Raw genomic sequence first — 54,239 nt, forward strand, 5'->3', positions numbered from 1 at the left:
CAGCGCCCTTTATGTCCTCTATATTTTCATCGTGTTCCAGACGGGCAAGATCGCCTGATCGGACCTTGCCGAAATCGCGTAAGCTGCGCTGACGTTCGTTCCGTTCGATATCCAGCGAGTCGCCATGCCCGTCTCCCAGAGCCCCGCAGAGACACCCCCAGAGACACCCTCAGAGCTCCCCTCAGAGACACCGGCAGATCCCGCGCAGCCCGTCGCCCTGGTAACGGGCGCGGCCTTGCGAATCGGTCGGGCCATCGCCGAGGACCTTTCGGCCAACGGCTTCCGCCTGGCGATCCATGCCCACCGCTCGCTGTCGGAGGCAGAAGCGCTGGCGAGGAACATCGCCGAACGCGGCGGCAGCGCCTGCATCGTCTCCGGCGACCTGACCCGGCCGGAAACGCCGCAGCAGATCATGGCGGCCGCCCGCGCACAGCTTGGCCCCGTCCGCCTGCTGGTCAACAGCGCCTCGATCTTCGAGAAGGACGAGATCGGCGGCCTGGAGATAGACCGCTATGAAAAGCACATGGCGATCCACACCCGCGCGCCGATCTTCCTGACCCAGGAGATGGCCAACGCCCTGCCGGACGGCATGACCGGCCTCGTCGTCAACATCATCGACCAGCGGGTCTGGAAGCTGACGCCGCAGTTCTTCTCCTACACCCTGTCCAAGGCGGCGCTGTGGACAGCGACGCAGACGCTGGCGCAAGGGCTCGCCCCGCGCATCCGCGTCAACGGCATCGGCCCCGGTCCGACGCTCGCCAACACCCGCCAGCAGCCGTCCGATTTCGCCCGCCAGGCCGAGGCCGTGCTGCTGCGACGCGGCCCCGGCCTCGACGAGTTCGGCCGAACGATCCGCTATCTCTGGGACACGCCCTCGATCACCGGCCAGATGATCGCGCTCGACGGCGGTCAACATCTTGCCTGGGAAACCCCGGACGTCGTAGGCATGGAGGAATGACCGGACGCAAGAACGACACCCCGCCCGAGGACGACGACCTGCCAGAGGCGTTCGACCTCGACGATACCGAGGACGGTGACGGCGCGGGCGAAGGCACTGGGGAAGGCACTGGGGAAGACACTGGCGCGACCGCCGGCGGGCGCGCGCCCCTGCCCGTGTTCGAGGCGGAACCCTCCCCGCTCGGACCCGAGGCGCGCGGCGTCGACGTCATCTCGCATGCCGTGCGACGGCTGCCGCTGGGACCGGGCGTCTACCGGATGCTCGACGAGGAGGGCACGGTCCTCTATGTCGGCAAGGCGCGCTCGCTGAAGAAGCGGGTGACCAGCTACACCCGCCTGCAGGGCCAGTCCAACCGCATCCTGCGGATGATCATGGCGACCGCCTCGATGGAATTCGTGACGACGCGCACGGAAACCGAGGCGCTGCTGCTCGAGGCCAACCTGATCAAGCGCCTGCGGCCACGCTTCAACGTGCTGCTGCGCGACGACAAGTCCTTCCCCTATATCCTCGTCACCGGCGACCACGAGGCCCCTGCCCTCGTCAAGCATCGTGGCGCCCGCCGCCGCAAGGGCAGCTATTTCGGCCCCTTCGCCTCGGCCGGCGCGGTCAACCGGACGATCAACGCGCTGCAGAAGGCGTTCCTGATCCGCAACTGCTCCGACAGCTATTACGCCAATCGCAGCCGCCCCTGCCTGCTCTACCAGATCAAGCGCTGCGCCGGCCCCTGCACCGGCGAGATCGAGCCGGAGGATTATGCGGGCCTGGTCGCGGAAGCGAAGTCCTTCCTGTCCGGCCGCAGCCAGATGGTGAAGAAGGATCTCGCCCGGCAGATGGAAGCGGCGGCGGAAACGCTCGATTTCGAGCGCGCGGCCGTCTATCGCGACCGCCTTTCCGCCCTCTCGCACATCCAGTCGCACCAGGGTATCAACCCGCAGAACGTGGAGGAGGCGGACGTCTTCGCCATCCACGAGGACGGCGGGCAATACTGTATTCAGGTGTTCTTCTTCCGCACCGGCCAGAACTGGGGCAACCATGCCCTGTTCCCGCGCGCCGACCGCTCGCTCGGCGTTGCCGAGGTGCTGGAGAGCTTCCTCGCCCAGTTCTACGACGACAAGCCGGTGCCGCGGCTGGTGCTGCTGTCGCACGAGATCGAGGAACGCGCGCTGCTGGCCGCCGCCCTGTCGGAGAGCGCCGGCCACAAGATCGAGGTGGCCGTGCCGCAGCGCGGCGAGAAACGGGAACTGGTCGAGCACGCGCTGAAGAACGCCCGCGAGGCGCTTGGCCGCCGGCTGGCCGAGACCAGCAGCCATGCCCGCCTGCTCAAGGGCGTCGGCGAGGCCTTCGGCCTCACCGCAACGCCGCGCCGCATCGAGGTCTATGACAACTCCCATATCATGGGCACCAACGCCGTCGGCGGCATGATCGTCGCCGGCCCGGAAGGCTTCGCCAAGGGCCAGTACCGCAAGTTCAACATCCGCTCGCAGGATCTCGTTCCGGGCGACGACTACGGCATGATGCGCGAGGTGCTGACGCGGCGCTTCTCGCGGCTGCTCAAGGAGCATGCCGACGAGCGCAAGGCGGCAACGCCCGCTCCCGAGGCGGCGGCGACGGACGACGAGACGGTCGAGGACACCAGCGCGCTGCCGGCCTGGCCGGACCTCGTCTTCATCGACGGCGGCCTGGGACAGCTCAACGCGGCACGCGAGACGCTGAGCGCGCTCGGCATCGAGGACGTGCCGCTGGTCGGCATCGCCAAGGGGCCGGACCGGGATGCGGGGCGGGAGAAGTTCTTCATTCCCGGCAAGCCGTCCTTCATGCTGCCGGAGCGCGATCCGGTGCTCTATTTCGTCCAGCGCCTGCGCGACGAGGCGCATCGCTTCGCCATCGGCACGCACCGGGCGCGGCGCAAGAAGGACATTACCCGCAACCCGCTCGACGAGATCGCCGGCATCGGCCCTGCCCGCAAGCGCGCCCTGCTGCGCCACTTCGGCACCGCCAAGGCCGTCTCCAAGGCCGGGATCGACGATCTGATGGCGGTGGATGGCGTGTCGGAATCGGTCGCGCGCGCGATCTACGACCACTTCCACGAATAGCGCCCGCGCCGCCCAAATCTGTGCAAAACCGCTCCTGCCGGTCTGGCAGGTGGCGGCGAGCCGCCATGATGCGAAAAGCCCAGCGGGCGATTCCCTGTCACCACCAGCCTTGTTCGGACCCATGGCGAAGCTCTATTTCAGCTACTCCTCGATGAATGCCGGCAAGTCGACGATCCTGCTGCAGGCGGCCTACAACTATCGCGAACGCGGCATGGCCGCCCTGTTGCTGACGGCGGCGCTCGACGACCGGGCGGGGCGCGGACGCATCGCCTCGCGCATCGGGCTTGCGGCCGAGGCGGATCTGTTCGAGGCGACCACCGACCTTGCCGCCCATATCCGCACCCGCCGCAGCGAGGGACCGCTCGACTGCGTCTTCGTCGACGAGGCGCAGTTCCTGACCGAGGCGCAGGTGTGGCAGCTCGCCTCCGTCGCCGACGACATGGGCATCCCGGTGATCTGCTACGGCCTTCGCACCGACTTCCAGGGGCGCCTGTTCCCCGGCAGCGCCGCCCTGCTGGCGCTGGCCGACACCCTGCGCGAGGTCAAGACGATCTGCTGGTGCGGCCGCAAGGCCACCATGGTCGCGCGGCTGGATGGCTCGGGCCGGATCGTCGAACAGGGCGAGCAGGTGGTCATCGGCGGCGAGGACCGCTATGTCTCCCTGTGCCGGCGGCACTGGTCGCGGCGGCAACTGTCGCATGAAGGCGGCCACGGCGCCGCGACGAACGAGGGGGCGGACGGCGCCTGACGGCGGCACAGGACACGGCCATGACACCGCATGCGCGGCACGGTGAGGGAAGGACGGACAATGGTTTTCGGGAAACTCTTCGGCGGACTTTTCGGCGGTGGCGACAAGGCCCCGGCGGCCTCGCGCCACCAGACGCAGGAATACAAGGGCCACCTCATCACCCCGGCGCCGACCGCGCGTGACGGCCAGTGGCAGGTCGCGGGCTCGATCTGCCGCACCTTCGAGGACGGCGAGACCAAGACTCACGACTTCATCCGCGCCGATCTGATGCCGAGCGAGGAACAGGCGGCGGAGTTCGCCGCGCGCAAGGCCCGCCAGATCATCGACGAGCAGGGCGACCGCCTGTTTGGCTGAACGCGTCTCGCCGGGCCGCAGCGCCTATCGGCCCTGCGAGCGGAAGTCTTCCAGCCGCTGGATCTGCCGGCCGTTCAGGTCGAAATTCTCCGGCGAAAGCCAGGCCTCGAACGCGGCGCGCAGGCGCGGCCATTCGCTGTCGAGGATCGAGAACCAGGCGGTGTCGCGGTTGCGGCCCTTGTAGATCATCGCCTGGCGGAACGTGCCCTCGTAGGAGAAGCCGAGACGCCCGGCGGCGCGCCGCGACGGCGCGTTGAGCGCGTCGCATTTCCACTCGTAGCGGCGATAGCCGAGCTCGTCGAACACCCGCCGCATCATCAGATACATCGCCTCGGTGGACTGCACGCTGCCCTGCATCAAGGGCGAGAAGTTGATGTGCCCGACCTCGATGACGCCGTTGGCCGGGTCGATCCGCAGATAGCTGGCGACCCCCAGTTCGCGGCCGGTCGCCGCGTCCACCACCACATGGAACAGCGGGTCCTCTCCGGAATAGGTCGCCTCGGCAAAGCGCTGGAACTCGTCCTCGGTCTCGCTGGGGCGGTAGCCGAGATAGGTCCAGTTGCGCCCCTCCCGATCCTCCCGATAGGCCTGAAAAAGACCGGGCGCATGGCGCGGCTCAAAAGGCTCAAGACGGCAGGCCCTGCCTCCCATCGCCGCGCGCGGCGGCCTTGGACGCGCCGTCCAGCCCGCAACCTCCGGCCCGATCGCCTGCCCGAATTCGTTCCGCCGCTCGATCATTCCAACGCCCCGCCACCTGTCTGGACCGCACCCAGATATACCGCGCCCGCACACCCGTGCGAGCACCGCCCGCACGCAGTTTCACGGCACCGGTGAGAGGCTTGCAAGGCCCTGCGGCACCGAGGGCCGATTGACGCGATGGGGTCCGCATGCTTCAAGGACCAGAGCAATCCCTGCCACTCATGCAGTGCGAGACCCTGAAGCGACATGTCTCAATCCCATGTCTGGAGCCTTCCCAACATCCTGACCTACGGCCGCATCCTTGCGGTGCCCGCGGTCATGATCTGCTTCTATTTTCCCGGCCATGGCCCGCGCTGGATCGCCCTCGGCATCTTCATCGTCGCCGCGATCACGGATTTCTTCGACGGCTACCTGGCCCGCGCCTGGCAGCAGCAGTCGCGCCTCGGCCAGATGCTCGACCCCATCGCCGACAAGCTGCTGGTCGCCGTGTGCCTGCTGCTGCTGGCCGGTCGGGGCGACATCGCCGGCTGGTCGATGATCGCTGCCGCGATCATCCTGTGCCGGGAGATCCTGGTGTCGGGCCTGCGCGAATTTCTGGCGGAACTGCGGGTCAGCGTGCCGGTGACCAGGCTCGCCAAGTGGAAGACGACGGTCCAGCTTGTCGCCATGGCCTTCCTGTTGGCCGGCCCGGCCGGCGAGGCCGTGCTTCCCGGCACCCAGTTGCTCGGGCTGATCGCCCTGTGGATCGCCGCCCTGCTGACGCTATATACGGGCTACGACTATTTCCGGGCCGGCATCGGCCATCTGGTGCGGGACTGAACCGCAAGCCGGCGCGAGGACGGAGCACGCCATGCAACTGCGCTATTTCGCCTGGGTCCGCGAGCGCATCGGTCTCGATGCCGAAACCGTGGACCTGCCGGGCGGCATCGCCACCGTCGCCGATCTGCTCGACTGGCTCGCCTCCCGCGACGAGGGCTATGCCAGCGCCTTTGCCGAGCGGGAGATCATCCGCGTCGCCCTCGACCAGGAGCATGCCGAGCACGACGCGCCGCTTGCCGGCGTGCGCGAGGCGGCTTTCTTCCCGCCGATGACCGGCGGCTGAGGCAGCCATGACCGGCACACCGAAGCCGCTCCAGGCCCCCCCGCCGCCGGTGGACGTCCGCATCCAGAGCGGCGATTTCGACGTCGCCGCCGAGATCGAACGGCTGCGGCGGGCCCATCCGAACATCGGCGCCGTCGTCACCTTCACCGGCCTGTGCCGCGACGAGGGCGGGCGCCTCGCCGCGCTGGAACTCGAGCACTATCCCGGCATGGCCGAGGCGGAGATCACCCGCATCGCCCGTGAGGCCTGCGCCCGCTGGCCGCTCGACGGGCTGACGGCGATCCACCGCCACGGCCGCATCGAGCCCGGCGGCAACATCGTGCTCGTCGTCGCCGCCTCCCGCCATCGCCGCGCCGCCTTCGAGGCGGCCGAATTCCTGATGGACTATCTCAAGACCCGTGCCCCCTTCTGGAAGAAGGAGCACCTGAAGGACGGCAGCAGCGGCACCTGGGTCGATGCCCGCGACAGCGACACGCGCGACGCCGACCGCTGGAAGGCTTGACCTGCCGCCGATAAGGGAGGATGTCTTGCCTATTCGTGGCAGACATGCCCCCCTCCCCAACAGGCGCGCCCCGCATTGATCCGGGGCCTGCGACCGGACCGCTCATGACCTCCACAGCAACGCCCGTCGCGACGCTCGACGGCCCGCGCCATGGCCTCGGCTTCAAGGAATTCGTCGCCATCGTCGCGGCACTGATGGCGCTGAATGCCCTCGCCATCGACGTGATGCTGCCCGCGCTCGGCGACATCGGCCGGGCCTTTGCCATCACCGATCCCAACGAACGCCAGAAGATCGTCATCGTCTACCTGATCGGCTTCGGCTCGGCGCAACTGGTCTGCGGCCCGCTGTCCGACCGCTTCGGCCGCCGTCCCGTCCTGCTCGGCGGACTGGCGCTCTATGCCGCCGCCGGCCTGTTCAGCGTCGTCGCCGCCTCGATGGACCAGATGCTGCTCGCCCGCCTGCTGCAGGGCATCGGCTGCGCCGCGCCGCGCGTGGTGGCGGTGTCGGCGGTGCGCGACTGCTATTCCGGCGCGCGCATGGGCAGGGTCATGTCGCTCGTCATGATGGTGTTCATGAGCGTGCCGATCATCGCCCCGTCGATCGGCCAGGTGATCCTCCTTGTCGCGCCCTGGCGGGCGATCTTCCTGATGCTGACTTTCGGCGGCTTCGCCATGCTCGGCTGGTGCGCGCTGCGGCTGCGCGAGACGCTTCCCGTGGAGGAGCGCCGGCCGTTGTCGGTCTCCACCGTTCTCGGCGCCTACCGCGCCACGCTCGCCACCCGGGTGACCTTCGGCTACATGCTGGCGACGACGCTGATTTTCGGGGCCCTGTTCTCCTTCATCGCCTCGGCGCAGCAGGTCTATGTCGACCTGTTCGGCCTCGGCCCGGCCTTTCCGCTTGTCTTCGCCCTGATGGGTCTGGCGCTCGCCGCCGCGTCCTTCCTCAGCGCCTCCCTGGTCGAGCGCATCGGCCTGCGGCCGCTCTCGCACTGGGCCCTGGTCGCCTATGCCCTGCTCAACATCGTTCAGGTGATCGCCGCGCTGACCCTCGGCTCCAACGTCTTCGTCTTCACCTCTCTGCTGGTGCTCGGCATCTTCTCCTTCGGACTGATCGGCCCGAGCTTCAACGCCATTGCCATGGAGCCGCTCGGCCACATCGCCGGCGCCGCCTCGGCCATGGTCGGCTTCGTCACCACCAGCGGCGGCGCCGCGCTCGGCTACCTCGTCTCCAGCCGCTTCGACGGCTCGGTGCTGCCGTTGACCCTCGGCTTCGCCTGCTTCGCGCTGTCGGGCCTTGCCGTCGTCGCCTGGACCGAACGCGGACGGATGTTCGCCGTCTAGCCCCCCTTCAAAGGCAAAAGGGCGGCCCGCCGGCCGCCCTTCGCAGTGTCGCTCGCTGAGGAGTACCTGACGGTCTCAGCCGGCGGCTGCGACCTTCACCGCCGCCTTCGGCTGCACCTCGAGATGATAGTCTTCCATCAGGGTCTTGGTGATCGGATGGACCGTGAACGTATACGGCCCGACCTCGGACACCGGGGTCACTTCCGCCGCCGTGCCGGTGAGGAAGCAGGCCTCGAAGCCCGCCATCTCCTCCGGCAGGATCGCCCGCTCGATCACCTCGAAGCCGCGCCGCTTAGCCAGGTCGATGACCGTGCGGCGGGTGATGCCGTCGAGGAAGCAGTCCGGCTTGGGCGTGTGGATCTTGCCGTCCTTCACGAAGAAGACATTGGCGCCGGTCGCCTCGGCCACCTGGCCGCGCCAGTCCAGCATCAGGGCGTCGGCATAGCCTTTGCGCTCCGCCTCGTGCTTGGAGATCGTGCAGATCATGTAGAGGCCGGCCGCCTTGGAGCGCGAGGGCGCGGTCATCGGGTCCGGACGGCGATAGGCCGCCATGTCGAGACGAATGCCCTTCAGCCGCTCTTCCGGCTTGAAATAGCTCGGCCATTCCCAGGCGGCGATCGCCAGGTGGATGGTGTTGGACTGGGCCGACACGCCCATCATCTCGCTGCCGCGCCAGGCCACCGGGCGGACATAGGCATCGACCAGATTGCCCTTTGCCAGCAGTTCGCGCGTCGCCTGGTTGATGGTCTCGGCGCTGTAGGGGATCTCGAAGCCGAGGATCCGGGCCGACTCGTGCAGGCGCTCGGTGTGCTCGCCCAGCTTGAACACCTCGCCGCCATAGGCGCGCTCGCCCTCGAAAACGCTGCTGGCATAGTGCAGGCCGTGGCTCAGTACGTGGAGCTTGGCTTCGGCCCAGGGCACGAACACGCCATCATACCAGATGTGGCCTTCGCGTTGGTCAAAGGGCAACTGCGCCATATGAACTACTCCCGAAACAGGCAACGGGCTCGGTCCCGTTTGCGTTTGCGTTGTGTTTGAATGAGATGCCGGTTCGCCGGCACCGTCACGACTGCAATATGCTTCCGCCTCGCGGCTTTGCGCGGCCCGCCAACTGTTTGTATGGTGACGGGCCCCTCGGCGCCTGACCACGCGCGACACCGGAGTCGCACGCCTGGCCCGGAAAGCCACGGTCTGCAACGCCGATGGACAACATCTACCATGCTTGAACGGCGATGACGTACGATCGTTTCGCAGCAGACTGGATACGTGTAACAATCAGTCGGAAATAAGTCAATATGGCTGACGTAAATTTCTCGCAGGACTCGGACGAGGGGCAGCCGGCCCCTGCGATGGCGATCCCGATCGACCTCATCGAGCTGCTGTTCTTCGCCTATCGCGACTTCACGGCAGACCCGGACGCGGCGCTGGCCGAATTCGGGTTCGGCCGGGCCCATCACCGCGTGCTGCATTTCGTCAACCGCAATCCGGGCCTGCGGGTCACCGACCTGCTGGCGATCCTCAAGATCACCAAGCAGAGCCTTGCCCGGGTGCTGAAACAGTTGGTCGAGGAAGGCTATATCCTGCAGGAGCCGGGACCGCAGGACCGGCGCGAGCGCCTGCTCTTCGCCACGGCCAAGGGCGAGGACCTGGCTGCACGCCTCACCGACCTGCAGGCCCGCCGCATCCGCCGCGCGCTCGCCGCAATGCCGCCGGAGAGCCACGATATTGCCCGGCAGTTCCTGTATCATATGATCGATCCGGATCAGCGCGGCGACGTCGCCCGGCTGATCGACAGCCAGATCCCAACGAGGGTGAGCCCGTGACGCTGGACAGCACCGAGACCCAGGCAGACGGCACGCCGCCGGTGGCGGGCGTGCAGGACGACGCGCCGCACCTGCTCCTGGTCGACGACGACACCCGCATCCGCACCCTGCTCAAGCGCTTCCTTGCCGAGCACGGCTTCCGCATCACCGTCGCCGCCTCCGCCGCCGAGGCGCGGCGGCGGATGAACGGGCTGGCCTTCGACCTCCTCGTGGTCGACGTGATGATGCCGGGCGAAAGCGGATTGGAGCTGGCCGCCGACCTGCATGCCCGCTCCGACGTGCCGATCCTGATGCTGACCGCCCGTTCCGATGCCGCCGACCGGATCGCCGGGCTGGAGGCGGGCGCCGACGACTATTTGGTGAAGCCGTTCGAGCCGCGCGAACTGTTGCTGCGCATCCGCGCGATCCTGCGCCGCCGCTCCGCCACCGATGTCGCCGTGCCGACCGACATCCGCTTCGGCCCCTATGTCTTCGATCCGACCCGTCGCGAGTTGCGGCGCGGCGACGAGATCATCCGCCTGACCGACCGGGAGAAGGAGATCCTCGTCCTCTTCACCGAAAAGCCCAACGAGACCGTCCCACGCACCGAGATCGTCGGCGACGACAGCGGCCTTGGCGAGCGCACGGTCGACGTGCAGATCAACCGGTTGCGCCGCAAGATCGAGACGGATCCCGGCAACCCGCTCTATCTGCAGACCGTGCGCGGCATCGGCTACCGGCTCGTATGCGATTGAAACAGGCGTTTCGCGGCGCCCTCGCCCGCCTCCCGAAGCTTCCCGTTCCCGGCGTGCTGCGCCGGGCCGGCGCGCTTGTGGCAACGCCGTATCAGGCGCTGGCGCGCGCGCTCTACCGGCGCATGCCGAAGGGGCTGTTCACCCGCACCCTGCTGATCATCGTCATCCCGCTGGTGGTGATGCAGGCGGTGCTCGCCTTCGTGTTCCTGGAACGGCACTACAACCTCGTCACCCAGCGCCTGTCGGACGCGGTCGTCCGCGACATCTCGCTGATCGTGCGCCTGACGGAGAGCAGCGCCGGCGAGGAAGAGTTCCAGCGCCTCGCCCAGATGGCGCGGAGCGACCTTGGCCTTGCCATCACCCTGCTGCCGCCGGAGCCGCTGCCGCCGCCCCGCCCCAAGCCCTTCTTCGACATCGTCGACCGCTACCTGTCGCAGCAGGTCGCCGCGCGGATCGGCAAACCCTTCTGGATCGACACGGTCGGCCGCTCCAGCTTCGTGGAACTGCGCATCAAGCTGGAGAACGGCGTGCTGCGCGTGATCGCCCGCCGCAGCCAGACTTATGCCTCCAACTCGCATTTCTTCATCGTCTGGATGGTCTCCACCTCGCTCGTCCTCGTTGTCATCGCGCTGCTGTTCCTGCGCAACCAGACCCGCCCGGTCGAGCGCCTCGCCACCGCCGCGGAAAGCTTCGGCAAGGGGCGCCCGATCGAGGATTTCCGCCCCAGCGGCGCACGCGAGGTGCGCCGCGCCGCCCAGGCCTTCATCGAGATGCGGCGGCGCATCGAGCGCCAGATCGAGCAGCGCACCACGATGCTCGCCGGTGTCAGCCACGACCTGCGCACGGTGCTGACGCGCTTTCGCCTGCAGCTCGCGCTGTTCCCCGCCAGCGAGGAAGTGCGCGCCCTGCAGCGTGATGTCGACGAGATGAAGACGATGCTGGAGGACTATCTCGCCTTCGCCCGCGGCGAGGGCGACGAACAGGCGCAGCCCACCGATATCGGCCTGATGTTCGAGGAACTGGAGGCGGAGGCGGAGATCCTCGGCGCGGCGGTGACCTCGCATCTGCAAGGTCCGCCCGAGGTGACGCTGCGGCCCAACGCCTTCAAGCGGGCGCTCACCAACCTTGTGACCAATGCCGCAAGGCACGGCGACAGGCTGAACATCGACGGCCGCAACGCCGATGGCTGGCTGACGATCACCATCGAGGACGACGGCCCCGGCGTGCCGGTCGAGGAACGGGAGAACGTCTTCCGTCCGTTCTACCAGCTCGACCACGCACGCAACCGCGACAGCGGCGGCAGCGGCCTTGGCCTCGCCATCGCCCGCGACATCGTCCGCGCCCATGGCGGCGACATCGTGCTGGGCGAAAGCGAGACGCTGGGCGGCCTGCGGGCAAGGGTCCGGATCCCGGTTTAGCTCAGCGGCCCGTCCCGGCGGGCTCCGCTACCAGGTATCCGAGCACCGCGCGCTTCAGACGCAGTGTCAGCCCGTTGATGTCCTTCTCCCCCGCCTCGATTGCCGCGCTCGACAATCCGTGGCACAGCGCGACGAGATCGAATGCCACGGATTCCGCATCGGCGATCCCGTGCCCGGCCAGCACATCCGCTACAATGTTCCGCAACTCTCCCTTGAGCTCTCGGGTTTCCGCATCGACCGGAAGCTCCGCCTCGACACGTTCCAGTGCCCGGGCAAGTTCAGGGCGGGTGAGATGGTGCTCGAGAGCGGCCGCCACCATGAGTTCCACCGTCGAAGCCAGACTTTCCTCACGTCCGAGATCCGCCGCCCGGCGCATGGTCAGAACCATATCGCGTCGCAGATCGCGGATCAGTTCGGCGAGGATCGCCTCCTTGCCGGGGAAATACTGGTAGAGCGAGCCCACCGAGACGCCCGCCCGCTCCGCAACCCGGTTGGTGGTCAGGGCGTGGCTTCCCTCGGCCTCCAGAATGCGAGCAGCGGCCTCAAGAACGGCCGCGCATGTCGCTTTGCTGCGCGTCTGAAGCGGAGTTTTGCGCGGTCTGAGTTCCGGCTCGGTCATGGCGCCCAATGCGAGTGTGAATGTGAGCAATTATTCGCATAATTGAGGCGACACGCGAAGCGATTTCCCCTCACCCGGACCACGCAGATGAGAAACCCCTTCAACCTTGCCTCCCGCACCGTTCTCGTGACCGGCGGCTCCCGCGGCATCGGACTGGAGCTGGTGCGCCAGTTGCTCGCCCGAGGCGCCTGCGTCCTTGCAACCGCGCGCGACATCACACCGCTCGACGATCTGGCCCAGGCGCATCCCGGCAGGCTCGACGCCTTCGCGGCCGACCTCGGCCGTACCGAGGGCGTTCGTGCCCTCGCCGATTGGGTGGCCACCCGCCATCCCGATTGCAGCGTCCTGATCAACAATGCCGCGATCATGCTGCATCAGCAGCTTGCCGCCGCTCCGCCCGCCTATCTCGACGAGATCGCCCGCGAAACCGCGGTCAACCTTGTGGCTCCCGCTCAACTGGCGACCGCCCTCCTGCCCCTGCTGGCACGCCACCCGTCTGCGGCCATCGTCAACGTCACCTCGGGCCTTGCCGTCGCGCCCAAGAAAGACGCCCCGGTCTATTGTGCCACCAAGGCCGGTCTGCGCAGCTTCACGCGCGCCTTGCGGGACCAGTGCCATGCAGCAAACCGCCGGATCCTCGTCAGCGATGTCGTGATGACGCTGGTCGATACCGGCCTGTCGCGTCCCTCCGCCGCCCGAAAATACCCGCCCGCACGCGCGGCCGCCGACCTGCTGCGTGGAGTGGAGGCAGGCCGGAAGGAGATCTGGATCGAGAAGGCCCGGCTGCTGAGGATCGTTCACCGGATCTCTCCCGCCTTCGCCTATCGGCTCCTTCGGAACCGCTGACGGACCGGCCGATACCGCGCCGGACACCCCCATTCTGCGGGAGCACCAGATGAGTCGAGACGGCTTCTTGCTTCAGTTTCTGCGCAAACCGCGGCAGGTCGCCGCCCTTGCCCCATCCTCCCGCGCCCTTGCGAAAGCGATGGTCGAGCAGGTGCCGCACCGGGCGAAACGGATTGCCGAGCTCGGCCCGGGAACGGGTGTCTTCACGCGATGCCTGGTCGACCACGGCATCGCCGAGCAGGACCTGACGCTGTTCGAGATCAATCCCCGTTTCGCGGACCTGCTTGCCCACCGCTTTCCGCGAGCCGTGCTGCACCGTCTGCCGGCCCAGGAACTGGCAGGGGTTGCCGGAGGTCCCTTCGACGCGGTCGTCTCCGGCCTGCCGCTGCTGTCGATGACCGCTGGCGAGCAGGAGGCAATCCTGGATGCTGCGTTCGCGCGGCTGGCGCCGGACGGCACCTTCATCCAGTTCACCTACGGCCCTGCCTCTCCCGTCCGTCGCGGGATATGCGGGAAGCTCCAGCTCACCTTCACGCGCACGCGCAGGATCTGGGCCAACCTGCCGCCGGCAACCGTCTATGTGTTCCGCCGGGCGAGGGTTCCCGCCCGCATCCTCGACATGGAGCCGGCGGCGGACGCCTGGACCACGAGGTGTCTGGAGCCGACCTAGGGTCAGGACGACCATTGCGGCCATATTAATGGGTCCTGACCCTAGAACAGCCGGCCGCCGAGCGGCACCTCCTGCTCGGGCGCCAGCAGAACGACCTCGCCATCGGCATCGGGCACCCCGAGCGTCAGGACTTCCGACATCATCGGGCCGATCTGGCGCGGTGGGAAATTCACCACCGCCAGCACCTGCCGGCCGATCAGGCCTTCCGGCGTGTAATGGCGGGTGATCTGGGCGCTGGACTTCTTGAGCCCGATCTCGGCTCCGAAATCGATCACCAGCTTGATCGCCGGCTTGCGCGCCTGCGGAAACGGCGCTGCCTCGACAATGCGGCCGACGCGGATATCGACCTTGAGGAAATCGTCAAAGGAAAGGACCGGCGAAACGGCCGCGTGGTCTTGCGTCATGATGGGTGATGTCCTGAACGACAAAAGGCGGGAGTGTGAAAACCCGCGCGGGCCTTTCGGCCGGCGCGGTTGTGCGGCGCTCCCGCCACTCTAGTCGTCAGGCAGCGCTCGGGGAAGCCCCCGAAGGAGCCGCCGCGTCTTGCGGCCCGTCGGCGCCCGGCGGCGGCGTGTCCTGCCGCGAACCCCGCGTGCGCGCCCGCGACAGCAGCGGCTTCAGGAACCTGCCGACCCGGTCGAGCCGGCCCATCCACACCTCGCCCTCGTCGAGCTGGCGGGCGAGCGCCGACATGGTGCGTGCAAGCCCGGGATCCTCGTCGTCCAGCCACACGTCGACGACCCGTCCGAAGGCGACGACCAGCGCCTGCGACATCACCGCCGCCCGCGGACCGGAGGCCGGAAGACCGGCCGCCGTCAGCATCCAGCGCTGCGAGGTCACCGCCTCCCTGTTCAGCTTCAGCGCGAACTGCGGATCGCATCGCACCGCCTTGCGCAGGGCGCGGATCGCATCCCTGTGCGGAGACAGCGCATCGAGGCGGGTCATCAGCACGTCGAACAGGCGCTCGCGCGCCGGCTCGCCCGCCATGTCCGGATCGATGGAATCGAGAACCGTCTGGTCGATGTCGGACAGGAATGCCCTCAGGCAGGCCGTCTTGCCGGGAAACTCCGCGCGCAGCACCGACAGCTTGACGCCCGCCTCGCGGGCGACATCCGCCATCTCGAAGCCGTGCCAGCCCTTCTCTCCCAGCAGGGACAGGAAGCTGGAAACGATCTTCTGCCTGGTCTTTGCCGTAGCCATGGGCTCCTCCGGATCACGCGGGACCGCGCTGCGCCACCCCTGCGATGGCCGATCGCGAACACATCCAACGGATGTAGGGACCCGGCACCGGATTTTCGAGCGTCAATGCAGGCAATGCGCGGCAGTGCCGCATCGCGCCCGTCGCCCCGTCAGCCGGCAAGCTCCTGCGACCGCTTGCGCGCCGCCGCCACCGCCTTGTCCATCACCGGCTGCAGGCCGCTATCCGGCTCCATCAGCACGGCAAGCGCGGCCGCGGTCGTTCCGTTCGGAGATGTGACGTTCTGTCGCAGCTCCGCCGCCGGCAGATCGGAGCGATAGAGCAATTCGCCGGCACCGCACACGGTCTGGCGCGCGATGCGCATGGCCAGATCCTCGGGCAGCCCGGCCTTGACGCCGGCCGCCGCCAACGCCTCCACAAGATAGAAGACATAGGCGGGGCCCGAGCCGCTGACGGCGGTCACCGCGTCGATCTGCTCTTCGTGCTCGATCCAGTCGGAGGCACCAATCGCCGTCAGCAACCGGTCGACGGTCGCCCGCTGCGCTCTGTCCGCCCTGTCATTGGCATAGGCGACGCTCATGCCGCGGCCGACCTGGGACGGCGTGTTCGGCATCACCCGCACGATAGCGACGTCGCCGAAGGCCTTGCGGAAGGCCGCGACCGGCGTGCCGGCGGCGACCGAGATCACCAGCGTGTGCGCATCGACCGCCGGCGCCAGACCGGGCAGCACATCGGCCATCACCTGCGGCTTCAGCGCCACCAGCAGCACGCCGGCCTTCAGCCCGTCGGTGACGGCCTCCGCATGGCGGATGCCGGAGGCGGAGACCATCTCGAGAAGCTCCGCCGACGGCTTCGGATCGATCACCAGAATGCTTCCGGCATCGGTCCCGGCGGCAAGCCAGCCGGCCAGCATCGCTCCGCCCATCTTGCCGGCACCGACAAGGACGAGCGGGCGCTCCTTGGAAAAACTCATGCCTCCCCCGCGGTTTCGAACAAGGCGGTGTCGATCGCCTCGGACGCGCTTTTACCGGCCCAGACCACGAACTGGAAGGCCTGGTAGTAGCGTTCGCAGGAGTCGAGCGCGTTGGTGAGCAGTCCCTCGATCTGCTTCGAGGTCGCTTCCGCGCCGCCGGCCAGCAGCAGCGACTGGCGGAAGATCACCACGCCCTCGCGGTTCCACAGGTCGAAATGCCCCATCCACAACTGTTCATTGACCAGCGCGAGCAGGCGCACGACCTCGGTGCGGCGCGGTTCCGGCACCTTGAGATCGAAGGCGCAGGCCAGATGCAGCGCCTCCAGATCCTCCATCCAGGAGAAGGAGACGTGATAGTCGCACCAGTGGCCGGCGACCGAAATCGTGATCTCCTCGTCGCAGGAGCGCTCGAAGGACCAGTCGTTGATGGCGGCGATGTGCTCGATCGTGTCGACGGGGTTGGCGGGCCGTTCGAAGTCGATGTCGATGAGGCTCATGGGGGTTCCTCTCGGCTTGCGGGCCATGCGCGGCGCTGCCGCGGCGCCTGGCCACCATGTCGGTCCGCAGGATGCTTGACCTGCCGCAAGCGAAAGTCCGCCAGCCGCGATGGCGTTTCATGCCCCTCTGCATCGCCGCCCCGCGAATCTCCGCCTGACTTCAGTATATAGGGAGAACCTAATTCAAGGATATGTTCACTTTTCCTTTACGCTTTTGAAGCTGTGGACGGCGACCGCCTCGCCCGGCCGCCGGCTCGCCCCGCAACGGACGCAGGGTGACAGTGTGACCTGATTCGCGAAATGTCAGTCGTCCGCCGCCTTGGCCTTGGCCGAGCGCGGCTTTGCCGCCGACGTCTCCAGCGCGGCGATACGAGCCTCCAGCTCGTCGAGCCGGTCGAGCGCCCGCGCCGCCATGTCCTTCACGACATCGTGGTCCTCGCGCTTGACCAGGTCCATGTCGGCGAGAAACCGTTCCGCCTGGGCGCGGAATGCCGTCTCCACCTCGCGGCGCGCACCCTGGGCGACACCGGCCATATCCGTCATCAGCTTGGCGAAATCGTCGAGAACCCGGTTCGGTCCCTGTGTCATGGCCAGTCCTTCCCTGCTGCCGGCCCACCGGGCCGCATATCACTTTCTCCTAGGTAGTGCGCTTTTCTGCGCGGCGAAACACCCCAGTCATCCGAACCTGAAGTTCGCCACATCTTGCAGCAGGCACCGAAGGAACGTCAGGTTCAAAGCAGATGACCGGCAAGCGTATGTTTCCATTGTGGTTTTCGAATCTGAGATGCGTCTGTTCCGGCAGCAACCCGGAGCGCATTTCACATTCGCCACACTGGTGAGGAGAAATCGCCGCAGCCTTGACGCAGGCGGCCGGGACCGGCAACGTCGCGCCGCATGTCCTGCCGGTCCGCCGGCGAGCCGGAGCCCCCATGCCGATCCTTGCCCTGCCCTTTCCCGCCATCGATCCCGTGCTGATCGAGATCGGTCCTTTCGCGATCCGCTGGTACGCGCTCGCCTATATCGCCGGCCTGCTGCTCGGCTGGCGCTACATGCGCGCACTGGTCGCCCGCGACGACCTGTGGGGCCGCACGCCGCGCCCCTCCCTGACCGACATCGACGATTTCGTCGTCTATGCGACCATCGGCACGATCCTCGGCGGGCGGCTCGGCTATGTGCTGTTCTACGCACCGGCCTATTACCTGCAGAACCCGCTGGACATCCTGCAGGTGTGGTCGGGCGGCATGTCCTTCCATGGCGGCTTCCTCGGCGTCGTTCTCGCCATGGTTCTCTTCGCCTGGCGGCGCGGCATTCCGCTGTGGACCCTGTTCGACCTTGCCGGCGCCGTCGCGCCCATCGGCCTGTTCTTCGGGCGCATCGCCAACTTCATCAACAGCGAGCTGTGGGGCCGGGTGACGGATGTGCCCTGGGCCTTCGTCTTTCCCGATGGCGGGCCGGAGCCTCGCCACCCGAGCCAGCTCTATGAGGCAGCGCTCGAAGGGCTGCTGCTGCTCGTCGTCGCGCGCATCGTGCTGCTGCGCGGCGGCTTCCGGCGGCCGGGCCTTGTCGCCGGCGTCTTTGCGCTCGGCTATGGCCTGTCCCGCTCCTTCGTCGAGTTCTTCCGCGTGCCGGACGCGCATATCGGCTATCTCGGGCCGGGCCTGACCATGGGCATCCTGCTGTCGCTGCCGATGATCGCCGCCGGCCTGTGGGCGATCGCCCGCGCCCTGCGCAACCCGCCGGCGGATCGCGCGGCGTGAGCCGGAGCAGTGCCTTCCCTTCCGGCACGGGGCCGCTCGGCGCGCGCATTCGCGCGCTGATCGAGACCGGCGGCCCCCTGTCGGTCTTCGACTTCATGGGCCTGTGCCTCACTGACCCCGAGCACGGCTATTACATGCGGGCCGAGCCCTTCGGGGCGGATGGCGACTTCATCACCGCGCCGGAAGTCAGCCAGTTCTTCGGCGAACTGGTCGGCGCCTGGGCCGTCGCGGCGCATGCGGCGCTCGGCAGCCCGCGCCCCTTTCATCTGGTCGAGCTCGGCCCCGGCCGCGGCACCTTGATGGCCGACATGCTGCGCGTCGCCGCCCTGCGCCCCGCGTTCCGCGAGGCGGCCTCGCTGCATCTCGTGGAGACCAGTCGGCGGCTGCGCGAGATCCAGCGCGCCACCCTGGGAGATGCCTCGGCGACCGCACGGTGGCACGACCGCATCGCCGATCTTCCGGAAGACGCGCCGCTGGTCGTTGTCGCCAACGAGTTCTTCGACGCCCTCCCCATCCGCCAATATGTCCGAACCGCGCAAGGCTGGCGCGAGCGGGCCGTCGGGCTCGACGAACAGGGCGCGCTGCGCTTTGTCGCCGGCACCGGCAGCCTCGATGCGGCAGAGCTGCCGGCCGGCCTTGCGGGCGCCGCCGAGGGCACGATCCTGGAAACCCAGCCGCTTGCCAATGCGCTGATGGAGGAGCTTGGCGCCCGCATCGCCCGCCAGGGCGGCCTCCTGCTCGCCATCGACTACGGCTACGCCCGCACCGCGCCCGGCGACACGCTGCAGGCCCTGCGCGCCCATCGCCCTGTCGAGGTGCTTGCCGAACCCGGCCGCGCCGATCTCACCGCCCATGTCAACTTCGAGGCGCTGGCCCGCGCTGCCCGCGCAGGCGGACTGCGCCCGCGTGCCCTGACGACGCAAGGCGACTTCCTGCTCGGCCTCGGCCTGCTGGAACGGGCCGGCCAGGTCGGCGCCGGCCGTTCGCCGCAGGAGCAGGAGCGGATCCGCGGCGAGGTCGAGCGGCTCGCCGCGCCGCAGGAAATGGGCGAGCTCTTCAAGGTGCTGGCCGTCGCCGGGCCGGACGTCGTCCTGCCGCTTTTCGATGGCGTTTGACAGCCGCCCCGCTTCAAACCACCATCCCGGCGAACATCCCGCCCGCCACGCAACAGTCCGACAGGCCCATGCTCACCTCCCCGGATCTTTCCGCCCTTCCCGGTCTCTCGCACGGCTTCTTCACCCGGCGGGGCGGCGTCTCCGGCGGCCTCTATGCCTCGCTCAACATCGGCCTCGGCTCGAAGGATGAGCGCGCCGCCGTCACGGAAAACCGCGCCCGCGTCGCCAGCCTGCTCGGGGTTGCTCCCGGCGCGCTGCTGTCGCCCTACCAGCACCATTCGCCGGATGCGATCGTGGTCGATGCGCCCTTCGAGCCGGGCGCCCAGCCGCGCGGCGACGCGCTGGTGACCGACCGCCCGGGCCTTGCGCTCGCCATCTCCACCGCCGATTGCGGCCCGGTGCTTTTCGCCGATCCGCAGGCCCGCGTCGTCGGCGCGGCCCATGCCGGCTGGCGCGGCGCCCTCACCGGCGTGCTGGAGGCGACGCTTGCCGCCATGCAGCGGCTCGGCGCCCGCAACGAACGGGTGATCGCCGTGCTCGGCCCGACCATCTCCGGCGCGAATTACGAGGTCGGCGAGGAGTTCCGCGCCCGCTTCCTCGATGCCGACGGGGCGAACGAGCGCTTCTTCTCGCCCTCCGACAAGGCCGGCCATGCGCTGTTCGACCTGCCGGCCTACATTCTTGCCCGGCTCGATGCCGCCGGCGTTGCCACCGCCGCCAGTCTCGACCGCTGCACCTATGCGGAGGAGGAGCTGTTCTTCTCCTACCGCCGCGCCACCCATCGCGGCGAGCCCGACTACGGCCGCCTCGTCTCCGCAATCACCCTTTCGGAAAGCTGATCATGTCGCTCGCCTTCACGCGGGAGGAATACGCCTCCCGCCTCGATGCCCTTCGCGCCCGCATGGCCGAGACCGGCCACGACGCCCTGCTGCTCTTCGCCCAGGAGAGCATGTACTGGCTCACCGGCTACGACACGTTCGGCTTCTGCTTCTTCCAGTCGATGGTGGTGACCTGTGACGGGCGGATCGTCCTGCTGACCCGCTCCGCCGACCTGCGCCAGGCGCAGCTCACCTCGATCGTCGACGACATCCGCGTGTGGGAGGACCGCGACGGCGCCTCGCCCGTGCTGCAACTGCGCGACCTCATCGCCGAGCTCGGCCTCGGCGGCGCCCGCATCGGCGTCGAATACGACACCCACGGCATGACCGGGCGCATCGCCATCGACATCGCGACGCTGATGTCCGATGTCGCGCGCCTCGAAGACGCATCGATGACCGTCCAGCACCTGCGCGCGGTCAAGTCGCCGGCCGAGATCGCCTATGTCCGCCGTGCCGCCAGCCTGACGGATGCCGCCTATGAGGCCGCCCTGCCGCTGATCCGGGAGGGCGCGCGCGAGGGCGAGATCCTCGCCGCCATGCAGGGCGCGGTCTTTGCCGGCGACGGCGACTATCCGGGCAACGAGTTCATCATCGGCTCCGGGCCCGAAGCCCTGCTATGCCGCTACCAGAGCGGCCGCCGGGTGCTGGATCGCAACGACCAGTTGACCCTGGAATGGGCCGGCGCCTTCCGCCGCTATCATGTCGCCGCCATGCGCACGGTGATCGTCGGCGAGCCGACCGGCCGGCATGTCGCCCTCTATGAAGCCGCTCGTGCCGCGCTTGCCGCGGTCGAGGAGTGCCTCGTGCCGGGCCGCACCTTCGGCGAGGTCTTCGAGGCCCATGCCCGCGAGATCGACGCGCGCGGCGAAGGTGCCCACCGGCTCAACGCCTGCGGCTATTCGCTGGGTGCGCGTTTCGCGCCGAGCTGGATGGACTGGCCGATGGCCTATCGCGGCAATCCGGCCCGCATCGTGCCGGGCATGGTCGTCTTCACCCACATGATCCTGATGGATTCGGACAGCGGCGCCGCCATGTCGCTCGGTCAGACCTACCTGACGCACGAGGGCGGCGCGGAGTGTCTTTCCAAGCTCCCCCTCGACCTGCCGGTCAAGGCGGGCTAAACGAAGAAACCGAACGGAGCCATGACCGGCGGCAGGCGGGTGCCGTCCATGGCCACCGGGCAAGCACCGACGACGGACACGGGGACCAGCAAGGCCAGATGAGCGCGTTCCACCTCACCAGAAAATCCGCTCTGCGAGCCGTCGTGCCGGCGCTTGCGCTGCTGCTGGCCGCCTGCGCCGGCGATCCGACGCCATCGGCCTCCATCTCCGGCGCGAGCGCTCCTGCGGCGAGCCGGCCGGTGCCCAGCGTTCCGGCCGATCAGGCGACATTCGCCTTCGAACCCTTCACCGGCGCTCCCGGCAACATCGCCGATGCCCTGTCGCGGCAGATCGGCACCGAGGCGCGCGAGCAGAACCTGCGCCTGGTGCGCCGGGTCGGAGCTCCGGCGACCTATCGCATCAACGGCTATCTCTCCGCGTCCGGCGACCAGTCCCAGACGACGCTGTTCTATGTGTTCGACATCGTCGACGCCGGCGGCAACAGGCTGCACCGGATCCTCGGCCAGGAATCGGCGCCGGGCTCGTCCGGCGATCCCTGGTCCGGCGTCGACGACACCGCGCTCAACCGGGCTGCCCGCCGTTCGGTGGCCGAACTCGCCGCCTGGCTGCGCCGCTGAGCGCGCCGCGATCCGGGAAAATTTGCCGGCAGGCCCACTGGCCGGTTGTGCAAGGCGGGACGCGTTGTTAAAACGCCGCCGCCTGTTGGAGGAAGGCTCGCCGATGCCGGACTCCGGTCTGGCCTGCCGCGCTTCGACCTAGGCCACGAAAGAAGACCAGACAGACCACCGTGTGACCCTGTCGTACCGGCGCTGCGTTCCCCGTGCGGCGGCGGACCCAAGAAAGGACTTGCGGGCCATGAAGATCGTCGCGGGCAATTCCAATCGCGCGCTTGCAGAGGAAATCTCGTCCTATCTCGGGGCGCCCCTGGCAAAGTGTCAGGTGCGCCGTTTCGCCGACCAGGAGATTTTCGTCGAACTGCAGGAAAACGTACGCGGCGAGGACGTTTTCGTCCTGCAGTCGACCAGCTTTCCGGCCAATGACCACCTGATGGAGCTGCTGATCGTCATCGACGCGCTGCGCCGCTCCTCCGCCAAGCGCATCACCGCCGTCGTGCCCTATTTCGGCTATGCCCGTCAGGACCGCCGCGCTTCCGGCCGCACGCCGATCTCGGCCAAGCTGGTCGCCAACCTGATCACCCATGCCGGCGCCCACCGCGTGCTGACGCTGGATCTCCACGCCGGCCAGATCCAGGGCTTCTTCGACATTCCGACCGACAACCTGTTCGCCGCGCCGGTGATGACCCGCGACATCAAGGAGCGCTATTCGACGGACAACGTCATGGTCGTCTCGCCGGATGTCGGCGGCGTGGTGCGCGCCCGCGCGCTCGCCAAGCGCATCGACGCACCGCTGGCGATCGTCGACAAGCGCCGCGACAAGCCTGGCGAGTCGGAAGTCATGAACATCATCGGCGATCCGTCGGGCCGCGACTGCATCCTCGTCGACGACATCGTCGATTCCGGCGGCACCCTGTGCAACGCCGCCGAGGCGCTGCTCAACCAGGGCGCCAAGTCGGTCACCGCCTATATCACCCATGGCGTCCTGTCGGGCGGCGCGGTCGCGCGCGTGTCCTCGTCGAAGCTCAAGGAACTGGTCATCACCAATTCCATCGAGCCGACCGCCGCGGTGCTTGCCGCGCCGAACATCCGCACCGTCTCGATCGCCCCCTTGATGGGCGAGGCGATCTCGCGCACCGCGCTCGAACAGTCGGTGTCGAGCCTCTTCGGCTGATCGCCAGCCAGGGCCATGCCTCTCGAACGCCCGGATGCCGCATGGCTCCGGGCGTTTCTGCTTTTGCCCGTTAACGCCGATCAGCCGCGCCAGGCCAGCAGCCAGCGCTCCAACCGGCCGATCAGCCAGCTAACGATCAGCCCGAGCATCGACAGGATCGCGACGCCGGCCAGCAACTGGTCGGTGGCGAACAGGCTGCCGGCCATCAGGATATAGGCGCCGACGCCGTATTCGGCGCCGATCATCTCGGCCGCCACCAGCAGGATGATGCCGATCGACGCCGAGATCCGGCAGCCGGACAGGATCGCCGGCATGGCGCCGGGCAGGATGATCTTGCGCACGATGGAGCGCCAGGACAGGCCGAAGGACTGGCCCATGCGCACCAGGGTGCGGTCGACATTGTCGACCCCGCCATAGGTGGCGATTACCGTCGGGAAGAACGTGCCGAACAGGATCGTGGCGACCTTCGAGCCCTCGCCGATGCCGAACCAGATCACGAAGAGCGGCAAGAGGGCGATCTTCGGGATCGGGAACAGGGCCGAGACCAGCGGCAACAGGCCGGCGCGGGCCAGCGAGAACAGGCCGATGGCGAGCCCGACGGTGATGCCGAGGGCGGTGCCGAGCGTCCAGCCGATGACGAGGCGCTGCAGCGAGGCCGACAGATGCCGCCAGAGCTGCCCCGATTCGACCAGATAGCTGAAAGCTTCGAACGCCTCGCTCGGTGCCGGCAGCACCAGGTTGCTGATCACGCCGCTGCGCGATCCCGCCTCCCACAGCGCGACGATCGCCAGGAACACGAACGGCCCGATCAGCCGGATCGGCACCGGGCGAAAACCGCCGCCGCGATAGGGAACCGGGCGCAGACCCTCGCGTTGCTCCCCGGCTGCCCGGCCGCCGGACGTCTGGTCAAGCGACGACTGCTCAAGCGACGTCATCGGCGATCTCCCTGTCGGCGGCACGCGCCTCGTCGCGCAGGAGCTGCCACAGCTCGCGCTGCACGGCATCGAGCTTCGGATCGCCCGCCTCGCGCGCGCCGAGATCGCGGTCGATCTCCACGATGGTGCGGATGCGTCCCGGCCGGCGCGACAGCACGACGATGCGGTGGCCGAGGCGCACCGCCTCGGCCAGATTGTGGGTGACGTAGCAGGCGGTGAAGCGCTCGCGCTGCCACAGGGCGACGAGGTCGTCCATCAGCAGCTCGCGCGTCTGGCTGTCGAGCGCCGACAGCGGCTCGTCCATCAGCATCACCGCCGGGCGCACGCTGAGCGCCCTCGCGATGGCGACGCGCTGCTTCATGCCGCCGGAAAGCTGCCGCGGCAGCGCCTTGCGGAAATCGGACAGCCCCGTGCGCTCCAGCACGTCGGCGACGATCGTCTCGCGCTCCGCTGCGGACAGCGGATGGTCCTCCAGCACCAAGGAGACATTCGCCTCGACGCTGCGCCAGGGCAGCAGGGCGAAGTCCTGGAACACATAGGTCAGCGGGTTGAGCGACCCGGCAGGCACCTCGCCGGACAGCAGAACCTCGCCCTCGTCCGGCCGCTCCAGCCCGCCGATGAAGCGCAGCAGGGTCGACTTGCCGCAGCCCGACGGACCGATGATGCAGACGATCTCACCCTCACTGACCGTGAGGTCGATGCCGTTCAGCACCTCGGTCGCGCCGTAGCGATGCGTGATCCCGCGCAGCAGGAGATCCATCGGCTGCGTTCCTTGCCCGTTCTTCGCCCGGCCGGGCGTCAGTCCGTCTCGACGAAGGACGGGTCGACCAGCAGTTCCATCGTCACCGTCGCGGGGACCAGCTTCTCCGACTGGAACCAGGCGAGCTGGTCGGCGATCGAGGCCATGTTCAGCTTCGCCCCCTCGTTGACGCGCATCGCGCCGCTGCGGATCGAGGGCGCCGCCTTCTCGTAAGGCTCGTCGTTGTTGACGTATTTGTGCAGCAGTTGCACCAGCGCCTCGGCCTCTTCCTCGGTCGTGGTCTTGTCGATCAAGGCCGCGTTGAAGTCGGCCGCGCCCTTGGAAAAGGCCGCAAGGAAGCGCTTGACCAGGTCCGGCTTGTCCACCGTGTTGGCGGTCGAGGTGAAGACCGTGGTCACCTGATAGGCCGGGATATAGTCGGCGACCATGCCGATCGCCTCGATCTCCGGCCCCTCGGCCAGCGGCTTGGCGATATGCGGGACGATCGCCCAGGCGTCGATCTGCCCGGTCTTCAGCGCGCCGATGATCGCGCCGACCTTCTGCAGCGGCCGAAGGGTCAGTTCCGAGCGGTCGAAGCCTTCCTTGTCGGCGATCTTGTGGGCGATGTAGTGGAACGACGACCCGGTCTGGGTGATGCCGAAGCTCTTGCCCTTGAGCTGCGCCGGCGAGGTCACGCCCGCGTCATAGGCCGCCTTGGACACCAGGATCATCTGCCCGTCGACGCCCGGCTCCTCCTGCAGGCCGCCGCCGACCACCTTGATCGCGCCCTTCTCGGCAAGGTTGATCAGGCCGCCGGAAATCGCCGTGATGCCGAAGTCGACATCCCCGGAGGCGATCGCCACCGCCATCGGCTGCGCCGCCTGGAAATACTCGAAGGTGACGTCGAGGCCTTCCTCGGCGAAATAGCCGCGCTCGAAGGCGATGAAGCTCGGCGCATGCGAGGTGAAGCGCAGCGCGCCGACGGTGATCTTGTCGGCCGCGACGGCGCTGGCCAGCGGCGCGAGGCTCACGCCGGCGGCAATGCCGGCAGCCGCCGCCAGTTTCACGAATCCGCGTTTGGTCAAAGCCTTCATGGCACCCTCCCGATATGGCCGGTCGTCCGCGCCGGTCCTGTTGTGTCCGTCTCGCGGACGTTCCCTGCCTGCCGGCGCAACCCTGTCGAGCGGCGACGCGGGGCGGCAATGTGCCGGCGCAGGTGACCGCAGCCGGCCCGACTTGTCAATCTGTGCAGGGTCTTATCGTTGATCGCAGCGGCGGGCCTACAGTTCTTCCACATCGATCCCGAAGGTCAGCGCCCCGATCGGCTCCCCCGTCTGCGGGTCGACGACGGGCAGGCTCACCTGGCTCTGCACGGTGTGGGTGGACAGGTCTTCCTCCAGCGGGCCGATATGCAGGCTGTGCGGCCCGGCGAGGAAAGTCTTCTGCCACTTGTCCTCATCGCCCTGCCAGTAGTCGGTGGTCACCCGGCTGACCGCGACATTGAGTCCGACGGCGTCCATCAGGATGATTTCCGTGAACAGCCCCTGGCTGTCGTCCTGCAGCCTTGCCAGATAGCGGGAAACCTCGTGGTCCAGCACACCGGCAATGAGCAGGCCGTGGCTGCCGCTTTCCGCCTCCCTTATCCATTGCTCGTCGAGCTCGGTGATCTGCTCCTGGGTGTATTGCGCGGTCTGCCGGTTCTGCTCGCGCACCGCCGCGATCACCCGCGGCGACCGGGCCACCTCGGCAAGCCGCGTCCTTGCCAGCACGGCGAGATCGCTCTCGAAGACATTCAGGCCGGTGCCCTGCGCGGGACCGGCCAAGGCCGCCGCGAGCAACGAAACCGCCATCAGCCTGAAAACCCTGGTCAGCATGATCCCCCCCATCATTGCCCGGTCCGCCGCACCGGCCGGTGCGCGGGCGCACCCTATCCGGACCAGACTCTCATGGGGAAAGCGCAGGTTCGCACCTTCCTTGCGGCGATGCCGCCATAGAAATCCGCTTTGACGGCAACATGCAAGCGGCTCGGCCCCGGCCTTGCACTGAAATTGACGTTGCGGCAGAGTAATCGGGCCGGCGGGCACACGCGCAGCCTGCCGCAATGGCAGCGCATTTTCCGCGAAAACCCCGCCCGCGCTTGCCCTTTTCCGCGCCTTCGGCTATAGCAGCCGCGCGCACCTGCACCCCTGGAGGCGGCGCATCGGGTCGGCATGCCGCATCGAGGCGACAATGCCCTCCCCTTTCACGAGACATCAAGGAGAACTACCATGGCTGAAGGCTATGTGCTGAAGGCTTCGGTGAGGGATCGGGTTGGCAAGGGGGCCGCTCGCGCACTTCGCCGTGAAGGCCTCGTCCCCGCCGTGATCTACGGCGAGAAGAAAGCTGCCCTGCCGATCGCGATTCCGATCAAGGAGTCCACGATCGCCCTGCACCGCGGCGGCTTCATGACCCAGCTCGGCACCATCGAGGTCGACGGCGTCGCGCACCGCGTGATCGCCAAGGACTACCAGCTCGACCCGGTCCGCGACGACCTGATCCATGTCGACTTCCTGCGCGTGTCCAAGGGCGCGACGCTGACCGTCGACGTGCCGGTCCACTTCGTCAACGAAGAGAAGTGCCCGGGCATCAAGGCCGGCGGCGTGCTCAACGTGGTGCGCCACACGGTCGAGATGACCGTGCCCGGCGACGCCATTCCGGACGCGCTGGTCATCGATCTCGCCAAGGCCAAGGTTGGCGATTCGATCCACATTTCGGCCGTGGCCATTCCGGCCGGCTGCGCCCCGACCATCACCGATCGCGATTTCACCATCGCGACGATCGCCGCTCCCGGCGGCGGTGCCGGTTCGGCTGGAGACGGTGCCGAGGAGGAGAGCGAGGGCTGAGCCCCCGCTCGCCGGCCGGCGCGGAGAAGTGACGGGGAGTTCCCATGCGCCTCATCGTCGGCCTCGGCAATCCGGGCGAGAAATACGCCCGCAACCGCCACAATATCGGCTTTCTGGCCGTGGACGCGATCCACGGCCGGAATTCCACCTTCGGCCCGTGGCGGAGCCGCTTTCACGCGGATGTCAGCGAGGGCCTTCTCGACGGCGAGAAGGTGATGCTGATGAAACCCCAGACCTATATGAACGAGTCCGGCCGTGCGGTCGGCGACGCCGCCCGCTTCTACAAGCTCGCGCCCGCCGACGTCATCGTGCTCTACGACGAGCTCGACCTGCCGCCGGGCAAGGTTCGCACCAAGGTCGGGGGCGGCAGCGGCGGCCATAACGGCATCCGCTCGATCGACGCCCATCTGGGCAAGGAGTATTCGCGCGTGCGGCTCGGCATCGGCCATCCCGGCCACAAGGACCGCGTCACCGCCTATGTGCTGGGCGATTTCGCCAAGGTCGACGCCGACTGGCTCGACCCGTTGCTCGACAAGATCGCCGCGGAGGCCGGCCTGCTGGCCGGCGGCCACCATTCGGAATTCTGCAACCGGCTGCATCTGGCGCTCGCCCCGGCAAAGCCGCAGAAGCCCCGCAAGGAGCCCGGCGCGGGCGTGGGCGGCACCTCCCGCGATCCGAATCCGCCGCTGCCGCGGCGCGGCGGCGACAGCGCGCCCAAGACCGGTGCGCCCAAGACCAGTACGCCCAAGACCAGTACGCCCAAGACGGGGCTCGCCGAGCAGCTCGCGCGCATGTTTGGAAAGAAGGACTGAGACGAGATGGGATTCCAGTGCGGCATTGTCGGCCTGCCGAATGTGGGCAAGTCCACGCTGTTCAACGCCTTGACCAAGACCGCGGCGGCCCAGGCGGCGAACTATCCCTTCTGCACCATCGAGCCGAACACCGGCGAGGTCGCCGTGCCGGATCCGCGCCTGAAGGATATCGCCCGGATCGCCAAGTCGGCCAGTATCGTCCCCACCCGTCTCACCTTCGTCGACATTGCCGGCCTGGTGCGCGGCGCCTCCAAGGGCGAGGGCCTCGGCAACCAGTTCCTCGCCAATATCCGCGAGGTCGACGCCATCGCTCATGTGCTGCGCTGCTTCGAGGATGACGACATCACCCATGTCGAGGGCCGCATCGATCCCATCGCCGATGCCCAGACCGTCGAGACCGAGCTGATGATCGCCGACATGGAGAGCCTCGAGCGTCGTCTCGCGCCGCTGAAGAAGAAGGCGACCGGCGGCGACAAGGACGCCAAGGCGGTGATCCCGATCATGGAAGGGGCGCTGGAGCTCTTGCGCGACGGCAAGCCGGCGCGCCTGCTCGACGTGTCGGGCCCGGACGAGCGCAAGATCCTCGCCGGCCTCAACCTGCTGACCACCAAGCCGATCCTCTATGTCTGCAATGTCGAGGAAGCCTGCTCGGCCACCGGCAATGCCCAGTCCGAGCGGGTGCGCGAGATGGCCGAGGCGGAAGGCGCCGCCTGCGTCGTGATCTCCGCCGCCATCGAGTCCGAGATCGCCCAGCTCGACGATGCGGAACAGGCCGAGTATCTGGAGACCATGGGTCTCGAGGAGCCGGGTCTCGACCGGCTGATCCGCGCCGGCTACGACCTGCTCGACCTGATCACCTATTTCACCGCCGGCCCGAAGGAAGCCCGCGCCTGGACGATCCGCAAGGGCACCAAGGCGCCGCAGGCGGCCGGCGTCATCCACAGCGATTTCGAGCGCGGCTTCATCCGTGCCCAGACCATCGCCTTCGACGATTTCGTCACCCTTGGCGGCGAAACGGCGGCCAAGGAAGCGGGCAAGGCCCGCGACGAAGGCAAGGAATATGTGGTCAAGGACGGCGACGTGCTGCTGTTCAAGTTCAACACCTGACGGCGGCCGCGCGAAGCGACTCGCGCTTTTCCCAAGGCCGGATTAGTCTTCCGGCCGCCGCCGTCGTGGCGGCCTCTCCTGAGGAAAACCGCATGTCCCATCGCATGCTCGCGGCCGCTTCGGCGGCGCTGTTCCTTTGCGCGTCCACGGCCCTCGCGGGCACGGGCTCGGAAGGCTATTTCCAGATCTACAACAACACGGACGACAACACCGTCGTCGGCTTCTACACCAACGACGGCAGCGGCTGGTCGAGCAACTGGCTCAGCCAGCCGATCCGCCCGGACGAGTCTGCGCGCGCCGAGTTCACCGCCGACAGCGGCTCCTGCGCCCAGACCTTCCGGGTCGGCTGGCTCGCGGAGAGCGGCGGCGAGGTGCTCGACGATCCGATCGACATCGACATCTGCGAGGCCAGCAACGTCTATCTCGACGACAACGAGATCTATTACGACTGAGCGTCGACGCGCGGCCGGAGGCTCTCGACAGCGGCGTCCGGCTGCGTATAGATCGGCGTCATGACCACGTTCAGAAGCTTTGAGGATTTCGAGCCGGGCGAGACCATTGCGCTCGGCTCGAAAACCGTCACCCGCGAAGAGATCATCGCTTTCGCAGCCGAGTTCGACCCCCAGCCGTTTCACCTGGATGATGCGGCGGGCGAAGCCTCCCTGCTCGGCGGCCTTGCCGCCTCCGGCTGGCACACGATCGCCATGCTGATGCGCCTGCTGTGCGACAATCTCCTGCTGAATTCGAGCGGCAAGGGCTCGCCCGGCGTCGAGGAAGTGCGGTGGATGCGCCCCGTCCGCCCCGGCGACGTGTTGACCGCCAGCGCCGAGGTCATCTCCAGCCGGGTGCTCAACTCCCGCCCGGATCTCGGCATGGTCGACTTCCTGTTCACCGTCACCGACCAGACCGGAACGCCGGTCATGACCCAGCGCAACAAGATCCTCTTCGGCAGGCGGGAGGTGTCGCAATGACCTGGTTCGAGGACATGGTCGTCGGCGAGCGCCGCGAGCTCGGCAGCCATCATTTTACGCCGGAGGAGATCGTCCGCTTCGCGCAGGCTTATGATCCCCAGCCCTTCCACCTGTCGGATGAGGGGGCGGCGCAGACCCATTTCGGGCGCCTGTGCGCCTCCGGCTGGCACACCGCCTCCGTCTGGATGAAGCTGATGGTCGCCCATATCCGGGCCGACTGCGAAAGGCTCGGCACGCCCTCGCGTCTCGGCCCCTCCCCCGGCTTCACCGACCTGAAGTGGATCCGCCCGGTCTATGCCGGCGACACGATCTCCTACAGCTCGACCTTGCTGGAGAAGCGCGACATGCGCACGCGGCCGCAATGGGGCCTGCTGATCCATGGCAACGAGGGCGTCAACCAGGACGGCGTGACGGTGTTCTCCTTCACCGGCAAGGTGCTGGTCGCCCGCCGTCCTGCTGCCTGAGCGCCGCCGCTACAGCCGGCGGGCGAAGACCACCTCGTCGCGGATCGGGATGCCGTATTCGCCGAGCGCCGGGATCTCCGGCTTGAGCTTGCGCTCCTCGTCGATCGCGCCGGGCACCACCTTCTCCAGCCGGAAGTCGCGGCGCTGGTAGAAGCGGAAGGCGTCGAGATTGTCGTTGGAGGTGCGCACCAGCAGCCGGCGGATGCCGTTCTCGACCGCGGCTCCAGCCACCGCCTTGAGCAGCAAGGTGCCGACGCCGCCCCAGCGGTTCAGCGAATCGAGCGTCAGGATCTCCCATTCCCGCTCGCGCTGGATCAGCGTGACAAGGCCGACGATCTCGCCCGCTTCATCCACCGCGATGAAGCCGGGCAGGCGCGAGGCGTCGATCATCTCGCCCTCGATCAGGATCTCCGGGCTGGTCCATCGCCGGGTCAGCAGTTCGACCGCCGCCGCGTGGTCGTCCTCCGTCTTGCTGCGAATGGTAACCGTCATGGTCGGGTCCTCGTGATGCGCGGGCGGGCGCGCCCGCCATATTCGCCAGCCACATTAGCGCCGGAACAGCCGTTCGCCGAGCCCCTGCCGCGCCTGCCAGCCGGCGCGCTCCAGTTCCGGCTCGTCTTGCTCCTCCTGCGGATAGCCGATGCACAGATAGGCGACCAGCCGCCAGTCGGCCGGCACGTCGAGCGCGGCCGCGACCTCCTGCGGATCGAGGATCGACACCCAGCCGAGGCCGACGCCCCGCGCCCGTGCCGCCAGCCACAGCGTACTGATCGCGCAGACGCAGGAATAGGCGAGCATCTCCGGCATGGTCCGCCGGCCGAGGCCGCCGCCCTGGTCGGTCGCCTCGTCGCAGAAGACGGCAAGCTGCACCGGCGCGACCCTCAAGCCCTCCAGCTTCAGCCGGGCGTAGAGCTCGGCCCGCTCGCCCTCGTAGGACGACAGCGCGTCGGCATTGGCCTTGCGGAAACTGCCCCGCACCGCCTCGCGCCGGGCGGGATCGTCCACCAGCACGAAACGCCAGGGCTGGCTGTTGCCGACGGAGGGCGACAGATGCGCCTGCGCCAGAAGCGCCTCCAGAAGCCCCTCGGGCAGCGGCTGCGGGTCGAACTGGCGCACGTCCCGCCGCCAGACGAACAGCGCCTGCAACCCGTCGAGAAAGGCCGCGTCGAACACCGGCGTCCCGCCGTCTTGCCCGTCTGCGCGGCGGGCCGGGTCGCGGGGCGCCGCGCCGCTCAATGGCCCGGAAAGTCCACCAGCGTGCGCACCGGAACGCCCAGGGCTTCCAGTCGCGCCCGCCCGCCGAGATCCGGCAGGTCGACGATGAAACAGGCCGCCACCACGTCCGCGCCCATCCGCTGCAGCAGCTTGGTGGCCGCCTCCGCCGTGCCGCCCGTGGCGATCAGGTCGTCGATCAGGATCACCTTCTCGCCGGGCCGGATCGCGTCCTTGTGCATCTCCATCTCGTCGAGCCCGTATTCCAGCGAATAGGCAATGCGCACCGTCTCGTGCGGCAGCTTGCCCTTCTTGCGGATCGGCACGAAGCCGGCCGACAACTGATGCGCCACCGCCCCGCCGAGGATGAAGCCGCGCGCCTCGATGCCGGCGATCTGGTCGACCTTGGCGCCCGCCCAGGGCTGCACCAAGGCGTCGACCGCCCGGCGGAAGGCGCGCGCGTTGCCGAGCAGCGTGGTGATGTCGCGAAACAGGATGCCCGTCTTCGGATAGTCCGGGATGGTGCGGATCGCCGCCTTCAGCTCCTGCGAGACCGTTTCAGTCGTCATTGCCCGTCCGTCTTGCTTGTTTCGGCGCGCCTGCCCGTCCGGCGACGGCGCAACCGTTTGGTGGGGGAGTTTGCCACATTCGCCGGTCCGGCAAAGCGGTTTCGTTCGCCGCGCCGGCTTCCCTTAGCGGAAGAGCACGCGGCCGGCGACGGCGTCGAGCCGGGCCACCAGTTCGGGATCGCGCGCCTCCACGCTCGTCATCACCGCGTATTCGAGCGCGGTGTCCGAGCCGATCGGGCAGGCCTCGTGCTCGCGCGGCAGGTCGCGTGCGAGGCGCGCGACGAGCTGGCGCGCATGGTCGGCATTGTCGTGCAGCACCTTGATGATCGACTGGATGTCGACCGCCCCGTGATCGGGATGCCAGCTATCGTAGTCGGTGACCATCGCCACCGTCGCGTAGCAGATCTCCGCCTCGCGGGCGAGCTTGGCCTCCGGCATGTTGGTCATGCCGATCACGTCGCAGTTCCAGCTCCGGTAGAGGTTGCTCTCCGCCAGCGAGGAGAATTGCGAGCCCTCCATGGCGAGATAGGTGCCGCCGCGATGGAAGGTCAGCGCCTCCGCGGCCGCTGCCGCCGCGACATGGTCGACCAGGCGCGGCGACACCGGCTCGGCCATCGACACATGCGCGACGCAGCCCTTGCCGAAGAAGCTCTTGGCCCGCGCGAAGGTGCGGTCGATGAACTGGTCGACCAGCACGAAATGGCCCGGCGCCATCGCCTCGTTCAGCGATCCGACGGCGGAGACCGACACCAGCGAGGTGACGCCGCAGCGCTTCATCACGTCGATATTGGCGCGGTAGTTGATGTCGGACGGGGCGAAGCGGTGACCCCGCCCGTGGCGCGGCAGGAACACCACCTTGAGCCCGTCCACCTCGCCGATCCGCACGGCATCGGACGGCTCGCCCCAGGGGCTGTCGACCCGCACCCACTCCGCGTCCTGCAACGCCGGCAGGTCGTAGAGACCCGATCCGCCGATCACCCCGAGCACAGCCTTGACCATCCGCGCAACTCCTCTGCCCTGCCTGTTGCGATAGCATTCCCGCCGCGATGTTCCAACCGCCCGGCGGACATGAAAAGGCCGCCGGATCGCTCCGGCGGCCGATTGTTCAGAATTTTCGTCGTGGTCGCTTAGTGATCGACGTCGCGCCAGACCGACTTCTTGGTGAAGTACAGCAGCGAGGCGAAGACGATGAGGAAGATCATCACGCGGAAGCCCATCCGCTTGCGCTCCTCGAGCTTCGGCTCGGCGACCCACATCATGAAGGCCGAGACGTCCTTGGCATACTGCTCGACCGTGGTCGGAGTGCCGTCGGTATACTCGACGCCATCGGCGAACAGCGGCGGCGCCATGGCCAGCGTCTGTCCGGCGATGAACTTCGGATTGTAGTACTGGCCGGCCGGCACATCCAAGTCGTCCGGCGCGTCTTCATAGCCCACGAGCAGGTTGTAGATATAGTCCGGACCCTGCTCCTGGTACTGCGTGAAGATGTCGAAGATGAAGCCCGGGAACCCGCTCGCCACGGCGCGGGCCTTGGCCAGCGTCGAGAAGTCCGGCGGATAGGCGCCGCCATTGGCGGCGCGCGCCGCCTGCTGGTTCGGGAACGGCGAGGGCCAGCGGTCGGAGGGGATCGCAGCGACCTCCTCCATCTCGCCATCGTCGTTCGGGCCCTTCATCACGGTGTATTCCGCCGCGATCACCTTGACCTGGTCTTCGGTGAAGCCCGGCCCGCCCGGCTCCGCAAGGTTGCGGAACGCCATGAAATTGGCGCCGTGACAGGAGGCGCAGACCTCCTTGTACACCTTGAAGCCGCGCTGGAGCTGGGCCTTGTCATACTGGCCGAACGGGCCAGAGAAAGACCACTGCTGCCGCTCGATATGCGGCCCTTCGCCGGCGGCCATGGCCGGCGCGGCGACTGCCAGAGCCGCCACGGCCAGCAGGGCGCCACGCACGGATTTGATCATCGTCTTCATTGAGGAGAACTCCCAATCCCGTCCGTGTGTCACTTCGTTTCCGGCGCCGCGACCGCACCGGCCGGCTTGCCGCCGCCGCTGAGCACGGCTTCCGAGATCGAGGCCGGCAGCTCCTTCGGCTTCTCCAGGAAGCCCAGCAGCGGCAGGATGATCAGGAAGTGGGCGAAGTAATAGGTCGTCAGGATGCGGGCCGCAATCACATAGCCGCCCTCCGCCGGCATCGCGCCGAGATAGCCAAGGCCGACGCAGACCGCGACGAAGATCCAGAAGAACTGCTTGAACAGCGGCCGGTAGGTGCCGGAACGGACCTTCGAGGTGTCAAGCCACGGCAGCACGAACATCACCGCGATCGAGCCGAACATCAGGACGACGCCGCCGAGCTTGTCCGGAACCGCGCGCAGGATCGCGTAGAACGGCAGGAAGTACCACTCGGGAACGATATGCGCCGGGGTGACCAGCGGATCGGCCTCGATGTAGTTGTCGGCGTGACCCATGTAGTTCGGGATGTAGAACACGAAGTAGGCGAACAGGATCATGAACACCACGATCGCGAACAGGTCCTTGATCGTGTAATACGGGTGGAACGGGATCGTGTCCTGCTTGGTCTTCGGGTTGATGCCCGTCGGGTTGTTGTTGCCCGTGGTGTGGAATGCCCACACGTGCAGCAGCACGACGCCGAAGATCATGAACGGCAGCAGATAGTGCAGCGAGAAGAAGCGGTTCAGCGTCGGATTGTCGACCGCGAAGCCGCCCCACAGCCAGTTCACGATCGGCTCGCCGACCAGCGGCAGCGCCGAGAACAGGTTGGTGATCACCGTGGCGCCCCAGAAGGACATCTGGCCCCAGGGCAGCACGTAGCCCATGAAGGCGGTCGCCATCATGATCAGGAAGATCACGACGCCGAGGATCCACGAGATCTCGCGCGGCGCCTTGTAGGAGCCGTAATACATGCCGCGGAACATGTGGATGAACACGGCAATGAAGAACATCGACGCGCCGTTGGCGTGCAGGTAGCGCAGCAGCCAGCCGAAATTCACGTCGCGCATGATGTGCTCGACAGAGGCGAAGGCGAGCGCGGTGTTCGGCGTGTAATGCATCACCAGCACGATGCCGGTGACGATCTGCGCGATCAGCACGAAGAACAGGATACCGCCGAAGGTCCACCAGTAATTGAGGTTCTTCGGGGTCGGGAAATCGACGAAGGAACCGCGAACGAGCGAAATGACCGGCAAGCGGCTCTCGAGCCACTTCGCCGCCGCGCTCTGCGGCACGTAGTTGGAATGTCCAGCCATGGCTGCCTCTCCTCTGGAATGCCGCGTATCAACCGATCTGAATCACGTTGTCCGAGATGAACTCGAACGGCGGGATCAGGAGATTCTCGGGTGCGGGTCCCTTGCGGATCCGGCCGGCCGTGTCGTAGTGCGAACCGTGGCAAGGGCAGAACCAGCCGCCGAAATCGCCGGCCTGTCCGAGCGGAATGCAGCCAAGATGGGTACAGACGCCGACCATCACGATCAGCGCTTCGCGGCCCTCGACGCCGCGGTTGGCATCGGTCGCCTGCGCATCGGCGCCAAGGTTGGCGTTGCGCGCGTAGGGATCGGGGAGATCGGAGATCGCGACGGCATTGGCCTCCTCGATCTCGCGGGCGCTGCGGTTGCGGATGAACACCGGCTTGCCGCGCCACATCACCTTGATTTCCTGCCCCTCGTCGATGGCCGAGATGTCGACCTCGATGGATGCCAGCGACAAGGCGGACGCATCCGGGTTCATCTGGTCGATGAAGGGCCAGGCGAGCGCGGCTGCGCCAACCGCCCCCATCGCACCGGTCGCGATATAGAGGAAATCGCGGCGAGTGGGTTCGACCGTATCCTGCTGTGCCAAGGTCGCGTCCTCTTTTAACCTACAAGCCCGACGACAACGGCAAGCGCCGCCGTCCCTGCCCCGGCAACAACGGGGACGAAGGCCGGCGGAAGGCGTCGTCTGGGCGGCAGATGCGGCTTTCCGCATCTTTCCAAGCGGGGCTGTTATTGGCACCCTTGCCCGCGCTTGTCCAGATCATCGTGAAACGAGACGACTCTTTGTCGCGGTTTTTTGCCCAATGATTGCAGCAATGCCGCCCGATTTTGGCCACGTGGTCAACTTCGATTTCCCCCACACGCCGCGCGAGGGGCGCGGCGTGTGGGAAGCAATCACACCGCCTCGCGGCCGCTGTCGATGAAGCCGCCGGACTGGCGCCCCCACAGGCTGGCATAGAGGCCGCCCCGCGCCAGGAGATCCTCGTGGCGCCCGTCCTCGACGACCCGGCCCCGGTCCATGACGATCAAGCGGTCCATCGCCGCGATGGTCGACAGCCGGTGAGCGATGGCGATCACCGTCTTGCCGGCCATCAGCTCGTTGAGGCTGTCCTGGATCGCCGCCTCGACCTCCGAATCGAGCGCCGAGGTCGCCTCGTCCAGCACCAGGATCGGCGCGTTCTTCAAGAGCACCCGGGCAATGGCGATACGCTGGCGCTGGCCGCCGGACAGTTTCACGCCGCGCTCGCCGACATGCGCCAGCAGCCCCTTGCGCCCTTCCGGATCTTCCAGTCCGGCGATGAAGCCGGCCGCATGGGCGCGCCGGGCCGCCTCCATCGCCTCGCTCTCGCCCGCGCCGGGCTTGCCGTAGACGATGTTGTCGAGCACCGAGCGGTGCAGCAGCGAGGTGTCCTGCGTCACCACGCCGATCTGCGCCCTGAGGCTCGCCTGGCTCACCTCGGCGATGTCCTGGCCGTCGATCCGGATGCGGCCGCTCTCCACGTCGTAGAAGCGCAGCAAGAGGTTCACCAGCGTCGACTTGCCCGCGCCCGAGCGCCCGACGATGCCCACCTTCTCGCCCGGACGGATCGTCAGGTCGAGCCGGTCGATGACGCCCGCCTCCTTGCCGTAGTGGAAGCGCACGCCCTCGAAGGCGATCTCGCCGCGCGAGACGACAAGCGCCGGCGCCTGCGGCCGGTCCGTCACTTCCCGCTCGCGCGAGATGGTGGTGATGCCGTCCTGCACCGTGCCGATATTCTCGAACAGGCCCGAGACTTCCCACAGGATCCACTGCGACATGCCGTGCAGCCGCAGCACCAGCGCCACCGCCACCGCGACATCGCCGGTGGTCACCGCCTCGGCCCGCCACAGGTAGATCGACATGGCGCCGATGCCGAACAGCAGCAGCACATTGATCGTGTGCAGCACGGTGTTGAGCACCGTCACCAGCCGCATCTGCCGGTGGACCGTCTTCAGGAACTCCCACATGGAGGAGCGGGCATAGTCCTCCTCCCGGTCGGTATGGGAGAACAGCTTCACCGTGGTGATGTTGGTATAGGCGTCGACCACCCGGCCGGTCATCAGCGAGCGCGCGTCGGCCTGCACCTGCGACAGGGTCTTCAGGCGCGGCACGAAGAACACCAGCACCGCCAGATAGGCGAAGAACCAAAGCACCAGGGGCAGGGCGAGGCGGATGTTGGCATCGCCGATCAGCAGCACCGCCGAGACGAAATAGACCGACACATAGACCAGCACGTCGAGCACGCGGGTCACCACCTCGCGCACCGCCAGCGCCGTCTGCATCACCTTGGTGGCGATGCGGCCGGCGAAGTCGTTCTGGTAGAAGCCGATGCTCTGGCGCAGCAGGTAGCGGTGCACCTGCCAGCGGATCGCCATCGGATAGTTGCCGAGCAACGCCTGGTGGAACAGCAGTTCCCAGGCCAGCGACAGCACCGGCATGATCACCAGGATCACCACGCCCATCCACACGAGCCGGCCGGCATTGTCCGCAAAGAAGGTCTCGCGATCCGCCGTCGACAGCCAGTTCACCAGGTCGCCGAGGAAGGCGAAGACCATGACCTCGAAGATCGCGACGGCGGCGCCGAGCACGCAGATGGTCACCAGGATCGGCCAGATCGGCCGCGTGTAATGCCAGCAGAAGGCGAAAAGCCCGGCCGGGGGCGCCTTGATCGGCTGCTCCCGGAACGGGTCGATGAGTTTCTCAAAGCGGGCGAACATGACGAAGATCCTCATACGTCCTGCGGGTCCGCTCCGCCCGCCGCGTCACCGCATGACGGCCGGCGGGAAACACCGGCTGCTGTGCCGCCGGTGTCATCAGCACCGACAGGATGAACGCGGACACGGCGGCGGCAAGCACCGTCAGGCCCAGAAACAGGGTGAAAAGCCGTTCGGCGAACTGCGCGGCGGGCACGCTGGTTCCGGCGGAAACGACCGCGTCCAGGCGGTCGAATTCCAGCAAGGCCTGCGGCACGAACAGCGCCAGCGCCAGCGACAGGGTCAGGCCCACCGCCGCGCCGACGACCAGCACGGCATCGGTCAGACGTCCTCTGCCAGTGTCGCGGCCGCCGCTGCGGTCGAGGGGACCGCTGTCCTGCGGCAGCGGGATTTGCGGCCGCGCGAAAGGATCGAGCGGATAACGGGAGTCCATGGGTAAGCTCCTGCGGAACTCGGCATCGGACATGTCCCGCGACAGACACGGACACAAACGCCATGCATTCACCGCGGATCGGTGAATTGCGTGCGGGACGGGACGGAAAACGAACCGGCCGGGGCCGGGTCGAAGGGGAAAATGGGTCTGGCTGGGAAGGCTGGCGGCCTAAGCGCCGCGCACCGCAGATCCGGTCATTGGTGCCCCGGCAACCGGAGCGAGGTCGCACATGGAGGTGCGAAACTTGACTGCGCAAAATGCCATCATGCACTCCCTCCTTGCTGTTGCGACCTGAGACGACCTGCGGGTTAAGGACGGACGGGCGTCCGCCGATCGGCGAAGCTCCACCGGGCGCGCGAGGCGCCGAAGATGGCGAAAGCCGATGCGGTGACCATACACGATGACCGGCGGTTGCAAAGGCTCAATTCGAACCCGAAGGATTGAAGCCATGCGACTGTTGCGTTCATGCAACGTTCTCGCGCCGGCTCCGCCAGCACGGGGCAACGTTCTCGCGCTGACCTCGGCCCGCGCGGGGCAACGTTCTCGCGCTCACCTCGGCCCGCGCGGGGGCAACGGTCTCGCGCTAGCCCACCGCTTCCGCCTCGTCCTCGACGGCGATGAAGCCCCCGGACTGCCGCGCCCACAACTCCGCATAGAGCCCGCCGCGCGCCACCAGCTCGTCATGCCGCCCTTCCTCGGCAATCCGCCCCTCGTCCAGCACGATCAAGCGGTCCATCGCCGCGATGGTCGACAGTCGGTGGGCGATGGCGATCACCGTCTTGCCGGCCATCAGCTCGGTGAGGCTCTCCTGGATCGCCGCCTCGACCTCCGAATCGAGCGCCGAGGTCGCCTCGTCCAGCACCAGGATCGGCGCGTTCTTCAAGAGCACCCGGGCAATGGCGATACGCTGGCGCTGGCCGCCGGACAATTTCACGCCCCGCTCGCCGACCCTCGCCTCGAAGCCGGTGCGGCCGCGGCTGTCGGCCAGCGCCTCGATGAACTCGAGCGCATGCGCCCGCCGCGCCGCCTCGCGGATCGCCGCCTCGCCCGTATCCTCCCGGCCGAGCGCGATATTCTCGCGGATCGAGCGGTGCAGCAGCGCCGTGTCCTGCGTCACCATGCCGATCTGCGACCTGAGGCTTGCCTGCGTCACCGCAGCAATGTCCTGCCCGTCGATCAGAATGCGGCCGCTCTCCAGGTCGTAGAAGCGCAACAGCAGGTTCACCAGCGTCGACTTGCCCGCTCCCGAGCGGCCGACGAGCCCCACCCGCTCGCCCGGACGGATCGTCGTCGTCAGGTCCTCGATCACCCCGCCCGTCTTGCCATAGTGGAACCGCACGCCCTCGAACGCGATCTCTCCCTTGGACACGGCGAGCGCCGGCGCCCCCGGCCGGTCGGTCACCGTCACCGGACGGGTGATCGTCTCGGCGCTGTCCTGCAGCGTGCCCAGCGCCCGGAACAGCCCGTTGAGCTGGCCGAGCAGCCGGCCCAGCAGCACGTTGAGCCGCAGCACCAGGCCGAGCACCAGCGCCACGTCGCCGGTGGTCACCCGGCCCGCCTCCCAGGCGAACACCGCGAGCCCGCCGATCGCGGTGATCATCACGCCCGACAGCACGCTCATCTGCCAGCGCACCGCCGTCAGCGTGCGGGTGAAGCGGCGGATCGCGGCGAGGAACGCCTCGTAGCTCTCGCGGGTGCCGATCCCCTCGCGCTGCGTGTCGCTGAACAGCTTGATCGTCTGGATATTGCCATAGGTGTCGACGAAGCGCCCGGTCACGCCGGACGAGGCATGGGCGCTGTCCTTCGCGGTCCGGCGGATACGCGGCACATAAAGGAAAGCCAGCCCGGCAAAGCCGGCGAGCCACAGCCCCACGACGAGGCCGAACCACGGATCGAGCGCGGTCACCAGCGCCAGTGTCGACACCGCGAAGACGACGATGAACCAGATCACCTGCAGCAGGCTGACCATGAAGTCGCCGGCCGCCTGTCCCGACTGCCAGACCTTCTGCGAGATGCGGCCCGCGAACTCGTCCTGGAAATAGGCCAGCGACTTGCCCACCACCTGCGCGTGACCCTGCATCCGCACCAGGTTGAAGAAGCCCGGCACCACGATCTGCTCTTCCACCAGCGCGTTCAGCGTCGCAATGAGCGGGCGCAGCAGCAGCACGGTCAGCGCCATCAGGATCAGAACCGTCCCGTGCTCGGCGAGAAACTCCGTCCGCGTCCCGGCCTGCATCCTGTCGACCAGGTCGCCGACGAAGACATAGAGCGCCGCCTCGATCAGGGCGGTGAGGCCGCCGAGCACCAGCATCGCCAGAAAGGTCAGCCGCGCCTGCGAGACGAAGAACCACAGATAGCCGAAGGCGGTGCGCGGCACCGGACGGTCGGGCAGCGGCGCCAGCGGATCGAGGCGCCCTTCGAACCAGGCAAGCAGTCTTTCGATCACGGGACGCGGGTCCTTTGCTGTTGCCGGAAGGGTGGGCTGCGGGCAAGAAGGGGCGCTGAGGGGATGCATGCGCCGCCCGCACCTGCATATGGGACACCCTGCCCCGCTTCCAAGCCCGCTTCCAGACCCGGACCGCGCCTGCCATGCCCGACCTTGCGCTCTTCCAGCCGGACATTCCGCAGAACACCGGCACGATCCTGCGGCTCAGTGCCTGCCTCGGCGTGACCGTGCATGTGATCGAGCCGGCCGGCTTTCCGCTGTCCGATCACGCGCTGCGCCGCGCCGGCATGGACTATATCGAGCGCGCCGCCCTGGTCCGCCATGTCGACATGTCCACCTTCGAGGCCTGGCGCGCGAGTGAAGGTCGCCGGCTGGTGCTGCTGACCACCTCCGGGGCGACCTCCTATCTCGATCACGCCTTCCAGGCGTCCGACATTCTCATGCTCGGCCGCGAATCCTCCGGCGTTCCGCAAGAGGTTCACGCCCGCGCCGATGCCCGACTCACCGTGCCGATGGTCGCCGGCCTGCGCTCGCTCAATGTCGCCGTCGCGGCGGCCATGGTGCTGGGCGAGGCCCTGCGGCAGACTGGCGCCTTTCCCCGTCCGGGGGACGCGTCCCCTTCCACCGGCGGATGAGTTCTGCCATGAAGCCGGGGCAGAAGGCCAATCAGGCGCGCGGGCACGCATAGGGGGAGGACTGCAGGAATGAGCGCAGCGACGACGGACGACAGGGGCGAGACGCGCGGCGGCCCGGTTCCCGGTGGCATCGACGACAAGAAGCTGCGCGCCGAAGCCTGGTTCCAGAGCCTGCGCGACCGCATCTGCGCCGCCTTCGAGGCGATCGAGGACGAGGCCGCCGAGCACGCCGCCCTGCCCGGCGACCTCGCGGCCCTGCCGGCCGGCCGCTTCGAGCGCACGCCGTGGGAGCGAATCGATTCGACCGGGGCGAAGGGCGGCGGCGGCATCATGGCGATGATGAAGGGCCGCGTCTTCGAGAAGGTCGGCGTCCACGTCTCCACCGTCCACGGCGAGTTCTCGCCGGAGTTCCGCGGCCAGATCCCCGGCGCCTCGGAGGACCCGCGCTTCTGGGCCTCCGGCATCTCGCTGATCGCCCACATGCACAATCCGCATGTGCCGGCCGTGCACATGAACACCCGCATGGTCGTCACCACCCGCCAGTGGTTCGGCGGCGGCGCCGACCTGACGCCGGTGCTGGAGGCCCGCCGCACCCAGGAGGACGCCGACACGCGCGCCTTCCACGCGGCGATGCAGGGCGCCTGCGAGCCCCATGCGGTCGCCGACTATCCCCGCTACAAGGCCTGGTGCGACGAGTATTTCTTCCTCAAGCACCGCAACGAGCCGCGCGGCGTCGGCGGCATCTTCTACGACTATCTCAACTCCGGCGACTGGGAGGCCGATTTCGCCTTCACCCGGGACGTCGGCCTCGCCTTTCTCGACATCTACCCGAAGCTGGTGCGCGCCAACTACGGCACGCCGTGGAGCGAGGCCGAGCGCGAGGAACAACTCATCCGCCGCGGCCGTTACGTCGAGTACAACCTGCTCTACGACCGCGGCACGATCTTCGGGCTCAGGACCGGCGGCAATGTCGCCTCGATCCTGTCGTCGATGCCGCCAGTGGTGAAATGGCCGTGAGGCGAGGCTGATCCCATGTCCCTGCCGCCGCTGACATCCCTCTCCGTCACCGGCTATCGCTCCCTGCGCGCGCTGCATATGCCGGTCGGCGCGCTCAACGTCTTCGTCGGCCGCAACGGCACCGGCAAGACCAACCTCTACCGCGCCCTCTCGCTGCTGCAGCAGGCCGCCTTCGGCCGCATCACCCGCGCCATCGCCGAGGAAGGCGGCGTCGAAAGCGTGCTGTGGGCCGGCGGTCGCAAGCGCGGCGCCCCGGTGCGGCTGATCCTCAAGGCCCGGCTCGGCGACATGACCTATTCCATCGAGGTCGGCCTGCCGAACAACATCACCGACGCGGCCCTGCCGCTGGAGCCGCTGGTCAAGGAGGAGAGCCTGACGCTCGCCGCCGGTCGGCGCGAGGTCACCTTGATGCAGCGCGGCGGCCCCACGGCCTGGCTGCGCGCCGCCGACGGCACGAGGCTGACCTACGACAACGAGTTGCTGGGGTCTGAAACCGCGCTCGGTGCCTTTCGCGACGGCGCCCGCTTTCCAGAGCTCGACATCGTCCGCCGCACCTTCGCCGACTGGCGCTTCTACCATGGCTTTCGCACCGACGAGGCCTCGCCGCTGCGCCAGCCCGCGCTTGCACTGACGACACCGACCCTCTCGTCCGACGGGGCGGACCTTGCCGCCGTCCTGGCGACGCTCACCCTGGTGCGGGGCGATGCCCGCGACATGGAGGCCGCCATCGACGACGCTTTTCCCGGCGCCCGCCTGCGGGTCGAGGTGGCTGAGGGCGCCGCCCGTCTGTCGCTGCGCTTTGCCGACATGCCGCGCGACTTCTCGGCCCGCGAGCTCTCCGACGGCACGCTCAACTATCTGGCGCTCGCCGGGGCGCTGCTCGCCTACCGGCTGCCGGCCTTCGTCGCGCTGAACGAGCCGGAGGCAAGCCTGCATCCGGAGCTGCTGGCCCCGCTCGCCCGGGTCGTGGCGCGGGCTTGCGAGCGCACGCAGGTCTGGATCGTCACCCATTCGCAGGACTTCGCCGACGCGCTGGCGCGCGAGGCCGGCGCCGTGCCGCGCACGATCGTGAAGACCGAAGGGGCGACCGGCATCGAAGGGTTGAAGATCACCGGCGAATTCGCCGACGAGGACTGAAGGGCGTCAAGCCGTCCCGGCGACCTCGGCAAGCAGCGCCGCCCGGTCGAGCGCAAAGCCGCTGTCGATCCAGCGGCTCTCGGCGAGGCGCAATTCCTCGCCGACCTTCGGTCCCGGCGCGATGCCGGCCCTGGTCATGTCGCGGCCGGAGACCGGAAGCCTCGGAATGTCGAGCCCCGTCACCGCCTCCAGCAGCGCCCGCAGCCCCGCGTCGTCCGCCGCACGCCCCGCCTCGGCGGCGGCCAGCAGCACGCCATCGGCCGCCGCCTCGCGCCCGTGGCGATAGAGCAGTTCCAGCGCGGCGAGACGCACCGCCTCGGGATCGTCGCTCCACGGCTTTGCGCGCACCGCGTCGGCAGCCAGCCGCGCCGCCTTCATCCGCCGCCGCTCCGCATTGGAGAGCCGCAGCCGGTCGGCCAGCGCATCGAGCTCCGCCTCGCCGCCCTCGCTGAGCGCGGCGAGCGCCAGCGCCGGCGCGCGCGTGTTGGCGCAAAGAGCATCGAGCGCCCGCAGGGCCCGGAACGGGCCGAGCCCGGCGCGCGGCACCAACACCTGCGGCATCACGCCGCTCGCCGCCATCGCCTCCAGCGTCGCGACCGCGCCGCCCGCGGCGACGAGCTTGCGCATCTCCGCGCCGATCCGCTCGGCCGAAAGCCCCGCAAGGCCGTCCTTCAGCCGGGTCACGGCGGCAAGACCCTCGGCGTCGGGCGCGCCCTCGCCATATTGGGCATGGAAGCGGAAGAAGCGCAGGATGCGCAGATAGTCCTCGCGGATGCGCCGCTCCGCATCGCCGATGAAGCGCACCCGCCGGGCGTGAAGGTCGGCCAGGCCGCCGACCGGATCGAACAGCGTCCCGTCGCGTCCTGCATAGAGCGCGTTCATGGTGAAGTCGCGCCGCTCCGCGTCATGCCGCCAGTCGCGGCCGAAACGCACGGTGGCGTGGCGGCCATGCGTCTCCACATCCTCGCGCAGGGTGGTGACCTCGAAGGCGCGGCCATCGCTGACCACCGTCACCGTGCCGTGGTCGACGCCGGTCGGCACCGCCTTCAGTCCGGCCGCCTCGACGCGCTCGATGACGGTGGCAGGTTCCGCCGTGGTGGCGATGTCGATGTCGCTGACGGCCAGGCCGAACAGCGTGTTGCGCACCGCCCCGCCGACGACGCGTGCCGTCTCGCCGCCCTGTTCGAGCGCGTCGAACACGGCCTGCAGCGCCGGTTCGCCCAGCCAGTCGGCCTTGATCCGCTCGCTCATGCGCCCCTCCACGCGAGGCTCCGCTATTCGTAGCGGCCGGGGATGAACTGGCCGTCGCGCATCTCCGCCGGCCGGTAGGTCTGCCCCTCCGGCAGTCCCTCGCGCAGGGTCAGCGTCACCAGCCCGGCAATCACCAGCGCGCCGCCGGCGATCACCAGCCACAGCATCGGCCCCTTGCGCCAGTTCTCCGAGGTCTGTGCCTTCTTGTTGATGAACAGCCAGATCGCAAATCCGATGAAGGGCAGCGAGAACAGCAGGAGCTGGGTGAGAATGATACGCAACATCAGCGGCACACCGTGTCATAGAGAAGCCGGAGGATCCCGGCGGTAACGCCCCAGATGTAGCGTTCGCCATAGGGCATGGCATAGAAATAGCGGGGCTTTCCGGCGAAGATCCGGGACTGCCGGCGGTGATTGGCATCGTCCATCAGGAACCGCAGCGGCACCTCGAAGACATCGGCCACCTCGTCCGGGTTGGCGACGATCCGCGCCCTCGGCGAGACCAGGCCGATCACCGGCGCGACCCGGTAGCCGGAGCCGGTGAGATAGGTCGGCAGCACGCCGACCGGCTGCACCGCGCGCGGCGACAGCCCGATTTCCTCGCGCGCCTCGCGCAGCGCCGCGGCCACCGGCCCCTCGTCCTCGGGGTCGATCTTGCCGCCCGGCAGCGAGATCTGCCCGGCATGGCTGGTCAGATGGTCGGTGCGCTGAGTGAGGATGACGGAGGCCCCGGCCGGCCGGTCCACCACCGGGATCAGCACCGCCGCATCGCGCGGCGGCCGCTTGGCGAAGGCGAAGGGTCCCATGTCCGGATTGAGGATGTGGTCGCCGACCTCGTCCATCGCGGCGAGCGCAAGGCGCAGCCGCGCCTGCTCGGCAAAGGCTTCCGCCGAATCGATCACGGCGGCCGCCCCCTTCATCATCCGCTCCGCACGATCCTGCTCGATCTCCAGGCTCACCCTGCCCCGCCCGTTTCCATATCCGTCTCGCCGGCCGCAACCGCCGGAAAGAAGACGCCCCCGCTCCATACGCCGAGCATGGAGCGGCCACCCATGTCCTGTTCCTCGAAAAGCTCGGCAAGCTGGTAGAGCAGCGGCCGCGCCAGCAGCGCATCCAGCGCGCCTCGTACCCTGATATAGGGTTTAAGTCCGTCCGTGCCAGTTTCCCGTTCAAAGCGAAGCGGATGGCTGGCATCCGCCGTCACCACGTCGCCGACATTGGTGCGCAGGGTCAGCCGCTGCTCGCGGCCCTCGCCTTGCGCATGCATCTCCACCGCCAGGAACGGCGCGTCCTCGACGGTAATGCCGACCCGCTCGACCGGCGTCACCAGATAGTGGCGCCCGTCCTCGTCCCGCCGCAGCACCGAGGCGAACAGGCGCACCAACGCCTCGCGGTTGATCGGCGAGCCCATGTAGTACCAGCGGCCGTCGCCGGCGATCCGCATGTCGATGTCGCCGCAGAAGGGCGGGTTCCACCGCTCGACCGGCGGCGTGCCCCGCGTCTTGCCGGCGCGGGCGACGAGATCGGCCAGTCCGGCGGGCATTTTGGCCCCATCCATGGCCTGTCCCTGCGTCATCGCTGTCGGGTTCCCATTGTCGTCGCCATCATTTGGCCCATACCCTGTCATGACATGGGTTACCATTGCCGTGCCGGCGTGAGTCTCGGACCAGTCCCCGCGGAAGACTGCAACGGCGAGGCGGCCGATGGCAACCGCTGGCCGACTCGGGCGTTTCGGGTGATGCTGGAACCGCCGCGCGATCAGGAAGGATAATTCGACCATGAGTGCCGTCACTTCACCGGAAGTTGATCACGAACGGGTCGCCCGCGACGCGGAAGCGGCGATGGAGACGATCACCGCCGCCCGGACGGAGATCTCCCGCATCATCTTCGGCCAGGAAAGCGTGGTGGAGCGCGCGCTGGTGACGCTGCTGGCCGGCGGCCACGGCCTGCTGGTCGGCGTCCCCGGCCTTGCCAAGACCAAGCTGGTGGAAACCCTCGGCACGGTGCTCGGCCTCGACGCCCGCCGCATCCAGTTCACCCCCGACCTGATGCCCTCCGACATTCTCGGCGCCGAGGTGATGGACCAGGGCCGCGACGGCAGCCGCGCCTTCCGCTTCATCAAGGGGCCGATCTTCTCGCAGGTCCTGATGGCCGACGAGATCAACCGCGCCAGCCCGCGCACCCAGTCGGCCCTGCTGCAGGCGATGCAGGAATACCAGGTCACCGTCGCCGGCCAGAGCTACGATCTGCCGCGCCCCTTCCATGTATTGGCGACCCAGAACCCGCTGGAGCAGGAGGGCACCTATCCCCTGCCCGAGGCGCAGCTCGACCGCTTCGTGATGCAGATCGACGTGCATTATCCCGACCGCGAGGCGGAACGGCGCATCCTGATGGAAACGACCGGCGCCCAGGACGCGCAGGCGAGCGCGGTGATGACGGCGCAGGATCTTGCCGCCTGCCAGCAGCTCGTGCGCCGCATGCCGGTCGGCGAGAGTGTCGTCGAGGCGATCCTCGAGCTCGTCCGCTCCGCCCGTCCCGGCGAGAGCGACGACGAGATCACCAGCCAGATCGCCTGGGGCCCCGGACCGCGCGCCAGCCAGGCATTGATGCTCACCGTCCGCGCCCGTGCCCTCGTCGACGGGCGGCTCGCGCCGTCGGTGGACGACGTGCTGGCCCTGGCCGAGCCGGTGCTGCAGCACCGCATGGCGCTGACCTTCGGCGCGCGGGCGGACGGCCAGACCATTCGCGGGCTGATCGGCCGCATCAAGAGCCGGATCGGATAGCGCCTCATGAGCCGCCTCGGGCGTTTCGGCCTGTCCTCGCCGGGTTCCTCGGCCTTGGACGATCATCAGGGAGCCGCCTGGCCGCAGGTCGTCGCCGGCGCCCGCGCGCTCGCCGAGGCCCTGCCCGACCTCCTGGTCGAGGCCCGCCAGGTGGCGATGACGATCAATGCCGGCTGGCATGGCCGCCGCCGCGCCGGCACCGGCGAGAATTTCTGGCAGTTCCGCCCCTTCAATGCCGGCGAGCCGGTCAAGCGCATCGACTGGCGCCGCTCGGCCCGCGACGACCATCTCTATGTCCGCGAGCGGGAATGGGAGGCGGCCCACACCGTCTGGCTCTGGGCCGACCTGTCGCCGTCCATGGGCTTTCGCTCGCATCTGTCGCAGGTCCTGAAGCGCGACCGCGCCCTGGTGCTGCTGCTGGCGCTGGCCGATCTTCTCGCCGAGACCGGCGAGCGCATCGGCCTGCCCGGCCTGCGCCGTCCCTCCGCCGACCGCCATGCGGCCGAGCGCATCGCCGACACGCTCGGCCACCTGGCCGATCCCGTGAGCCTGCCACCGACTGAGGACATCCGCCGTTTTTCGGAAGTGGTGCTGATCGGCGACCTGCTCGATCCCGTCGAGGAGACGCTGGCCTGGATGCGCAAGGTCGCCGCCACCGGCGCCCGCGCCCATGTGGTCATGGTGCTCGACCCGATCGAGGAGACCTTCCCCTTTTCCGGCCGCACCGAGTTCCGCGATCCGGAGACCGGCTTCAAGCTCACCAGCGGCAAGGCGGAACAGTGGCGCCGCGCCTATCGCGACCGGCTGGAGGCGCATCGCCAGGCGCTGTCGGATGCCGCCCGCCGCGCCGGCTGGACCTTCGTCCTGCATCATACGGATCGCCCGGCCTCCGAGCCGATGCTGCTGCTGCACAGCCGGCTCAGCGGCCTGCCGCTCAACGGACCGGGAGGCGCCGGCCAATGACCTTCCTCCCCCTCGGCTTCACCGCGCCGCTGATGCTCGCCGCCCTGCTGCTGCTGCCGGTGATCTGGTGGCTGCTGCGGCTGATCCCGCCGAGCCCGCGCCGCGTCGCCTTCCCGCCCGCACGCCTGCTTGCCGACATCGACAAGCGCGAGGAGACGCCCGACAACAGTCCCTGGTGGCTGACCCTGCTGCGCCTGCTTCTGGCGGCTGCGATCATTCTCGCGCTGGCCGGGCCGATCTGGCGCCCGCTCGCCGAAGCGCCCTCCGGTCGCGGCCCCTTGTGGATCCTTCTCGACAATGGCTGGGCCTCCTCGGCCGGCTGGCAGACCCGCCAGCGCGGCGCCGAACGGCTGATCGAGACCGCCGCCGACAGCGGCCGTCCGGTGCTGCTCGCCGCCACGGCGGAGGGCGCCGACCAGCCCCTGGTGCCGCAGAACGCCCGCGTCGCGCTGGAGCGGCTGCGCGTGCTGGAGCCCCGCCCCTGGCCGGTCAATCGCGGCGAACTGACCCCCGGCCTGACCGCGGCGGCGCAGGAGACCCGCCCCGGCGCCGTCGTCTGGCTCGCCGAGGACGCCGCTGACGCCGGCACGCCGCGCTTCATCGAGGATCTTCGCGCCCTTGTCGGCGATACCGAGCTGACCGTCATGACCGGGCTCGGCCGCCCCACTGTCCTGGCAGATGCCCGCAACGACATCGAGGCGCTGACCGTCTCCGTGCTCGCCGACCGTCCGGCCGCGGCGCCTCGCACCATCCGCGCCCTCGACATGCGCGGCCTCACCCTCGGCGAGACGGTGGCCCGCTTCGGCGAGGACGGGGTGAGCGGCTCGGCCGAGTTCGATTTCCCGGTCGAACTGCGCAACGACGTCGCCCGGCTGGAGCTGGTCGGCGAGGACAGCGCCGCCGGCGTCCAGCTTCTTGATGACCGCTGGCAGCGCCGCACCGTCGGCCTCGTCTCCGGCGCCTCCGCCGATCAGGCGCAGCCGCTGCTGTCGCCGCTCTACTATCTGGAACGGGCGCTCTCGCCCTTTGCCGAGCTGCGCCGCCCGCGCGAGGAAAACCTCGCCGTGGCCCTGCCGGACCTGATCGAGCAGGGCGTCTCGGTCATCATCCTAGCCGATGTCGGCCGCCTGCCGGAAGAGGCGCAGGCCAGCGTCGCCGCCTGGGTCGAGCAGGGCGGCGTGCTGCTGCGCTTCGCCGGTCCGCGCATGGCCGGCGGCACCGACGATCTGGTGCCGACCTCCCTGCGCGCCGGCGACAGGACGCTCGGCGGCAGCCTCTCCTGGGAGCAGCCGCAGCCGCTGGCGAATTTCTCCGAAGGCTCGCCCTTCGCCCGCCTCCCTGTTCCCGCCGACGTCACCGTCAACCGGCAGGTGCTGGCCGAGCCCGGCCCGGATCTCTCCGACCGCACCTGGGCCTCGCTCGCCGACGGCACGCCGCTCGTCACCGCCGCCGCGCGCGGGCGCGGCACCCTCGTCCTCTTCCATGTCACCGCCGACACCGCTTGGTCGAACCTGCCGCTCTCCGGCGCCTTCGTCTCCATGCTCCGGCGCATCGTCGCCGTCTCCTCGGCCTCCGGCTCGCGTGCCGAAAACGGCGCCGGCACGGCGGCCGGCGGCAGGCTGCAGGAGCCGGCCGAGGTGCTGCTGCCGCCCGTGCGCGTGCTCGACGGGCGCGGCCGTCTCGGCCCGCCGCCCGCCTCCGCCCTGCCGATCTCGGCGCGCGGCGGCGAGGTTGCCGCCTCCCGGCGCCATCCGCCGGGGCTTTACGGCAGCGACGACGCCTTCCGCGCCATCAACCTGTTCACCGCGCCGGGGCAGGTCCTGCCGCTCGATCTCGCCGGCCTGGGCGGCTCGGCGCGCGTGGTGACCTATCCGACCTCCGAGGCGACCGACCTGCGGCCGCTGCTGTTCCTCGCCGCGCTCCTGCTGCTCTTCGCCGATGCGATTGCGATGATGGCGCTGCGCGGCGACCGCAACGGCCTGCGCGCCCGGCTGGCGCGCGGCGCCGCCGTGCTGCTGATCGCCGGCCTTGCCGCCGCCGCGCTGCCGCACGCCTCCCTCGCGCAGGAGACCTCCGACGACCTCGCCGCGCTGGAGGCAACGCTCGACACCCGCCTTGCCTATGTGGTCACCGGCCAGCCGGACCGCGACGTCACCAGCCGCCAGGGCCTGCTCGGCCTCAGCCGCTACCTCGCCAGCCGCACCGCGCTGGAGCCGGAAGCCCCGGTCGGCGTCGACATCGCCCGCGATGAGCTCGCCTTCTTCCCGATCCTCTACTGGCCGATCACCGAGACGACGCCCGTGCCCTCCTCCGACGCGCTGGCCCGGATCGACACCTATATGCGCAACGGCGGCACCATCCTGTTCGACACCGCCGACCAGCTCGCCGCCGGCATTTCCGGCTTGGGCACCTCGCCGGCGGTGCTGCGCCTGCGCCAGGTTCTCGACGGGCTCGACATCCCGCCGCTGGAGCCGGTGCCGGCCGATCATGTGCTGACCAAGGCCTTCTACCTGCTGGAGACCTTCCCCGGCCGCTATGCCGACGGACCGCTCTGGGTCGAGGCGACGGACGCGCAGAACAGCGCCGACCGGCCGGTGCGCGCCGGCGACGGCGTCTCGCCGCTGCTGATCACCGGCAACGACTTCGCCGCGGCCTGGGCGGTGGACGAGGCGGGCAGCCCCCTCTTCCCCACCGTGCCCAACGACGCCATGCAGCGCGAATATGCCTATCGCTCCGGCGTCAACATCGTCATGTACGCCCTGACCGGCAACTACAAGGCCGACCAGGTGCATGTTCCGGCGCTGCTGGAACGGCTCGGACAATAGGAGCGCGCCCGTGATCTGGTCCCTCTCCTTTGCCCCGCTCGTGCCGCTCTGGCTGCTCGCCGCCGCCGCCGTCGTGGCCGTGCTGCTGGTCGCCGGCGCCCTGGTGCTGCGCCTGCCGGCCTGGCCCTTGCGGGCGCTCGCCATGGCGCTGCTGCTTCTCGCGCTCGCCGGCCCGGCGCTGGAGCGGGAGGACCGCGAGGCGCTCTCCAGCGTCGTCTCCGTCATCGTCGACGAAAGCCAGAGCCAGCGCCTCGCCGACCGCGCCAGCGTCACGGCCCAGGCGCTGGCAGCCCTCGAACAGCGCTTTGCCGGCCTGTCCGGCTACGAGCTGCGCATCGTCCGCGCCGGCCGCGGCGACGGCGCCACCGCCGACGGCACCGCCCTGTTCTCGGCCCTTGCCGACAGCATCTCCGACGTGCCGCCCGACCGCATCGGCGGCGCGGTGATGATCACCGACGGCCAGGTTCACGACATTCCCGCCCGCACGTCGGACCTTGGCTTCAACGCCCCGCTGCACGCGCTGATCACCGGGCGCGCCGACGAGGTCGACCGCCGCCTCGCCATTGCCCGCGCGCCGCGCTTCGCGCTGGTCGGCTCGCAGCAGATCGTCACCCTGCAGCTCCAGGATCACGGCCACAGCGCCAGTAGCCGGGTGCCGATCGTGGTGCGCCGCGACGGCGAGGTCGTGTCGCAGCAGATGGCCCAGCCCGGTGCCAGCATCGACATTCCGGTCACCATCGCCCATGGCGGCAACAATATCTTCGAATTCTCCGCCGAGGCGCTCGACGGCGAACTCACCGACATCAACAACCGCGTCGTCGTCACCATCGAGGGCATCCGCGAGAACCTGCGCGTCCTGCTCGTCTCCGGCAGCCCGCATGCGGGCGAGCGCACCTGGCGCAACCTGCTGAAGTCCGACGCCTCCGTCGATCTCGTCCACTTCACCATCCTGCGCCCGCCCGACAAGCAGGACGGCACGCCGATCAACCAGTTGTCGCTGATCGCCTTCCCGACGCGCGAGCTGTTCTCGGTGAAGATCGACGAGTTCGACCTGATCATCTTCGACCGCTACGAGCAGCGCGGCGTGCTGCCCCTGCTCTATTTCGACAACATCGCCCGCTATGTGCGCGATGGCGGCGCCGTGCTGGTCGCCGGCGGTCCCGACTATGCGGAAGCCGGCAGCCTCTACCGCACGCCGCTGGCGCCGGTGCTGCCGGCCGAGCCCAGCGGCATGATCTACGAGGAGCCGTTCCATGCCGGCATCTCCGATATCGGCTCCCGCCACCCGGTGACCCGTGCCCTGCCCGGCTCGAGTTCCGAGCCGCCGGCCTGGAGCCGCTGGTTCCGTCTGGTCGATGCCAGCGTGCGCAACGGCGAAACCTTGATGACCGGCGTCGACGACAAGCCGCTCCTGGTGCTCAGCCGCGAGGGCGAGGGCCGCGTCGCCGTGCTGCTGTCGGACCATGTCTGGCTATGGGCGCGCGGCTATGAGGGCGGCGGCCCGCATGTCGACCTGCTGCGCCGTCTCGCCCACTGGCTGATGAAGGAGCCGGACCTGGAGGAGGAGGCCCTGCGCCTCACCGCCCGCGGCACCGAGGTCGTCGCCGAGCGCCAGACCATCGGCGAGGCCATCGGCAGCCTGACGCTGACCCTGCCGGGCGGCGAAACGCGCAATCTCGCTCCGACGGAAGTCTCGCCCGGCCTGTGGCGCGCCACCGCTCCGGCGCCGGATCTCGGGCTTTATTCGGTCGATGACGGCACCCGCAAGGCGCTCGTCCATGTCGGCCCGCCGAACCCGCGCGAGTTCACCGACGTCCTGTCGACGACC

General features: G+C 68.6%; 59 protein-coding genes (2 of these 59 only partly in view). 33 read left to right on the forward strand and 26 right to left on the reverse strand.

The genetic code is table 11. The features are described 5' to 3' along the window. From P2PM1_RS06425 to P2PM1_RS06445, 5 genes are all read left to right on the forward strand, one after another. A protein-coding gene (locus tag P2PM1_RS06425; RefSeq protein WP_186398546.1) for a calcium/sodium antiporter crosses the window boundary here: on the forward strand, positions 1 to 58 show its 3' end. 932 nt of this gene lie to the left of the window's left edge; only the last 58 of its 990 coding nucleotides appear in the window; its start codon lies beyond the left edge, outside the window; it ends in the stop codon at positions 56 to 58. 66 nt (positions 59 to 124) lie between these two features. Continuing rightward, positions 125 to 958, forward strand: coding sequence for an SDR family oxidoreductase (locus tag P2PM1_RS06430; RefSeq protein WP_186398547.1), 834 nt, complete (start codon positions 125 to 127; stop codon positions 956 to 958). Next, the gene (gene uvrC, locus P2PM1_RS06435) at positions 955 to 3,051 is read left to right on the forward strand and encodes an excinuclease ABC subunit UvrC (RefSeq protein WP_208985202.1); all 2,097 of its coding nucleotides are present in this window, start codon (positions 955 to 957) and stop codon (positions 3,049 to 3,051) included. Before P2PM1_RS06430 ends, uvrC begins: the two co-directional genes overlap by 4 nt. A gap of 121 nt (positions 3,052 to 3,172) precedes the next feature. After that, positions 3,173 to 3,799: a thymidine kinase gene (locus P2PM1_RS06440; RefSeq protein ID WP_186398548.1), complete on the forward strand. Its 627-nt coding sequence runs from the start codon at positions 3,173 to 3,175 to the stop codon at positions 3,797 to 3,799. Between the two features lie 60 nt (positions 3,800 to 3,859). Further along, the gene (locus P2PM1_RS06445; protein WP_186387241.1) at positions 3,860 to 4,153 is read left to right on the forward strand and encodes an HlyU family transcriptional regulator; all 294 of its coding nucleotides are present in this window, start codon (positions 3,860 to 3,862) and stop codon (positions 4,151 to 4,153) included. A 24-nt stretch (positions 4,154 to 4,177) separates the two neighbouring features. On the opposite strand, the gene P2PM1_RS06450 is transcribed toward P2PM1_RS06445, so the two are convergent. Further along, complete coding sequence (locus P2PM1_RS06450; protein ID WP_186394477.1) at positions 4,178 to 4,891, reverse strand: GNAT family N-acetyltransferase; 714 nt, start codon at positions 4,889 to 4,891, stop codon at positions 4,178 to 4,180. Between the two features lie 207 nt (positions 4,892 to 5,098). Here P2PM1_RS06450 and pgsA point away from each other — a divergent pair, with 207 nt between their 5' ends. The 4 genes from pgsA to P2PM1_RS06470 all read left to right on the forward strand — a co-directional run bounded on the left by pgsA (position 5,099) and on the right by P2PM1_RS06470 (position 7,796). After that, positions 5,099 to 5,671 carry a CDP-diacylglycerol--glycerol-3-phosphate 3-phosphatidyltransferase gene (gene pgsA / locus P2PM1_RS06455; RefSeq protein WP_186387239.1) on the forward strand — a complete coding sequence of 191 codons (573 nt, stop codon included), beginning with the start codon at positions 5,099 to 5,101 and terminating at the stop codon, positions 5,669 to 5,671. 31 nt (positions 5,672 to 5,702) lie between these two features. After that, positions 5,703 to 5,954, forward strand: a complete 252-nt coding sequence (gene moaD / locus P2PM1_RS06460) for a molybdopterin converting factor subunit 1 (protein ID WP_186398549.1) — start codon at positions 5,703 to 5,705, stop codon at positions 5,952 to 5,954. A 7-nt stretch (positions 5,955 to 5,961) separates the two neighbouring features. Then, positions 5,962 to 6,456: a molybdenum cofactor biosynthesis protein MoaE gene (locus tag P2PM1_RS06465; RefSeq protein WP_186398550.1), complete on the forward strand. Its 495-nt coding sequence runs from the start codon at positions 5,962 to 5,964 to the stop codon at positions 6,454 to 6,456. Positions 6,457 to 6,560: 104 nt separating this feature from the next. Beyond that, complete coding sequence (locus P2PM1_RS06470) at positions 6,561 to 7,796, forward strand: multidrug effflux MFS transporter (protein WP_186387236.1); 1,236 nt, start codon at positions 6,561 to 6,563, stop codon at positions 7,794 to 7,796. A 75-nt stretch (positions 7,797 to 7,871) separates the two neighbouring features. Here the strand turns inward: P2PM1_RS06470 and P2PM1_RS06475 are convergent, their stop codons facing one another. Beyond that, positions 7,872 to 8,774 (reverse strand): branched-chain amino acid aminotransferase, encoded by a 903-nt coding sequence (locus tag P2PM1_RS06475; RefSeq protein ID WP_186387235.1) that lies wholly within the window; start codon positions 8,772 to 8,774, stop codon positions 7,872 to 7,874. A gap of 317 nt (positions 8,775 to 9,091) precedes the next feature. On the opposite strand from P2PM1_RS06475, the gene P2PM1_RS06480 reads away from it, so the two are divergent. From P2PM1_RS06480 to P2PM1_RS06490, 3 genes are read left to right on the forward strand one after another with little or no spacing between them, the layout of a single operon-like run. Beyond that, a complete protein-coding gene (locus P2PM1_RS06480; RefSeq protein ID WP_186398551.1) occupies positions 9,092 to 9,619 on the forward strand; it encodes a MarR family transcriptional regulator in 528 nt (175 codons plus the stop codon). Beyond that, a complete protein-coding gene (locus P2PM1_RS06485) occupies positions 9,616 to 10,353 on the forward strand; it encodes a response regulator (protein WP_244293020.1) in 738 nt (245 codons plus the stop codon). The genes P2PM1_RS06480 and P2PM1_RS06485 overlap by 4 nt, the downstream gene beginning before the upstream one ends. Next, the gene (locus tag P2PM1_RS06490) at positions 10,344 to 11,771 is read left to right on the forward strand and encodes an ATP-binding protein (protein ID WP_186398552.1); all 1,428 of its coding nucleotides are present in this window, start codon (positions 10,344 to 10,346) and stop codon (positions 11,769 to 11,771) included. The genes P2PM1_RS06485 and P2PM1_RS06490 overlap by 10 nt, the downstream gene beginning before the upstream one ends. 1 nt (position 11,772) lies before the next feature. On the opposite strand, the gene P2PM1_RS06495 is transcribed toward P2PM1_RS06490, so the two are convergent. Continuing rightward, positions 11,773 to 12,390, reverse strand: a complete 618-nt coding sequence (locus P2PM1_RS06495; protein ID WP_186398553.1) for a TetR/AcrR family transcriptional regulator — start codon at positions 12,388 to 12,390, stop codon at positions 11,773 to 11,775. Between the two features lie 87 nt (positions 12,391 to 12,477). On the opposite strand from P2PM1_RS06495, the gene P2PM1_RS06500 reads away from it, so the two are divergent. Both P2PM1_RS06500 and P2PM1_RS06505 read left to right on the forward strand, forming a co-directional pair. Then, complete coding sequence (locus P2PM1_RS06500; RefSeq protein WP_186398554.1) at positions 12,478 to 13,236, forward strand: SDR family oxidoreductase; 759 nt, start codon at positions 12,478 to 12,480, stop codon at positions 13,234 to 13,236. A 67-nt stretch (positions 13,237 to 13,303) separates the two neighbouring features. After that, complete coding sequence (locus P2PM1_RS06505) at positions 13,304 to 13,906, forward strand: class I SAM-dependent methyltransferase (RefSeq protein WP_186394485.1); 603 nt, start codon at positions 13,304 to 13,306, stop codon at positions 13,904 to 13,906. A 41-nt stretch (positions 13,907 to 13,947) separates the two neighbouring features. Here the strand turns inward: P2PM1_RS06505 and P2PM1_RS06510 are convergent, their stop codons facing one another. The 5 genes from P2PM1_RS06510 to P2PM1_RS06530 all read right to left on the reverse strand — a co-directional run bounded on the left by P2PM1_RS06510 (position 13,948) and on the right by P2PM1_RS06530 (position 17,162). After that, a complete protein-coding gene (locus P2PM1_RS06510; protein ID WP_186387229.1) occupies positions 13,948 to 14,310 on the reverse strand; it encodes a tRNA-binding protein in 363 nt (120 codons plus the stop codon). Between the two features lie 97 nt (positions 14,311 to 14,407). Beyond that, a complete protein-coding gene (locus tag P2PM1_RS06515) occupies positions 14,408 to 15,106 on the reverse strand; it encodes a TetR/AcrR family transcriptional regulator (protein WP_186387228.1) in 699 nt (232 codons plus the stop codon). 149 nt (positions 15,107 to 15,255) lie between these two features. Further along, positions 15,256 to 16,077 carry a pyrroline-5-carboxylate reductase gene (gene proC / locus P2PM1_RS06520; protein WP_186398555.1) on the reverse strand — a complete coding sequence of 274 codons (822 nt, stop codon included), beginning with the start codon at positions 16,075 to 16,077 and terminating at the stop codon, positions 15,256 to 15,258. Next, positions 16,074 to 16,574, reverse strand: coding sequence for a YbjN domain-containing protein (locus P2PM1_RS06525; RefSeq protein ID WP_186387226.1), 501 nt, complete (start codon positions 16,572 to 16,574; stop codon positions 16,074 to 16,076). Before P2PM1_RS06525 ends, proC begins: the two co-directional genes overlap by 4 nt. Positions 16,575 to 16,877: 303 nt before the next feature. After that, entirely contained in the window at positions 16,878 to 17,162 is a 285-nt protein-coding gene (locus P2PM1_RS06530; protein WP_186387225.1) for an accessory factor UbiK family protein, read from the reverse strand. 341 nt (positions 17,163 to 17,503) lie between these two features. Between P2PM1_RS06530 and lgt the strand changes: the two genes are divergently transcribed. The 6 genes from lgt (at position 17,504) to P2PM1_RS06560 (ending at position 23,233) form a co-directional block, all read left to right on the forward strand. Then, on the forward strand, positions 17,504 to 18,331 hold the full coding sequence (gene lgt, locus P2PM1_RS06535; protein WP_186394489.1) for a prolipoprotein diacylglyceryl transferase: 828 nt from the start codon (positions 17,504 to 17,506) through the stop codon (positions 18,329 to 18,331). Next, on the forward strand, positions 18,328 to 19,446 hold the full coding sequence (locus tag P2PM1_RS06540; RefSeq protein ID WP_244301428.1) for a class I SAM-dependent methyltransferase: 1,119 nt from the start codon (positions 18,328 to 18,330) through the stop codon (positions 19,444 to 19,446). Before lgt ends, P2PM1_RS06540 begins: the two co-directional genes overlap by 4 nt. Positions 19,447 to 19,514: 68 nt before the next feature. After that, on the forward strand, positions 19,515 to 20,285 hold the full coding sequence (pgeF, locus tag P2PM1_RS06545; RefSeq protein WP_186398556.1) for a peptidoglycan editing factor PgeF: 771 nt from the start codon (positions 19,515 to 19,517) through the stop codon (positions 20,283 to 20,285). A gap of 2 nt (positions 20,286 to 20,287) precedes the next feature. After that, positions 20,288 to 21,445, forward strand: a complete 1,158-nt coding sequence (locus tag P2PM1_RS06550) for a Xaa-Pro peptidase family protein (RefSeq protein WP_186398557.1) — start codon at positions 20,288 to 20,290, stop codon at positions 21,443 to 21,445. Between the two features lie 98 nt (positions 21,446 to 21,543). Further along, the gene (locus P2PM1_RS06555; RefSeq protein ID WP_186387221.1) at positions 21,544 to 22,062 is read left to right on the forward strand and encodes a hypothetical protein; all 519 of its coding nucleotides are present in this window, start codon (positions 21,544 to 21,546) and stop codon (positions 22,060 to 22,062) included. Between the two features lie 238 nt (positions 22,063 to 22,300). Further along, complete coding sequence (locus P2PM1_RS06560; RefSeq protein WP_186387220.1) at positions 22,301 to 23,233, forward strand: ribose-phosphate pyrophosphokinase; 933 nt, start codon at positions 22,301 to 22,303, stop codon at positions 23,231 to 23,233. 80 nt (positions 23,234 to 23,313) lie between these two features. On the opposite strand, the gene P2PM1_RS06565 is transcribed toward P2PM1_RS06560, so the two are convergent. The 4 genes from P2PM1_RS06565 to P2PM1_RS06580 form a co-directional block, all read right to left on the reverse strand. Continuing rightward, positions 23,314 to 24,168: an ABC transporter permease gene (locus P2PM1_RS06565; RefSeq protein ID WP_186387219.1), complete on the reverse strand. Its 855-nt coding sequence runs from the start codon at positions 24,166 to 24,168 to the stop codon at positions 23,314 to 23,316. Then, positions 24,155 to 24,928, reverse strand: a complete 774-nt coding sequence (locus P2PM1_RS06570) for an ABC transporter ATP-binding protein (protein ID WP_186398558.1) — start codon at positions 24,926 to 24,928, stop codon at positions 24,155 to 24,157. The genes P2PM1_RS06565 and P2PM1_RS06570 overlap by 14 nt, the downstream gene beginning before the upstream one ends. A 38-nt stretch (positions 24,929 to 24,966) precedes the next feature. Then, the gene (locus P2PM1_RS06575) at positions 24,967 to 26,001 is read right to left on the reverse strand and encodes an ABC transporter substrate-binding protein (RefSeq protein WP_186398559.1); all 1,035 of its coding nucleotides are present in this window, start codon (positions 25,999 to 26,001) and stop codon (positions 24,967 to 24,969) included. A gap of 186 nt (positions 26,002 to 26,187) precedes the next feature. Beyond that, positions 26,188 to 26,781, reverse strand: a complete 594-nt coding sequence (locus P2PM1_RS06580; RefSeq protein WP_186398560.1) for a cache domain-containing protein — start codon at positions 26,779 to 26,781, stop codon at positions 26,188 to 26,190. Between the two features lie 393 nt (positions 26,782 to 27,174). On the opposite strand from P2PM1_RS06580, the gene P2PM1_RS06585 reads away from it, so the two are divergent. From P2PM1_RS06585 to P2PM1_RS06610, 6 genes are all read left to right on the forward strand, one after another. After that, on the forward strand, positions 27,175 to 27,789 hold the full coding sequence (locus P2PM1_RS06585) for a 50S ribosomal protein L25/general stress protein Ctc (RefSeq protein WP_186398561.1): 615 nt from the start codon (positions 27,175 to 27,177) through the stop codon (positions 27,787 to 27,789). Between the two features lie 44 nt (positions 27,790 to 27,833). Beyond that, positions 27,834 to 28,601, forward strand: coding sequence for an aminoacyl-tRNA hydrolase (gene pth / locus P2PM1_RS06590; protein ID WP_186398562.1), 768 nt, complete (start codon positions 27,834 to 27,836; stop codon positions 28,599 to 28,601). 6 nt (positions 28,602 to 28,607) lie between these two features. After that, positions 28,608 to 29,708, forward strand: coding sequence for a redox-regulated ATPase YchF (ychF, locus tag P2PM1_RS06595; protein WP_186387213.1), 1,101 nt, complete (start codon positions 28,608 to 28,610; stop codon positions 29,706 to 29,708). Positions 29,709 to 29,800: 92 nt separating this feature from the next. Continuing rightward, on the forward strand, positions 29,801 to 30,160 hold the full coding sequence (locus P2PM1_RS06600) for a hypothetical protein (protein WP_186387212.1): 360 nt from the start codon (positions 29,801 to 29,803) through the stop codon (positions 30,158 to 30,160). A 60-nt stretch (positions 30,161 to 30,220) separates the two neighbouring features. Then, the gene (locus P2PM1_RS06605; protein ID WP_186387211.1) at positions 30,221 to 30,679 is read left to right on the forward strand and encodes a MaoC family dehydratase; all 459 of its coding nucleotides are present in this window, start codon (positions 30,221 to 30,223) and stop codon (positions 30,677 to 30,679) included. After that, a complete protein-coding gene (locus tag P2PM1_RS06610; protein ID WP_186398563.1) occupies positions 30,676 to 31,143 on the forward strand; it encodes a MaoC family dehydratase in 468 nt (155 codons plus the stop codon). The genes P2PM1_RS06605 and P2PM1_RS06610 overlap by 4 nt, the downstream gene beginning before the upstream one ends. A 9-nt stretch (positions 31,144 to 31,152) precedes the next feature. Here the strand turns inward: P2PM1_RS06610 and P2PM1_RS06615 are convergent, their stop codons facing one another. From P2PM1_RS06615 to P2PM1_RS06660, 10 genes are all read right to left on the reverse strand, one after another. After that, complete coding sequence (locus tag P2PM1_RS06615; RefSeq protein ID WP_186387209.1) at positions 31,153 to 31,635, reverse strand: GNAT family N-acetyltransferase; 483 nt, start codon at positions 31,633 to 31,635, stop codon at positions 31,153 to 31,155. A gap of 54 nt (positions 31,636 to 31,689) precedes the next feature. Next, positions 31,690 to 32,316 (reverse strand): 5,6-dimethylbenzimidazole synthase, encoded by a 627-nt coding sequence (bluB, locus tag P2PM1_RS06620; RefSeq protein ID WP_244301429.1) that lies wholly within the window; start codon positions 32,314 to 32,316, stop codon positions 31,690 to 31,692. A 59-nt stretch (positions 32,317 to 32,375) separates the two neighbouring features. Continuing rightward, a complete protein-coding gene (locus P2PM1_RS06625) occupies positions 32,376 to 32,924 on the reverse strand; it encodes an adenine phosphoribosyltransferase (RefSeq protein WP_186387207.1) in 549 nt (182 codons plus the stop codon). A gap of 123 nt (positions 32,925 to 33,047) precedes the next feature. Further along, the gene (locus P2PM1_RS06630) at positions 33,048 to 33,923 is read right to left on the reverse strand and encodes an S-methyl-5'-thioadenosine phosphorylase (RefSeq protein WP_186398565.1); all 876 of its coding nucleotides are present in this window, start codon (positions 33,921 to 33,923) and stop codon (positions 33,048 to 33,050) included. Between the two features lie 128 nt (positions 33,924 to 34,051). Then, on the reverse strand, positions 34,052 to 34,894 hold the full coding sequence (locus P2PM1_RS06635) for a cytochrome c1 (protein ID WP_186398566.1): 843 nt from the start codon (positions 34,892 to 34,894) through the stop codon (positions 34,052 to 34,054). 29 nt (positions 34,895 to 34,923) lie between these two features. After that, complete coding sequence (locus P2PM1_RS06640) at positions 34,924 to 36,186, reverse strand: cytochrome b/b6 (RefSeq protein ID WP_186398567.1); 1,263 nt, start codon at positions 36,184 to 36,186, stop codon at positions 34,924 to 34,926. 28 nt (positions 36,187 to 36,214) lie between these two features. Continuing rightward, the gene (gene petA / locus P2PM1_RS06645) at positions 36,215 to 36,775 is read right to left on the reverse strand and encodes a ubiquinol-cytochrome c reductase iron-sulfur subunit (protein WP_244293017.1); all 561 of its coding nucleotides are present in this window, start codon (positions 36,773 to 36,775) and stop codon (positions 36,215 to 36,217) included. Positions 36,776 to 37,083: 308 nt separating this feature from the next. Beyond that, positions 37,084 to 38,925 carry an ABC transporter ATP-binding protein gene (locus P2PM1_RS06650; RefSeq protein WP_186398568.1) on the reverse strand — a complete coding sequence of 614 codons (1,842 nt, stop codon included), beginning with the start codon at positions 38,923 to 38,925 and terminating at the stop codon, positions 37,084 to 37,086. Then, positions 38,909 to 39,355, reverse strand: a complete 447-nt coding sequence (locus P2PM1_RS06655; protein WP_186398569.1) for a hypothetical protein — start codon at positions 39,353 to 39,355, stop codon at positions 38,909 to 38,911. The genes P2PM1_RS06650 and P2PM1_RS06655 overlap by 17 nt, the downstream gene beginning before the upstream one ends. Positions 39,356 to 39,938: 583 nt before the next feature. Next, on the reverse strand, positions 39,939 to 41,801 hold the full coding sequence (locus P2PM1_RS06660; protein ID WP_244301430.1) for an ABC transporter ATP-binding protein: 1,863 nt from the start codon (positions 41,799 to 41,801) through the stop codon (positions 39,939 to 39,941). A 143-nt stretch (positions 41,802 to 41,944) separates the two neighbouring features. Between P2PM1_RS06660 and P2PM1_RS06665 the strand changes: the two genes are divergently transcribed. The 3 genes from P2PM1_RS06665 (at position 41,945) to P2PM1_RS06675 (ending at position 44,590) form a co-directional block, all read left to right on the forward strand. Further along, positions 41,945 to 42,436: a tRNA (cytidine(34)-2'-O)-methyltransferase gene (locus tag P2PM1_RS06665; protein ID WP_186398571.1), complete on the forward strand. Its 492-nt coding sequence runs from the start codon at positions 41,945 to 41,947 to the stop codon at positions 42,434 to 42,436. Positions 42,437 to 42,505: 69 nt separating this feature from the next. Beyond that, a complete protein-coding gene (gene hemF / locus P2PM1_RS06670; RefSeq protein ID WP_186398572.1) occupies positions 42,506 to 43,453 on the forward strand; it encodes an oxygen-dependent coproporphyrinogen oxidase in 948 nt (315 codons plus the stop codon). A gap of 15 nt (positions 43,454 to 43,468) precedes the next feature. Then, the gene (locus tag P2PM1_RS06675) at positions 43,469 to 44,590 is read left to right on the forward strand and encodes an AAA family ATPase (protein ID WP_186398573.1); all 1,122 of its coding nucleotides are present in this window, start codon (positions 43,469 to 43,471) and stop codon (positions 44,588 to 44,590) included. Positions 44,591 to 44,596: 6 nt separating this feature from the next. Here the strand turns inward: P2PM1_RS06675 and P2PM1_RS06680 are convergent, their stop codons facing one another. From P2PM1_RS06680 to P2PM1_RS06695, 4 genes are read right to left on the reverse strand one after another with little or no spacing between them, the layout of a single operon-like run. Next, positions 44,597 to 45,841, reverse strand: coding sequence for a CCA tRNA nucleotidyltransferase (locus P2PM1_RS06680; RefSeq protein ID WP_186398574.1), 1,245 nt, complete (start codon positions 45,839 to 45,841; stop codon positions 44,597 to 44,599). 23 nt (positions 45,842 to 45,864) lie between these two features. Next, positions 45,865 to 46,125 (reverse strand): DUF6111 family protein, encoded by a 261-nt coding sequence (locus P2PM1_RS06685; RefSeq protein ID WP_186387196.1) that lies wholly within the window; start codon positions 46,123 to 46,125, stop codon positions 45,865 to 45,867. Next, a complete protein-coding gene (locus P2PM1_RS06690) occupies positions 46,125 to 46,760 on the reverse strand; it encodes a CoA pyrophosphatase (protein WP_371636463.1) in 636 nt (211 codons plus the stop codon). Before P2PM1_RS06690 ends, P2PM1_RS06685 begins: the two co-directional genes overlap by 1 nt. 35 nt (positions 46,761 to 46,795) lie before the next feature. Next, a complete protein-coding gene (locus P2PM1_RS06695; RefSeq protein WP_186394509.1) occupies positions 46,796 to 47,416 on the reverse strand; it encodes a DUF1285 domain-containing protein in 621 nt (206 codons plus the stop codon). A 202-nt stretch (positions 47,417 to 47,618) separates the two neighbouring features. Here P2PM1_RS06695 and P2PM1_RS06700 point away from each other — a divergent pair, with 202 nt between their 5' ends. The 4 genes in view from P2PM1_RS06700 to P2PM1_RS06715 are tightly spaced (at most 10 nt apart) and all read left to right on the forward strand, a layout consistent with a single transcriptional unit that may run on beyond the window. Next, a complete protein-coding gene (locus tag P2PM1_RS06700; protein ID WP_186387194.1) occupies positions 47,619 to 48,623 on the forward strand; it encodes a MoxR family ATPase in 1,005 nt (334 codons plus the stop codon). A 6-nt stretch (positions 48,624 to 48,629) separates the two neighbouring features. Continuing rightward, positions 48,630 to 49,586, forward strand: a complete 957-nt coding sequence (locus P2PM1_RS06705; RefSeq protein WP_186398575.1) for a DUF58 domain-containing protein — start codon at positions 48,630 to 48,632, stop codon at positions 49,584 to 49,586. Further along, positions 49,583 to 52,411, forward strand: coding sequence for a DUF4159 domain-containing protein (locus P2PM1_RS06710; protein ID WP_186398576.1), 2,829 nt, complete (start codon positions 49,583 to 49,585; stop codon positions 52,409 to 52,411). Before P2PM1_RS06705 ends, P2PM1_RS06710 begins: the two co-directional genes overlap by 4 nt. Positions 52,412 to 52,421: 10 nt before the next feature. After that, positions 52,422 to 54,239, forward strand: partial view of a hypothetical protein gene (locus P2PM1_RS06715; RefSeq protein ID WP_186398577.1) — the 5' portion only. 258 nt of this gene lie beyond the right edge of the window; the window shows 1,818 of its 2,076 coding nt (coding positions 1-1,818); the start codon lies at positions 52,422 to 52,424; the stop codon falls past the right edge of the window.

Origin of the sequence: Stappia sp. P2PMeth1, from assembly GCF_900185735.1 — a bacterium.
GTDB lineage: Bacteria > Pseudomonadota > Alphaproteobacteria > Rhizobiales > Stappiaceae > Stappia.

Coding starts and splice junctions, on each gene's coding strand:
- P2PM1_RS06490 (WP_186398552.1), top strand. CDS start 10,344: ATGCGATTGAAACAGGCGTTTCGCGGCGCCCTCGCCCGCCTCCCGAAG.
- P2PM1_RS06610 (WP_186398563.1), top strand. CDS start 30,676: ATGACCTGGTTCGAGGACATGGTCGTCGGCGAGCGCCGCGAGCTCGGC.
- P2PM1_RS06515 (WP_186387228.1), bottom strand. CDS start 15,106: ATGGCTACGGCAAAGACCAGGCAGAAGATCGTTTCCAGCTTCCTGTCC.
- P2PM1_RS06430 (WP_186398547.1), top strand. CDS start 125: ATGCCCGTCTCCCAGAGCCCCGCAGAGACACCCCCAGAGACACCCTCA.
- P2PM1_RS06625 (WP_186387207.1), bottom strand. CDS start 32,924: ATGACGACTGAAACGGTCTCGCAGGAGCTGAAGGCGGCGATCCGCACC.
- P2PM1_RS06475 (WP_186387235.1), bottom strand. CDS start 8,774: ATGGCGCAGTTGCCCTTTGACCAACGCGAAGGCCACATCTGGTATGAT.
- uvrC (WP_208985202.1), top strand. CDS start 955: ATGACCGGACGCAAGAACGACACCCCGCCCGAGGACGACGACCTGCCA.
- P2PM1_RS06495 (WP_186398553.1), bottom strand. CDS start 12,390: ATGACCGAGCCGGAACTCAGACCGCGCAAAACTCCGCTTCAGACGCGC.
- P2PM1_RS06550 (WP_186398557.1), top strand. CDS start 20,288: ATGTCGCTCGCCTTCACGCGGGAGGAATACGCCTCCCGCCTCGATGCC.
- P2PM1_RS06615 (WP_186387209.1), bottom strand. CDS start 31,635: ATGACGGTTACCATTCGCAGCAAGACGGAGGACGACCACGCGGCGGCG.
- P2PM1_RS06655 (WP_186398569.1), bottom strand. CDS start 39,355: ATGGACTCCCGTTATCCGCTCGATCCTTTCGCGCGGCCGCAAATCCCG.
- P2PM1_RS06525 (WP_186387226.1), bottom strand. CDS start 16,574: ATGAGCCTCATCGACATCGACTTCGAACGGCCCGCCAACCCCGTCGAC.
- P2PM1_RS06700 (WP_186387194.1), top strand. CDS start 47,619: ATGAGTGCCGTCACTTCACCGGAAGTTGATCACGAACGGGTCGCCCGC.
- P2PM1_RS06685 (WP_186387196.1), bottom strand. CDS start 46,125: ATGTTGCGTATCATTCTCACCCAGCTCCTGCTGTTCTCGCTGCCCTTC.
- P2PM1_RS06650 (WP_186398568.1), bottom strand. CDS start 38,925: ATGTTCGCCCGCTTTGAGAAACTCATCGACCCGTTCCGGGAGCAGCCG.
- P2PM1_RS06440 (WP_186398548.1), top strand. CDS start 3,173: ATGGCGAAGCTCTATTTCAGCTACTCCTCGATGAATGCCGGCAAGTCG.
- P2PM1_RS06450 (WP_186394477.1), bottom strand. CDS start 4,891: ATGATCGAGCGGCGGAACGAATTCGGGCAGGCGATCGGGCCGGAGGTT.
- P2PM1_RS06580 (WP_186398560.1), bottom strand. CDS start 26,781: ATGCTGACCAGGGTTTTCAGGCTGATGGCGGTTTCGTTGCTCGCGGCG.
- P2PM1_RS06510 (WP_186387229.1), bottom strand. CDS start 14,310: ATGACGCAAGACCACGCGGCCGTTTCGCCGGTCCTTTCCTTTGACGAT.
- proC (WP_186398555.1), bottom strand. CDS start 16,077: ATGAGTTTTTCCAAGGAGCGCCCGCTCGTCCTTGTCGGTGCCGGCAAG.
- lgt (WP_186394489.1), top strand. CDS start 17,504: ATGCCGATCCTTGCCCTGCCCTTTCCCGCCATCGATCCCGTGCTGATC.
- pgeF (WP_186398556.1), top strand. CDS start 19,515: ATGCTCACCTCCCCGGATCTTTCCGCCCTTCCCGGTCTCTCGCACGGC.
- ychF (WP_186387213.1), top strand. CDS start 28,608: ATGGGATTCCAGTGCGGCATTGTCGGCCTGCCGAATGTGGGCAAGTCC.
- P2PM1_RS06635 (WP_186398566.1), bottom strand. CDS start 34,894: ATGAAGACGATGATCAAATCCGTGCGTGGCGCCCTGCTGGCCGTGGCG.
- P2PM1_RS06705 (WP_186398575.1), top strand. CDS start 48,630: ATGAGCCGCCTCGGGCGTTTCGGCCTGTCCTCGCCGGGTTCCTCGGCC.
- pth (WP_186398562.1), top strand. CDS start 27,834: ATGCGCCTCATCGTCGGCCTCGGCAATCCGGGCGAGAAATACGCCCGC.
- P2PM1_RS06555 (WP_186387221.1), top strand. CDS start 21,544: ATGAGCGCGTTCCACCTCACCAGAAAATCCGCTCTGCGAGCCGTCGTG.
- P2PM1_RS06605 (WP_186387211.1), top strand. CDS start 30,221: ATGACCACGTTCAGAAGCTTTGAGGATTTCGAGCCGGGCGAGACCATT.
- P2PM1_RS06565 (WP_186387219.1), bottom strand. CDS start 24,168: ATGACGTCGCTTGAGCAGTCGTCGCTTGACCAGACGTCCGGCGGCCGG.
- P2PM1_RS06530 (WP_186387225.1), bottom strand. CDS start 17,162: ATGACACAGGGACCGAACCGGGTTCTCGACGATTTCGCCAAGCTGATG.
- P2PM1_RS06465 (WP_186398550.1), top strand. CDS start 5,962: ATGACCGGCACACCGAAGCCGCTCCAGGCCCCCCCGCCGCCGGTGGAC.
- P2PM1_RS06500 (WP_186398554.1), top strand. CDS start 12,478: ATGAGAAACCCCTTCAACCTTGCCTCCCGCACCGTTCTCGTGACCGGC.
- P2PM1_RS06690 (WP_371636463.1), bottom strand. CDS start 46,760: ATGAAGGGGGCGGCCGCCGTGATCGATTCGGCGGAAGCCTTTGCCGAG.
- P2PM1_RS06575 (WP_186398559.1), bottom strand. CDS start 26,001: ATGAAGGCTTTGACCAAACGCGGATTCGTGAAACTGGCGGCGGCTGCC.
- P2PM1_RS06710 (WP_186398576.1), top strand. CDS start 49,583: ATGACCTTCCTCCCCCTCGGCTTCACCGCGCCGCTGATGCTCGCCGCC.
- P2PM1_RS06470 (WP_186387236.1), top strand. CDS start 6,561: ATGACCTCCACAGCAACGCCCGTCGCGACGCTCGACGGCCCGCGCCAT.
- P2PM1_RS06560 (WP_186387220.1), top strand. CDS start 22,301: ATGAAGATCGTCGCGGGCAATTCCAATCGCGCGCTTGCAGAGGAAATC.
- hemF (WP_186398572.1), top strand. CDS start 42,506: ATGAGCGCAGCGACGACGGACGACAGGGGCGAGACGCGCGGCGGCCCG.
- P2PM1_RS06675 (WP_186398573.1), top strand. CDS start 43,469: ATGTCCCTGCCGCCGCTGACATCCCTCTCCGTCACCGGCTATCGCTCC.
- P2PM1_RS06665 (WP_186398571.1), top strand. CDS start 41,945: ATGCCCGACCTTGCGCTCTTCCAGCCGGACATTCCGCAGAACACCGGC.
- P2PM1_RS06585 (WP_186398561.1), top strand. CDS start 27,175: ATGGCTGAAGGCTATGTGCTGAAGGCTTCGGTGAGGGATCGGGTTGGC.
- P2PM1_RS06640 (WP_186398567.1), bottom strand. CDS start 36,186: ATGGCTGGACATTCCAACTACGTGCCGCAGAGCGCGGCGGCGAAGTGG.
- P2PM1_RS06445 (WP_186387241.1), top strand. CDS start 3,860: ATGGTTTTCGGGAAACTCTTCGGCGGACTTTTCGGCGGTGGCGACAAG.
- pgsA (WP_186387239.1), top strand. CDS start 5,099: ATGTCTCAATCCCATGTCTGGAGCCTTCCCAACATCCTGACCTACGGC.
- moaD (WP_186398549.1), top strand. CDS start 5,703: ATGCAACTGCGCTATTTCGCCTGGGTCCGCGAGCGCATCGGTCTCGAT.
- P2PM1_RS06630 (WP_186398565.1), bottom strand. CDS start 33,923: ATGGTCAAGGCTGTGCTCGGGGTGATCGGCGGATCGGGTCTCTACGAC.
- P2PM1_RS06570 (WP_186398558.1), bottom strand. CDS start 24,928: ATGGATCTCCTGCTGCGCGGGATCACGCATCGCTACGGCGCGACCGAG.
- P2PM1_RS06480 (WP_186398551.1), top strand. CDS start 9,092: ATGGCTGACGTAAATTTCTCGCAGGACTCGGACGAGGGGCAGCCGGCC.
- P2PM1_RS06680 (WP_186398574.1), bottom strand. CDS start 45,841: ATGAGCGAGCGGATCAAGGCCGACTGGCTGGGCGAACCGGCGCTGCAG.
- P2PM1_RS06695 (WP_186394509.1), bottom strand. CDS start 47,416: ATGACGCAGGGACAGGCCATGGATGGGGCCAAAATGCCCGCCGGACTG.
- P2PM1_RS06600 (WP_186387212.1), top strand. CDS start 29,801: ATGTCCCATCGCATGCTCGCGGCCGCTTCGGCGGCGCTGTTCCTTTGC.